Annotated in this window: 50 protein-coding genes (2 of these 50 only partly in view); 38 read left to right on the top strand and 12 right to left on the bottom strand. The window is 49.1% G+C overall.

All coding sequences use genetic code 11. The features are described 5' to 3' along the window. The 4 genes in view from walK to M1D70_RS31120 are tightly spaced (at most 37 nt apart) and all read left to right on the top strand, a layout consistent with a single transcriptional unit that may run on beyond the window. Positions 1-430 carry the final stretch of a cell wall metabolism sensor histidine kinase WalK gene (gene walK / locus M1D70_RS31135; RefSeq protein WP_009591510.1) on the top strand. The gene continues 1,400 nt to the left of window position 1, outside the view, so only the last 430 of its 1,830 coding nucleotides appear in the window; its start codon lies beyond the left edge, outside the window; the stop codon is at positions 428-430. Next, on the top strand, positions 427-1,701 hold the full coding sequence (locus tag M1D70_RS31130; protein ID WP_456288815.1) for a YycH family regulatory protein: 1,275 nt from the start codon (positions 427-429) through the stop codon (positions 1,699-1,701). Before walK ends, M1D70_RS31130 begins: the two co-directional genes overlap by 4 nt. A gap of 37 nt (positions 1,702-1,738) precedes the next feature. After that, positions 1,739-2,488 (top strand): two-component system regulatory protein YycI, encoded by a 750-nt coding sequence (yycI, locus tag M1D70_RS31125; protein WP_009591504.1) that lies wholly within the window; start codon positions 1,739-1,741, stop codon positions 2,486-2,488. A gap of 7 nt (positions 2,489-2,495) precedes the next feature. Continuing rightward, the gene (locus tag M1D70_RS31120) at positions 2,496-3,299 is read left to right on the top strand and encodes an MBL fold metallo-hydrolase (RefSeq protein ID WP_009591509.1); all 804 of its coding nucleotides are present in this window, start codon (positions 2,496-2,498) and stop codon (positions 3,297-3,299) included. A 145-nt stretch (positions 3,300-3,444) separates the two neighbouring features. Here M1D70_RS31120 and M1D70_RS31115 read toward each other — a convergent pair whose 3' ends face one another. Together M1D70_RS31115 and M1D70_RS31110 are read right to left on the bottom strand one after the other, a co-directional pair. Further along, on the bottom strand, positions 3,445-3,708 hold the full coding sequence (locus tag M1D70_RS31115; RefSeq protein WP_456288814.1) for an alpha/beta-type small acid-soluble spore protein: 264 nt from the start codon (positions 3,706-3,708) through the stop codon (positions 3,445-3,447). Between the two features lie 1,143 nt (positions 3,709-4,851). Continuing rightward, the gene (locus M1D70_RS31110; RefSeq protein WP_456288813.1) at positions 4,852-5,016 is read right to left on the bottom strand and encodes a hypothetical protein; all 165 of its coding nucleotides are present in this window, start codon (positions 5,014-5,016) and stop codon (positions 4,852-4,854) included. Between the two features lie 34 nt (positions 5,017-5,050). Between M1D70_RS31110 and M1D70_RS31105 the strand changes: the two genes are divergently transcribed. The 3 genes from M1D70_RS31105 (at position 5,051) to M1D70_RS31095 (ending at position 8,009) form a co-directional block, all read left to right on the top strand. Continuing rightward, positions 5,051-6,196 (top strand): S1C family serine protease, encoded by a 1,146-nt coding sequence (locus tag M1D70_RS31105; protein ID WP_456288812.1) that lies wholly within the window; start codon positions 5,051-5,053, stop codon positions 6,194-6,196. 411 nt (positions 6,197-6,607) lie between these two features. Further along, positions 6,608-6,775 carry a CxxH/CxxC protein gene (locus tag M1D70_RS31100; protein WP_007129186.1) on the top strand — a complete coding sequence of 56 codons (168 nt, stop codon included), beginning with the start codon at positions 6,608-6,610 and terminating at the stop codon, positions 6,773-6,775. 187 nt (positions 6,776-6,962) lie between these two features. Continuing rightward, positions 6,963-8,009: a GTPase gene (locus tag M1D70_RS31095; RefSeq protein ID WP_456288811.1), complete on the top strand. Its 1,047-nt coding sequence runs from the start codon at positions 6,963-6,965 to the stop codon at positions 8,007-8,009. 104 nt (positions 8,010-8,113) lie between these two features. Here the strand turns inward: M1D70_RS31095 and M1D70_RS31090 are convergent, their stop codons facing one another. The 3 genes from M1D70_RS31090 to M1D70_RS31080 form a co-directional block, all read right to left on the bottom strand. Beyond that, positions 8,114-8,407 carry a hypothetical protein gene (locus M1D70_RS31090; RefSeq protein ID WP_015738093.1) on the bottom strand — a complete coding sequence of 98 codons (294 nt, stop codon included), beginning with the start codon at positions 8,405-8,407 and terminating at the stop codon, positions 8,114-8,116. A 110-nt stretch (positions 8,408-8,517) separates the two neighbouring features. Next, on the bottom strand, positions 8,518-8,961 hold the full coding sequence (locus tag M1D70_RS31085; RefSeq protein ID WP_083829918.1) for a HEAT repeat domain-containing protein: 444 nt from the start codon (positions 8,959-8,961) through the stop codon (positions 8,518-8,520). Positions 8,962-9,013: 52 nt separating this feature from the next. Continuing rightward, positions 9,014-9,187, bottom strand: a complete 174-nt coding sequence (locus tag M1D70_RS31080; RefSeq protein WP_009591458.1) for a DUF3934 family protein — start codon at positions 9,185-9,187, stop codon at positions 9,014-9,016. 267 nt (positions 9,188-9,454) lie between these two features. On the opposite strand from M1D70_RS31080, the gene M1D70_RS31075 reads away from it, so the two are divergent. The 3 genes from M1D70_RS31075 to rlmH all read left to right on the top strand — a co-directional run bounded on the left by M1D70_RS31075 (position 9,455) and on the right by rlmH (position 11,904). After that, positions 9,455-10,033, top strand: a complete 579-nt coding sequence (locus tag M1D70_RS31075) for a TetR/AcrR family transcriptional regulator (protein WP_456288810.1) — start codon at positions 9,455-9,457, stop codon at positions 10,031-10,033. Between the two features lie 76 nt (positions 10,034-10,109). Further along, positions 10,110-11,234, top strand: coding sequence for a cytochrome P450 (locus M1D70_RS31070; protein WP_254664028.1), 1,125 nt, complete (start codon positions 10,110-10,112; stop codon positions 11,232-11,234). A 190-nt stretch (positions 11,235-11,424) separates the two neighbouring features. Next, on the top strand, positions 11,425-11,904 hold the full coding sequence (rlmH, locus tag M1D70_RS31065) for a 23S rRNA (pseudouridine(1915)-N(3))-methyltransferase RlmH (protein ID WP_009591459.1): 480 nt from the start codon (positions 11,425-11,427) through the stop codon (positions 11,902-11,904). A 125-nt stretch (positions 11,905-12,029) separates the two neighbouring features. On the opposite strand, the gene M1D70_RS31060 is transcribed toward rlmH, so the two are convergent. Further along, entirely contained in the window at positions 12,030-12,581 is a 552-nt protein-coding gene (locus M1D70_RS31060) for a sugar O-acetyltransferase (protein WP_456288809.1), read from the bottom strand. A gap of 555 nt (positions 12,582-13,136) precedes the next feature. After that, on the bottom strand, positions 13,137-13,748 hold the full coding sequence (locus tag M1D70_RS31055) for a TetR/AcrR family transcriptional regulator (RefSeq protein WP_009591481.1): 612 nt from the start codon (positions 13,746-13,748) through the stop codon (positions 13,137-13,139). 594 nt (positions 13,749-14,342) lie between these two features. On the opposite strand from M1D70_RS31055, the gene M1D70_RS31050 reads away from it, so the two are divergent. Then, positions 14,343-15,125: an SDR family NAD(P)-dependent oxidoreductase gene (locus M1D70_RS31050; RefSeq protein ID WP_456288808.1), complete on the top strand. Its 783-nt coding sequence runs from the start codon at positions 14,343-14,345 to the stop codon at positions 15,123-15,125. Between the two features lie 94 nt (positions 15,126-15,219). Here the strand turns inward: M1D70_RS31050 and M1D70_RS31045 are convergent, their stop codons facing one another. Continuing rightward, positions 15,220-16,335, bottom strand: coding sequence for a PRK06851 family protein (locus M1D70_RS31045; RefSeq protein WP_456288807.1), 1,116 nt, complete (start codon positions 16,333-16,335; stop codon positions 15,220-15,222). Positions 16,336-16,640: 305 nt separating this feature from the next. Between M1D70_RS31045 and pnuC the strand changes: the two genes are divergently transcribed. The 5 genes from pnuC (at position 16,641) to M1D70_RS31020 (ending at position 20,932) form a co-directional block, all read left to right on the top strand. Continuing rightward, positions 16,641-17,318 carry a nicotinamide riboside transporter PnuC gene (gene pnuC / locus M1D70_RS31040; RefSeq protein ID WP_456288806.1) on the top strand — a complete coding sequence of 226 codons (678 nt, stop codon included), beginning with the start codon at positions 16,641-16,643 and terminating at the stop codon, positions 17,316-17,318. Continuing rightward, a complete protein-coding gene (locus M1D70_RS31035) occupies positions 17,315-18,325 on the top strand; it encodes an AAA family ATPase (protein ID WP_456288805.1) in 1,011 nt (336 codons plus the stop codon). The genes pnuC and M1D70_RS31035 overlap by 4 nt, the downstream gene beginning before the upstream one ends. A 76-nt stretch (positions 18,326-18,401) precedes the next feature. Further along, positions 18,402-19,286, top strand: coding sequence for an NUDIX hydrolase (locus tag M1D70_RS31030; RefSeq protein WP_036659537.1), 885 nt, complete (start codon positions 18,402-18,404; stop codon positions 19,284-19,286). A 3-nt stretch (positions 19,287-19,289) separates the two neighbouring features. Next, positions 19,290-19,841 (top strand): NADAR family protein, encoded by a 552-nt coding sequence (locus tag M1D70_RS31025; protein WP_456288804.1) that lies wholly within the window; start codon positions 19,290-19,292, stop codon positions 19,839-19,841. 314 nt (positions 19,842-20,155) lie between these two features. Next, on the top strand, positions 20,156-20,932 hold the full coding sequence (locus M1D70_RS31020) for a hypothetical protein (protein ID WP_456288803.1): 777 nt from the start codon (positions 20,156-20,158) through the stop codon (positions 20,930-20,932). 172 nt (positions 20,933-21,104) lie between these two features. Here M1D70_RS31020 and M1D70_RS31015 read toward each other — a convergent pair whose 3' ends face one another. Then, on the bottom strand, positions 21,105-22,289 hold the full coding sequence (locus M1D70_RS31015; RefSeq protein ID WP_456288802.1) for an ROK family transcriptional regulator: 1,185 nt from the start codon (positions 22,287-22,289) through the stop codon (positions 21,105-21,107). A gap of 322 nt (positions 22,290-22,611) precedes the next feature. Here M1D70_RS31015 and M1D70_RS31010 point away from each other — a divergent pair, with 322 nt between their 5' ends. From M1D70_RS31010 to M1D70_RS30970, 9 genes are all read left to right on the top strand, one after another. Then, complete coding sequence (locus M1D70_RS31010) at positions 22,612-23,196, top strand: ElyC/SanA/YdcF family protein (RefSeq protein ID WP_433941896.1); 585 nt, start codon at positions 22,612-22,614, stop codon at positions 23,194-23,196. Between the two features lie 194 nt (positions 23,197-23,390). Further along, entirely contained in the window at positions 23,391-24,863 is a 1,473-nt protein-coding gene (locus M1D70_RS31005) for an ABC transporter substrate-binding protein (RefSeq protein WP_009591525.1), read from the top strand. A 303-nt stretch (positions 24,864-25,166) separates the two neighbouring features. Continuing rightward, positions 25,167-26,117: a carbohydrate ABC transporter permease gene (locus tag M1D70_RS31000; protein ID WP_036671889.1), complete on the top strand. Its 951-nt coding sequence runs from the start codon at positions 25,167-25,169 to the stop codon at positions 26,115-26,117. A 29-nt stretch (positions 26,118-26,146) separates the two neighbouring features. After that, entirely contained in the window at positions 26,147-26,983 is an 837-nt protein-coding gene (locus tag M1D70_RS30995) for a carbohydrate ABC transporter permease (protein WP_009591560.1), read from the top strand. Continuing rightward, positions 26,980-27,744, top strand: coding sequence for a Cof-type HAD-IIB family hydrolase (locus M1D70_RS30990; protein WP_456288801.1), 765 nt, complete (start codon positions 26,980-26,982; stop codon positions 27,742-27,744). The genes M1D70_RS30995 and M1D70_RS30990 overlap by 4 nt, the downstream gene beginning before the upstream one ends. Before the next feature lie 43 nt (positions 27,745-27,787). Beyond that, positions 27,788-28,894 carry an SGNH/GDSL hydrolase family protein gene (locus M1D70_RS30985; protein ID WP_456288800.1) on the top strand — a complete coding sequence of 369 codons (1,107 nt, stop codon included), beginning with the start codon at positions 27,788-27,790 and terminating at the stop codon, positions 28,892-28,894. Positions 28,895-29,010: 116 nt separating this feature from the next. Next, the gene (locus M1D70_RS30980; RefSeq protein ID WP_456288799.1) at positions 29,011-35,070 is read left to right on the top strand and encodes a CehA/McbA family metallohydrolase; all 6,060 of its coding nucleotides are present in this window, start codon (positions 29,011-29,013) and stop codon (positions 35,068-35,070) included. 376 nt (positions 35,071-35,446) lie between these two features. Further along, the gene (locus M1D70_RS30975; protein WP_456288798.1) at positions 35,447-41,464 is read left to right on the top strand and encodes a DUF7601 domain-containing protein; all 6,018 of its coding nucleotides are present in this window, start codon (positions 35,447-35,449) and stop codon (positions 41,462-41,464) included. Positions 41,465-41,484: 20 nt separating this feature from the next. Next, positions 41,485-42,264 carry a sortase domain-containing protein gene (locus M1D70_RS30970; protein ID WP_456288797.1) on the top strand — a complete coding sequence of 260 codons (780 nt, stop codon included), beginning with the start codon at positions 41,485-41,487 and terminating at the stop codon, positions 42,262-42,264. Positions 42,265-42,558: 294 nt separating this feature from the next. On the opposite strand, the gene M1D70_RS30965 is transcribed toward M1D70_RS30970, so the two are convergent. Further along, entirely contained in the window at positions 42,559-43,029 is a 471-nt protein-coding gene (locus M1D70_RS30965) for a MarR family winged helix-turn-helix transcriptional regulator (RefSeq protein WP_456288796.1), read from the bottom strand. Between the two features lie 195 nt (positions 43,030-43,224). Here M1D70_RS30965 and M1D70_RS30960 point away from each other — a divergent pair, with 195 nt between their 5' ends. The 6 genes from M1D70_RS30960 to M1D70_RS30935 all read left to right on the top strand — a co-directional run bounded on the left by M1D70_RS30960 (position 43,225) and on the right by M1D70_RS30935 (position 46,906). After that, the gene (locus tag M1D70_RS30960) at positions 43,225-44,145 is read left to right on the top strand and encodes an alpha/beta hydrolase family protein (RefSeq protein WP_456288795.1); all 921 of its coding nucleotides are present in this window, start codon (positions 43,225-43,227) and stop codon (positions 44,143-44,145) included. Between the two features lie 214 nt (positions 44,146-44,359). Next, entirely contained in the window at positions 44,360-44,866 is a 507-nt protein-coding gene (locus M1D70_RS30955) for a MerR family transcriptional regulator (protein ID WP_015738063.1), read from the top strand. Next, the gene (locus tag M1D70_RS30950) at positions 44,863-45,312 is read left to right on the top strand and encodes an SRPBCC family protein (RefSeq protein WP_456288794.1); all 450 of its coding nucleotides are present in this window, start codon (positions 44,863-44,865) and stop codon (positions 45,310-45,312) included. Before M1D70_RS30955 ends, M1D70_RS30950 begins: the two co-directional genes overlap by 4 nt. Before the next feature lie 2 nt (positions 45,313-45,314). After that, complete coding sequence (locus M1D70_RS30945) at positions 45,315-45,755, top strand: SRPBCC family protein (RefSeq protein WP_456290518.1); 441 nt, start codon at positions 45,315-45,317, stop codon at positions 45,753-45,755. A gap of 122 nt (positions 45,756-45,877) precedes the next feature. Next, a complete protein-coding gene (locus M1D70_RS30940) occupies positions 45,878-46,105 on the top strand; it encodes a hypothetical protein (protein ID WP_456288793.1) in 228 nt (75 codons plus the stop codon). Positions 46,106-46,327: 222 nt separating this feature from the next. Further along, complete coding sequence (locus tag M1D70_RS30935) at positions 46,328-46,906, top strand: TMEM175 family protein (RefSeq protein ID WP_433941885.1); 579 nt, start codon at positions 46,328-46,330, stop codon at positions 46,904-46,906. 55 nt (positions 46,907-46,961) lie between these two features. On the opposite strand, the gene M1D70_RS30930 is transcribed toward M1D70_RS30935, so the two are convergent. Next, on the bottom strand, positions 46,962-48,410 hold the full coding sequence (locus tag M1D70_RS30930; RefSeq protein ID WP_456288792.1) for a DHA2 family efflux MFS transporter permease subunit: 1,449 nt from the start codon (positions 48,408-48,410) through the stop codon (positions 46,962-46,964). A gap of 166 nt (positions 48,411-48,576) precedes the next feature. Between M1D70_RS30930 and M1D70_RS30925 the strand changes: the two genes are divergently transcribed. The 3 genes from M1D70_RS30925 to M1D70_RS30915 all read left to right on the top strand — a co-directional run bounded on the left by M1D70_RS30925 (position 48,577) and on the right by M1D70_RS30915 (position 50,865). Continuing rightward, entirely contained in the window at positions 48,577-49,131 is a 555-nt protein-coding gene (locus M1D70_RS30925; RefSeq protein WP_456288791.1) for a TetR-like C-terminal domain-containing protein, read from the top strand. A 204-nt stretch (positions 49,132-49,335) separates the two neighbouring features. Continuing rightward, the gene (locus M1D70_RS30920) at positions 49,336-50,112 is read left to right on the top strand and encodes an AAC(3) family N-acetyltransferase (protein WP_456288790.1); all 777 of its coding nucleotides are present in this window, start codon (positions 49,336-49,338) and stop codon (positions 50,110-50,112) included. 153 nt (positions 50,113-50,265) lie between these two features. Next, positions 50,266-50,865 carry a uracil-DNA glycosylase gene (locus M1D70_RS30915; RefSeq protein ID WP_009590963.1) on the top strand — a complete coding sequence of 200 codons (600 nt, stop codon included), beginning with the start codon at positions 50,266-50,268 and terminating at the stop codon, positions 50,863-50,865. A gap of 83 nt (positions 50,866-50,948) precedes the next feature. Here M1D70_RS30915 and M1D70_RS30910 read toward each other — a convergent pair whose 3' ends face one another. Continuing rightward, positions 50,949-52,022 (bottom strand): hypothetical protein, encoded by a 1,074-nt coding sequence (locus M1D70_RS30910; RefSeq protein WP_456288789.1) that lies wholly within the window; start codon positions 52,020-52,022, stop codon positions 50,949-50,951. Positions 52,023-52,461: 439 nt separating this feature from the next. On the opposite strand from M1D70_RS30910, the gene M1D70_RS30905 reads away from it, so the two are divergent. The 4 genes from M1D70_RS30905 to M1D70_RS30890 all read left to right on the top strand — a co-directional run. Beyond that, a complete protein-coding gene (locus M1D70_RS30905) occupies positions 52,462-54,324 on the top strand; it encodes a sensor histidine kinase (RefSeq protein ID WP_456288788.1) in 1,863 nt (620 codons plus the stop codon). After that, the gene (locus tag M1D70_RS30900; RefSeq protein ID WP_456288787.1) at positions 54,321-55,871 is read left to right on the top strand and encodes a response regulator; all 1,551 of its coding nucleotides are present in this window, start codon (positions 54,321-54,323) and stop codon (positions 55,869-55,871) included. Before M1D70_RS30905 ends, M1D70_RS30900 begins: the two co-directional genes overlap by 4 nt. Positions 55,872-56,154: 283 nt before the next feature. Continuing rightward, positions 56,155-57,084 (top strand): ABC transporter permease, encoded by a 930-nt coding sequence (locus M1D70_RS30895; protein ID WP_009590960.1) that lies wholly within the window; start codon positions 56,155-56,157, stop codon positions 57,082-57,084. A 21-nt stretch (positions 57,085-57,105) separates the two neighbouring features. Further along, on the top strand, positions 57,106-57,671 hold the 5' portion of the coding sequence (locus M1D70_RS30890; RefSeq protein ID WP_009590967.1) for a carbohydrate ABC transporter permease. Its footprint extends 382 nt past the window's final position; the window shows 566 of its 948 coding nt (coding positions 1-566); it begins with the start codon at positions 57,106-57,108; its stop codon lies beyond the right edge, outside the window.

Raw genomic sequence — 57,671 nt, 5'->3', positions numbered from 1 at the left:
TTTCCAAATGAAGCAAAAGCATATTCGTACCATTATCGAAGTGAAGCCGGGCGTATCCACGGCGATGCTGGACCGGGACGGCATTGACCAGGTTCTCGATAACCTGATATCCAACGCCCTTAAATATACGCCGGACGGTGGCACCATCACCATGGATGCAAGCATAACGGAGGAAGGCATGTTATCCTTATCCGTTAAGGATACCGGGATCGGTATTCCGAAGAAGGATCTGGACCGGATCTTTGAGCGCTTCTATCGGGTGGATAAAGCACGGACGCGCAATTTGGGCGGAACGGGCCTCGGTTTGTCCATTGCCCGGGAAATTGTCAGGGCACATGGAGGTTTCATTACGCTTCAATCTGAATTGGAGAAGGGCACCACGGTGACCTTTACCTTGCCCCTGGACGATGAGGGGAGGGTGTTAGCGTGAAGGAACGAATGAAGACCGTGCTGCTTGTCCTGTTGGTCGTTGGCAGCTTGGTACAGAGTTATGTGTTGATTTTCCGTTTTCCGGGCAGCGACTCGGTTGTGCAATCGAAGGACGCCTATATCCGAACCGAGGAGATGGGGCCGGAAGAGAAGCCCGAGAATCTGCTCTTTCCTGACAAAATGGTCATTCATCTGGGCGAAGACAAGCATACGGTGTTCTATCCGAACGATACGTTCTATAATCTCGTGTATAATCGGCTTAAAGGCCGAACCTTTGATAATTTCCAGCGGCGGATGGTCAGCAACATCGATTGGGCCAAGGTTCGCTCCGAGAATCGAGGCATTGAGCTGAGCTTTGATTCGGGCATTCCGGTAACGCTGCTCCAGAGAGTGATGCAGATCGTCCCGGACACCCTGTTTGAAGGGGAAAGCATCAACAAAATGTGGCTGTACAGCGTAGAAGGCGAAGCGAAGATCCATGTCATGTTTTTCAGTACGGAGGGCGATGTCGTCTATGAGGCCGCCCAGGCGGATTTGACCGTACAGGACGTGGATCAGCTGGTGGACTTCGGGCTGAGCTGGACGCCGTATAAGATGGTGGATGGCCGGTACTATACCCCCGAGAAGGAGCTGAATATGGTCAGCGTTGAGCTGCCGATCGGCGAATATACGGTTGATCAAATGCAGCGCAGCCTGTTCTTTGACCCGAGCATCACCCGTAACATCCGGGAAAAAGACGGCTCCGAAATATATACGGACAGTAAGCGGAGCCTCCAAGTAGACCAGGGGCAGAAATGGATCAGCTATACGGATCCGGCTGCACCGCCATCCGGAGAGAGCAGTCCCGGCAAGGATGTGCTGTCCGCTATCGATTTCGTGAATCAGCACGGAGGCTGGAATGGCACATACAGGCTGGCTAAAGCGGGTGAATCCGAGGATCGGACACTGGTAAAATTCCAGCAATATTACGGCGGATTCCCGATCCTGAATACGCCTGGCTTCCAATACGGCGTCATGGAATTGGATTTGCAGCAGGGAACGGTAACCTCCTATGAGCGCTCGCTGTTATATCTCGAGCCTGCCTCATTGAAGAAACAGATGGTAAAGCTTACGGGAGGCGAGGCCTTGGAAGCGAAACTGAAGCCTTACGAGGAGAGTGTGGTTACGGGTCTGGATCCCGCCTATTTGCCGGTGAGGACGGACGAAGGGCTGCTGCTGAAGCCGGTATGGGCTTTAGAGCTCCAGAACGGCTCGGTTGTCATACTCGAGTAATCATACGGGGTACATTGGATCACAAGGAGGGATATTCATGGATTGGGGCCGTGCCAAAAATGTTCTGATTTACGCGTTTTTGCTGCTTAATCTGGTGCTGGGCTATCAGCTCTGGATGGATTACCGCGAACAGGTCGGCTCCAATCTGGATTTCACCTCGCTTTCCGAGAGTACCCAGCAGGTGATGGAGGAGAATGGGATTCAATTGCTGAGTCCGATCCCGACGGAAACGCCGCAGCTGCCCAAAATTAATTATATCTACAGCGCGGAAGCCCAGGGAGAGCCCGTAGGGCTGGAGCAGCCGGTGGATACGAAGCTGATTTATGCCGATGAGAAGGAATTGCGGAATGCGCTGGAAGGCAAGATTGCGGATCTCGGGAACTACCGCCATGACGAGCCGTCAGACAAGGAGAATGTCTTCATATTCCGGCCGTTGGTGCAGAAGGAATGGCCGCTGTTTAACGTGGAGTTGGAGTTTATCCATGAAGCTCAGAAGATCCATGCGTTTCGCGAACCCGTATTCGAGATTCTGCCAAGCAGCGATATGGAGGAACAGAAGGTTCTCCCTGCATCGAAGGCCTTGGAAACCCTTATCGAACGTAATTTCATCCCGCCTGATTCGGCGGTGCGCGATATTCAGCTTGGTTATTATGGGCAGTTGTTTAATACAGAGGATCAGTTGGCAGCACCGACCTGGCGGTTTACGCTGGATCATGGCGAGATGATCTATGTACAAGGCATCAGCGGGGACGTGCTGACGCCAAAAAGCGATACGACAAAGGAGTAACAAGACTATGGGGATTTCATTTTCCGTGCTGTCGAGCGGCTCGACGGGCAATGCGACCATTGTCCGCAATGAGGATACGACACTGCTGATTGATGCGGGCCTAAGTGCAAGACGCATCGATGAGCTGTTGAAGGAACGCGAAATGATGGGAGAAGAAATCGACGGAATCCTGGTCACGCATGAGCATTCGGATCATATCCGGGGGCTTGGCGCGGTGGCGCGCAAATACAATCTGCCGATCTATGCGAATGAGAAGACGTGGGAAGCGATGAGCAAGTCGCTGGGCAAGATTGCGGAAGAGAACCGGATTGTGCTGGAGAGTCATGAGGTCAAGGATTTTGGCACGCTGCGGGTGGAGCCGTTTGAAATATCCCATGACGCTGCGGCACCGGTCGGTTACTGCTTCTATGACGGCGACGAGAAGCTCGGCGTTGCCACGGACCTCGGTTATGTCAGCGACAAGGTGAAGAAAGCGCTGGATGGATCGGATGTGCTGGTGCTGGAAGCCAATCACGATATCGAGATGCTCCGGATGGGACGGTATCCGTGGAATACCAAGCGCCGAATTCTCGGCGATATGGGGCATTTGTCGAATAATTCGGCAGGCGATGCTTTAAGCGAATTGCTGACGGGCGATACCAAACGGACGTATCTGGCCCATCTCAGCCTGGATCATAACATGATGGACCTGGCAAGAATGACCGTACGCGATACGATGGAAGACCGCGGCTGCTTCTTCAAGGACAGCGAATTTAAATTGTGCGATACGTATTATGACCGTCCGACCCCTTGGGATAAAGTCGGGGAATAGTTTAGGCGGACCGTTTGCCTGACACGAATTTAGCATTCTTAACATGGATATTTTTATAAAAAACAGCCCCACGGTCATGATTGATTGATGACATGGGGCTGTTTTGCTGTTACGGGCGTAACACATGCTGAGTTACGGATCGTCTCTAACGCTTGCTGAGGCTTTCTTGCGCCATACGAACCATTTCCCGAACCATGGAACCGCCGATGGCACCGCCGACTTTACCTGCCTGTTCGGTGGTCAGGTCTCGATTGTCGCCGGGTTTCAACGGCAAGCCGAGTGATTTGGCCACCTCATATTTGACGTCCTGCTGCCGCTGGGGGTCGACTTGATAGCCTTCGTTTCGCATCACGCTTGTCATGAACTGCTGCATTTCGGGACTCCGGTGCCGACGTGATCTTCTTGCCATCCTTAACCCTCCTTGCAAATGATTTCCCCTTTATAACATTCCCTGCGGGCAACCTGCAGATGAATGGATAACCTAACCAGTGCCAGGAGACGGAGGAGCAGGTCCAAATCCTATGCCTTGCGCAGGCAATGTGCTTTTTTGATAGGCCAAACAGGGTAGGTGAGCCTTGTTTGCAGGCATACTGCAGAGGGGAAGGGGAAGTATTTTTGCAGCGGAGAGCTTAGGAAAGAATAAGTGACGGTGAATCCAAATAGGAATGATGTGTGGGTTGCCGGAGAGCTGTGGCAACGGCATTCCGAAATGAATATATTTGGCCTGAAGACCAACTCTGTTGCCATTTTCTTAACACATTTCTTCGGTATAGTCTTTAAAGGGGGAATGCACGAATCAAGGGCTGCCGCTGCCAGGATTGCGGGTATGAGGGAATAGGGGATCATGGAATATCCTCGAAAAATGGAACCTTTTGGCTGTCTGGCTCGTATACAAGGGTATTGTGTTCACCCGGACAATCGCTACGATCAAATGTAAAATCTCTCTTTACACAGACTCTTAAAATTGCCATCAATTTAGCATTTGTTTTTACCAAAGAAAGCTGACGTGAACCTGTGTTCGTGTGGTACAATAGGAGCACCGGAAGGTCCGAGGGCTGTGGTTAAGCACCAGCAACGAACTAGAGCACGGGGTGCTTATATACGCCAAATGCAGACGACCCAGGTATTCCCATCTTTTTTAGAAAAAAACGGATGTTTCGCGCTTAAAACGCCCTGTTTGTGGTAATAGAAGGATACAGGGTCTTTTTTGAACGGTCGGGTGTCAATACATACCTTTTCTGGAACTAGATTTCTGGCTGTGGGTTCAAATATTGGATAAGGAGCGATATTTCACTAAAAGTTTAAAGAGAGAGCTCAAAAATGCAACTTTTTGAGCCGCAGAAGAGTCATACAATAGAGAGATATTTAACAGGTGGCACGCTGCCGATTCATAGAGAGATAGATACATGCGGTGCAAGGCGGTTGTTATGACGACAAGATGGTTTTAGTAGGTCAGTCGGTAATGGCGGTAGGTCTGAAGCTGGTAAAGTATCTTGACGCGTAGCAACCAAGGGGAGAGAGGGATCGCAATGGGATTGTTTGACGATGATTTCTATTCAACTAAAATTTCCAGACGGAGCAAAAATACCAGCGAGGACCGATCTGAGCGAACGAAGTGGCGGTCCACCCGCCGCAGGAAGGGTTTATCCACATTCCAGATTTCCGCGATCAGTTCCGTGTGCAGCGCCTTGATTGCGGTGATGTTGTTCAGCTTCATTACAGGTCATCCTGCGACGTCGTCACCGATTACCATGATCAATGGCAGTCATCAGCTGTCCACGTCGGATGGGGATCCTTATGAACGAATTATTAGCGCTGCCCAGAAGGTGCGTCCTGCGGTTGTCAGCGTATTGACGCATAAAGAGACTCCGCTGCCTGAAGAGGAAGGGGTAGAGGGTGAGGGGCTGGAAGAGGAATCCGGCACCCTGCCTGAGGAAGAGGGCGACTTCGAGCTTCCGGAAGGGTTCGACTTCGGCGATGATTTTGATTTCGGCGAAGATTTCGGCGGCTCGCAAGAGGATGCCCTTGGATCTGGCGTCATCTTCAAGAAACTCGAGGGCAAAGCCTTCGTGATAACGAATAACCATGTGGTGGAAGGCGCCGATTCCCTGGAGGTTGTGCTGGTAGGCGGCGAGAAGAAAAAAGCGACCTTGGTCGGCACGGACAACGTCAGCGATATTGCCGTTCTGTCGATTGACAGCAAAGGCATCGGCGAGGTTGCCGAGTTTGGGGACTCCTCCAAGCTTCGTCTCGGCGAAACGGTCATCGCCATCGGCAACCCGCTGGGTTTGGGCGATACGCTGACCTCCGGGATTGTCAGCTATACCAACCGCATCATTCCGGTATCCCTGAACCAGGACGGCATTTACGACTGGGAGCAGGAGGTCATCCAGACCGACGCAGCCATTAACGAGGGCAACAGCGGAGGCGCTTTGGTGGACCTGAACGGTAAAGTCATCGGCATCAACACGATGAAGATTGCCGACACCGGCGTCGAAGGACTCGGGTTCGCGATTCCGGTCAACGAAATTACGGAGGTTGTGACCGAGCTGATGCTGAAGGGGCATATTGCCCGCCCTTATCTCGGCGTATACACCGTCGACTTGAGTAATCCGTATGCTCCGCTGAGCAAAAAGGAGAAGGAAGATCTCAAGCTGCCGAAGACGGTAACCGAAGGCGTGGTCGTGCTGGATGCGCTTGGACCTGCGCTGGATGCCGGTCTGCAGCTGAACGACGTGATCGTGAAGCTGGATGGCAAACCGATTACAACGACGCTCGAGCTCCGCAAGCACCTGTACTACAACACGAAGGTGGGCGGAGACCTGAACGTGACCTTCTATCGTGACGGCAAGCTGCAGTCGCTGAAGGTCAAGCTGGAAGAGAAGCCTGGAGAATAACGCAGGCTGCCCTTGGCGGACAATCCGCGAGTGTACCATTTTTCCGCAAAGATGTGCTTGTTCGTTGTTTTTTAGAAACAAATAGCGGGTATATATTATCGTTGGCATGGAATAGTATCCATATATAGAGAGATTGAAAAAGGTTAGATACGAGCCGTTGAAACGGCCGCGAAAGAAGAGCGTGAAACACGCTCTTTTTTTGCTGCTCACCTGTAATTAAGTTGGGCGGAAGGCCTTGGGATGTGAAATCCATGGATGGATCGGAAGCTTTTGTGGGTTGAAATACAGCGGGGATGGGCAATTGGGTTAAAAACATTTCTTTTTCTCGTAGAGTGTGGTAGAACAGAAGAGTGGCTATACAGGTTTGAAGGAAAACACAACATGAGGCGAAAGATAGAAAGGATGCATAGAATGTACGTCGTATGCAAGGAACATGTGGAACTAGCGATCGAAAATTTCGTGGATGAATATGAGGATGCCCCGGATATTGTTGATCTGAAGGAGACCGAGTTTTCGGACTGGGACCCACCGGTGAAGTGCGCGGAGTGCGAGAAGCATGCTGAATTTTTAATTGTGTAATGTGAATTTTTTAATTCAATAAATAATGCGAATGGGAAAGCGTGATGAATTCACGCTTTTTTTGTTTAAGAGAATCATGAAAGGAATCGAAGAAACGCAGCTTCGGTGGACAGTCCTGCGTAGTGTATGATGAGTGTATAGATTGCACGGAGGCGCGAAAACCTATCGTGAATGGAGACGATCAGACATGGATGACTACGGAAAAGCTTGGGAAGAAGAGATCAAGCGGGCAGCCGATGAGGCCTACGAGAAGGAAATGGATGAAATCAACCGCCAGCTGAAGCAGGAAATCCTCATTGCGCTGATTGGCGACGTGAATACGGGCAAGTCTTCCACCATGAACCGGATCGTGGGCGAAGAGGTGGCCGGCGTCGGGGCCGAGCCCGGGGAAACGACGGTGATTCATCCGCACAAGTACAAGGACCATATATCCTTTATCGATACACCCGGACTGAATGATGTGAACACCGCCAATTCAGAGGTGACCTTGAATTACTATAAACAGGCGGATATCGTGCTGTTCTTTCTGAACGCTGCAGGCACCGTCTTCTCGGAGGCGGAGAAGAAGTCGTTTGAGAAAATTCAAAGCGTCAACTCGAACATTCTGATCGTGCTGAACAAAATCGACGCTGCGGATGAAATCGATCGCCTGGTGGCGCGTATCCGGAAGGAGACCGGAGGGCGCTATGAGGTTGTGCCGGTGTCCTCACGGACAGGCCAGAACATCGATCGGCTGCGGAGCAGCATTCTGGAGATACTTAAAAAAAAGTCTAAAGACATCCTCTTTGCCAAAAGCATCAAGGAAAAGTCGGCGACCGCCAACGGGTGGATCATCGGTGCCTCGATCTCGGCAGGAGCGGTAGGCGCATCCCCCATTCCGGGATCGGATATCATTCCGATTACCGGCATTCAAGTGAGTCTGCTTACCCGGCTTGCGGTGCTGTACAATAAGCCGATCAGCAAGGAGACGGCGAAGGAGCTCGTCATTGCCACGATATTCGGGAATATCGGGAAGAGCATTTTCCGGCAGATCGTGAAGGTGTTCCCTGGCGCGGGATCGGTCGCCGGAGCGACGGTAGCGGGTGCTACAACCTTGGCGCTTGGATATGCAGTGAAGTACGCTTACGAGCACAACATCGAGATCAATACGGCGAATATTACAAAGCTTTATAAGAAATTCAGAGAGAAGGCCGAGACAGGATCGGAATCGGAATCCAAGTCCGAGTCGAAGTAAGCAAGTTAATGTCGAATGCATACCAATTTAAACGGATGGAATAGAAAAAGGGGCCTTCGGCCCCTGATCATAGCTGCGTCTCAGCAGCGATATTTATCATTGATTTACTTCATGGCAGCCGCATGATCGGCTTTGGCCTGCTCCAGCATCGATTTCCAATCCGGGAAATCGGTTTCTCTGGAAACATGACGGTCAAACAGTTCGTCCGGAATGTTATCGATATCTTCGTGCGTTTCCACTTGGAAGTTGCCTTTTACGACAAAATCCCCAAAGCTGGTATGGGAAGAATGCTTACGCATAAACGATTCATTGAACAGCTTTTCCAGAGAGATGTTATCTGGATCCTCCTGTACCGATTTTTGGCCTTGCAATTCCTTCAGCAGATCATCAAACGACATGGGCTTTTGCTTTCTCAGAGTACCACTCCTATAAATTAATATTTGTGTTCAGTATAACATAACCGGAATTCTCATATACATGGTTAGCATCCGGAAGGCTGGGTGCACCGTTATCTTCTTAACAGTGAAGACCAGGTTTGCTCCAGCCAGCTGTCGAATTCTTCCCCTTTGTCGCCCTCGTACGTATCGTAGATGTCGATTCTCATCTTCTTCAGTTTCTCTTTGAAGTCTTCATACGTGTGGTCACGGGGAAGGCTTTTTTTGATGCGCAGGAGCACCTTCGAAACGTCCTTCATCAGCTCACCTTTACGTCTATCGGGCATCTGCACGTCCTCGCCAAAGGCCCGGAGTTTATGATAGGCTGCCTCCCTCACTTGGTGAACCGCATCCGTATTCAGTCTATGCAGCAAAATATCGATGGATTTCTGATTTTTCCAATTTCCCAGCTCTTCAACGGCATTTAAGCGTTCTCTCCAATTGGCGTTTCGGTTGGCGGAGCTTTTCAGTTCCTCATAATTCGACGGCATGTCCGTCAAAACTTCTTGATTGTCCAATCCGTTCATCTCCTTCATAGTTGTGTCAGGGGTTCATAAAACCATATGTTCATTATGGGGTGCCCTTATGATTACCGGCGTCTTCTGTATTGTTTGCCTGCTTGGTCCCTTTACTGGTATAAGGTTTGGGTTTACTCTTGGCTCTTCTTGCGCTTGCATCCCATCGGCTCCAGCCTTTCTTGCCTGTGCCTCTGCCTGTTCCGCCCTTGCCCTTGGATTTACTCAACCCATCACTCCGTTACACTATATTCTTATCCCTATATGCTGATTCTTTACCAGCCCTGTTGAAATATACACTGTATTGGCCCATATGTATAGGATACCACGGAAATAAACCTAAGAATCGAAATAGATCGAGATGGAATCCAACATTCATATGGAGGAAAGGCGTATCCGTTGACTAATTTCTGCCAGCATGGTATCTTATTTTTGAACTGACCAGTCAGAATAAGAACGATGAACTAAATTTAGCTGTGAAAGGGCCGACCCTATTGTGAGCAAAGAAAAAATTATCCAAGCAGCCATTGAAGTATTCTCCGAGAACGGATACCACCGCGCAAGCATGGACGAGATTGCCGCCCGCGCCCAGGTTGCCAAGGGGACACTGTACTACAACTTCCCGGGCAAATCCCAGCTCTTCAAGACGGTGGTGAAGCAGGGCTTTGAGGATATCATGCAGCGGACGGAAGCGGATCTGAATTCCTCGCTGCCGATGAAGGAGAAGATTGAGCGGACGATTCGCCATCATCTGGATTTGTTTCTGGAATCCCGACATTTCTCGCATATCGTATTCAATGAGATTTCGAACGGTATCGAGCAGGATGTCCTGGATGAGTTAAAGGAGCTTAAGCGGAATTATTTAAGCTTTCTGGCCAGCATGATTGAGGAAGGACAGTGTGAGGAGAACCTGTGCCGTGCCGTGGATCCCAACCTGGCCGCTGCCAGCATCGTCGGTACGCTGGAGAGCACTTGCAATTACTACTTGAATCATCAAGATCGGTATTCGCGCCAGGATCTGGAACGGTTTGCATTCACGATGATTACCCAAGGCCTGTTTATATCGCTAGAATAAGCAAGGCCTTCTTTTTTTACATGTGTATAACTGACCAGTCAGTTCAAATTTGATGAGGAAAGCGAAGGTGTTAAGCATGGAATGGAATAAGAACGGTTTACTTCCGCTGGAATGGTTCCGCCAGATGCGGACGGAATCTCCGGTGGCGGCCATTGATGGTGGCGGAGCCTGGAACGTATTTAAATACGAGGATGTCAAAGCGGTCTTCACGAATTACGAAGTGTTCTCTTCCCAGGGCTCCTCATCCTCCGATGACCCTATTGAATCCAGTGTGCTGCGGCAGGATCCGCCCAAGCACCGCCAGCTGCGCAAGCTGGTATCCCATGCTTTTACGCCTCGCATGATCGAATCGCTTGCCCCCAAGATCCAGGAGATCACGACCTCCCTGTTGGACGAAGCGGAGAAGAAGGGGAAGATGGATATCGTGGCTGATCTCGCAAGTCCGTTACCGATCACGGTGATCGCGGAAATGCTCGGCGTATCGATGGAGTATCGGGAACGGTTCAAGGCCTGGTCGGATGCTCTGGTGGGCGACAATCCCGATGCCTATTACCAATGCCAGCGCGAGATGAGCGAATACTTCTCCGAGATCGCAGAGGACCGTCGCCGGCATCCGCAGGACGATCTGATCACGAAGCTGGTCGAGGCCCGCATCGACAATGAACACCTGACCGAACTGGAGATTATCGGGTTCTGCATTCTCCTTCTCGTAGCCGGCAACGAAACGACGACCAACCTGATCTCTTCGGCCGTGCTCGCCTTCGACAGTCTGCCTGAGGTCCGTGCAGAGGTGCTTGGAGATTCAGCGCTGCTTCCTGGGGCCATCGAGGAAGTCTTCCGCTATTTCTCGCCCGTTCAGCTGATGTTCCGTAGCGTGAAGCAGGACACGGTGCTGCGGGGGCAGGAGCTGAAGCAGGGACAGTTCGTTTATATCTGGATGGCCTCTGCGAACCATGACGAGGATGTGTTCGATCAGCCGGATGTATTCAACATCCATCGGAATCCGAACCCTCACTTGGGTCTAGGCAGCGGCATCCACTACTGCATGGGCTCTCAGTTAGCCCGCATGGAGTCCCGAATCGCCCTCCAGACCTTGCTGGACCGTTACCCCGAATACCGTCGGGACCGCTCCGTAGAGCTGGCACGGATGGACAGCACGATGATGTTTGCCCTGAAAGAGCTGCCGGTCATTTTAAAATAGATAGGAAGTGAAGAAGAGTCGCTCCCGTTGGAGAGGGCTCTTTTTTAATATGCGGCTTGAGTTTAGTGGAATCGAATGAGGGTGAGAGCTCTTTTAGGAGGTGGGATGCGTATGGTATGTCCTTTAATTGGCAGTGGCACCATGTTAGAATGAACGTCATAAAGTCGAGTTTAAGGAGCGAAACAGCGCCATGAATATACAGATTGTATGCGTAGGCAAGTTGAAGGAGAAGTACCTGGTTCAGGGCATTGCGGAGTACAGCAAGCGTCTTGCGCCGTATGTGCGCCTGACCGTGCACGAGGTGCCGGATGAGAAGGCGCCGGAGAACATGAGTGAAGCGGAGATGCGTCAAGTGCAGGAGAAGGAGGGCGCCGGCATTCTCGGCCATATCAAGCCCGACACCCATGTCATCGCCCTGGCGATCGGCGGCCAGCTGTGGTCCAGCGAGGACCTGGCGGCCCATATGGACAAGCTGGGCACGTACGGGACCAGCAGCGTGGCTTTTGTCATCGGCGGCTCTAACGGCCTCTCCGAGGACGTCCTGAAGCGTGCCCAGACGAAGCTCAGCTTCGGACGGATGACCCTGCCGCACCAGTTGATGCGTCTGGTGCTGGTGGAGCAGATTTACCGGGCGGTGAAGATTAACCGGGGGGAACCGTATCATAAATAGGCGAAAATAGGAGGGAGTGTGTACGCCCTCCGTCCTTGCTAGCACTGATTCTTATCAAGTATCTACTTCACCTTATGCCACAAAGGCTCAACTAAAACTACGGCATAATAAAGTCTGTGTGACAATTAAAGTGAGCGGATTGCCGTACAAGGGTTGCCGACAGCCAAAGTGTTCGGCGGAATATCCTTAGTAACAACACTGCCTGCACCGATTACACTATTCGCGCCGATCGTTACGCCTGGCAATATGATGGCTCCAGCACCGATCCAGACATTGTCGCCAATCTTGACAGGAGCTGTGTATTCTAGTCCCGCCAAACGTTGCTCCACATCCATCGCGTGATTCTCCGTTATGATGCAAACATTGGGGGCGATAAATACGTTGTCTCCAATCGTAATGAATCCGCTGTCCATAAGTTTGCAGTTGAGATTAATGAAGCAATTATTGCCCAGCGTGGTATTATACCCATAAGTACAAAAAAGCTGCTGCTGCACAACACAATTTTCGCCGACTTTACCGAGCAATTCGCGTATAGCGGCACGTCGTAAATCGCGCTCCAGTGGGTGCAGACTGTTATAGTCGTACAGTTTCTTCACAGTGACATCACGGTCCGCAACAAGCTCTGGGTCATTAGGTTGGTACAACAAGCCAGCATGTGATTTTTCTTTTTCAGTCATTTCAGACACCTCGTAAAATATTTGATTTTCTCTCGACAATTCTGTGCTTTCCCGGCAAAATGTGTCATTTCGTCATACTTAATACAATAGGTACAACTTCTAGACTGCAATCAAGAACTACATATTGTTATAGGTTAGGAACACAAAAAGACCTCTCTGTTTCATCAGTAGAGGGGTCAATGGCTTAAAAGTACTCCTCAACGTTCTCATCAAAAGTTAGCTCGATGAGCAAAAGAGTTCATTATTTAGCTTGCTGCTCCAGAGAAACCACGTCCATTAGCAAATCACCTATCCGCTACCCTGTGCCTATCGCTCAATTATAAGCTGAGTCTTCTATTATAAGCCGTTATGAAAGAGCGTTAAGAGGCTCCCACTTATTGGGTAGCCTTTTTGTATTTCCTTGCTAAGCTAGTGAATGGTTTTTAGTCCGTCCTGTTCATCGGCGGAGCCATATACTCGATGGAACCCCATGGCACTGTTTCCGATTGCAGAGACTTCGGGTTCATGGGAGCCAACCTTGCGTGTTTATATAACGATATTCCTCTGCACTAAGGTTTAGGAAGACTTTGTGGAAGGAGTGGATTTGCCGGCAGGCCAGGTGGAGAGCGCCTGCTCGGCAACAGCCTCTAGCATATTGCGGCTGAAGCCGGCCTTGGCTTGAACGGCCATACCGTGGAGCACAGCCATCACGAATGCAGCTAGCGCAGCACAGTTTGCGGTCTCCGGCAGATCTCCCTCCTGCTTTGCCCGCTCGAAACGATCACGCAGCGAAGCCTCTCCGTCCGCACGGGCATCGATCAGTGCACGTCGAATAGGTTCGGCATCGTCCGAGCCAGCCAAGTCACCGTGGACATATAGACACCCCTTGTGATCCGGGTAACGAGTTTGCAATTCGGCCGCACCGCGAAAGATGTGTGCGACCACCTCCCGCGAGGTCGGCAGCTCCAGCGCCGCCGGGAAGAAATCATGATAGTGCTCGTAATAGCGCTCAAGAACTCGGCGAAACAATGCCTCCTTGTTGCCAAACGCCGAGTAGAGCGCGGGGCGTTCAACACCCGTGGCCTGCGTCAGGTCAGTGTACGACGCGCCCTCGTAGCCTTTGCGCCAAAACACGCAAAGCGCTGCGTCCAATGCCTGATCCACATCGAATTCGCGGTTACGTCCCATCAGTCAGATCACCTCAACTTTTTTTATAACGATCGATATTAAAACGGTTCCTATCCAAAATTTCATTTACTCCACGTTATCATAACACACGTTACGGAATGTGCCAATCCACCGGGGATCTGCGTCAGCGCACGATCGGCCAAAATCTCGGCCGTCTGGATCTAGTGTCACATATCAGGCGCCATACCCGGCCCGCGCTGATGGCCTATCTCGTCAGAGCGCGGCGCATCGTCCTAACGTGACGCTGCTTGACGCCCCTGTAAAGGAACGAATGACAGTGTGCATCCAAATGTACAACACCATTTAACGTAATGTTCATTATGATATTGACAATGGAAATAAGAGGGTATAATATAATTTAACGTAATGGTCGTTATTTAATTGGATCACAGATCGAGGTTGTCCAGCGACGTGCATAGAGATTCTTTTTCATACAGAAAACGTTAAAGGGGGTTCTTTTTATGTAGAAACATTGATGGATTAAGCTAAGATTTATTTACAACATGGGGGTACCTCCAGCTAAATAATTTTAAACCCGCGCTGAGAAGTTTTAACCAAAATATCATTTAAATTCTCTTATAAGGAGTAGATTATATGTCGACAAATGAAGGAAGATTCAGTGGTAAGGTTGCTTTGATTACAGGGGCAAGTCGTGGGATGGGGGCTGAAATAGCCAAAAAATTAGCTGCCGGCGGAGCGGAATTTATAGGCGTTCATTACGCCAGTAATAGGGATGCTGCATTAGAAGTTGTTGAAGAGATTAAGGCGCTGGGCTCAAAGGCTGTGGCTCTGGAAGCAGAATTAACCACTGGTATTTCCGGTGTAAAAAAGCTTTGGGCCGCATTTGAAGATGCTGTTCGCTCGGAAATCGGATCTGTGCAATTGGACATCTTAATCAATAACGCAGGTATTGCACCGGCCATTCCTTTTGAAGAAACGTCAATTGAAACGTTTGAAGATGTCATTAATGTTAATCTTAAAGCTCCATACTTTATTACTCAAGCAGCTGGTCCGTTTATACGGAACGGTGGACGAATCATTAACATTTCTACTGGCTTTACTCGTGTTGCCGGTCCAATGCATTCCATTTATTCGGCTTCCAAGGGAGCCATTGAGACACTTACTTTGGCATTAGCTCCACTTTATGCAGCAAAAGGTATTACTGTTAACGCAGTAAGGCCGGGAACTACGGCTACTGACATGAACAAGGATTGGCTCGCTAACCCAGAAGCTCATGCTGAAGCAGCTTCAATGTCTGCATTCGGGAGAGTTGGCACCACTAAAGACGTTGCTGATGTAGTTGCGTTTGTAGCATCTGAGGAGGCGCGATGGATCACGGGGCAATTTATTGATGCTACCGGAGGAACTAGGCTGTAAGTATGTTTGCTTTATATCGTATGTGGTTTTGAACACATTCATTGAAGCGTCAAGGAACATTTCAATGTCCTTGACGCTTTTGGGTGGTATCTTACTATGAAAGCTGAATGGAGCCGATCAGTTCATTCAATTCGGACTGTAATTGCAGGTGAAGTTTCTCTACGATCGAAAAATCGGTGGCCGCAACATAGTAGGCCTTAATTTGAGAATCGATGGCTTCGGCTTCTGCCAGATGGGAGGTGGCCTCTTTCATTTTTGCCGAATAGCGTGCTTTGATACCGGCTATTTCGGCAGCGTGGGCTTCATCGGTTCCAGGAGCTATAGTCCGTGTATACATATCTAGGATCTCATCCCCGTCCCGATCGGGAAAGTATTCATGCGGAGCGGTACTGTCGAAGATCGCTGTTCGAAGCTCCGGGAATATCAACATATCCAAACTGTTCGGATCAAAGCCGCAATGAAACACTTGAACGTCGATTCCTTTCTGTTCGGCAGCGGAGGCAAGCTTTTTCAGCAGTGTCGATTTGCCGGATCCCGCCCTTCCTTTGATGAAAATCCGTCTTTCCAGCTGAGCGGTCAAGCTTTGAATAAAATCGAATGCCCCCCTCGGAGTCGCAGCTCCAAAAAATAAGTGACGCGGAGCGGTTGGCGTATCGCTTTCATGACCGGCGTATAATTCTTGAACCAACTCCTGCGCAATCTGGTCGGCCTTCGAGAAATCCATGTTATCGATATAAAATTTTTCCCACTCGTCATGAATCCGTAGTGCCGTTGCGAACGTTTCATACACATTTGAATAAGTGTCCTCAAGCTTGCCTCTAAGTTCTTCTATCGTGATGAAGTCTCCCGTTGAAATAAGGCTGTTATCGAATGCTTCCTCAAAATCGATAAAGACGACTTCCCCGGCCCGGCTATCCGAAATCCCCTTGCAGACCCGCCCGTCGACAATACCAACCTTCAATTCCGTACAAATGATGCCATTCAATTCGTCGGGACGGAGAGGGGAGTGGAAGCATTGCACATGCAAGCCTTGATCCAGCAAGCTATCCGCCAAGCTTTGAATGACCTTCGATTTCCCCGTGCCTTGGGGCCCCGTAAGGACAAAAATCTTGTTCAGCCCATCAAATGCGGAGTTATACAAGAAATGAGCCCCGCGTGCAGTGTTGCCGTGGGCAAAATAGTGAGATGATTTTACTTCCAACCTAAACACTCCTTTGTACCTTATTCCGATTCGCAAAGTGTACAGAATAAGCATGATTGGGATAAGTGCCTATTCATTTGTATATTCCGCGTTGTAACAAGTGGTGTTCGTCCTCTCCCATGATTTTCGCTATTTGTTGAAGGGATTATAGAAGTTAACAGATCAAGCCTCCGATAAATGGGGAGATTTCACTTGCCCTACGCGGGCTTTTCTGTTATTTTGATAGTAACAAAATGTTATTAACAAAATGATACTAAGTTTGATTGGGCGTTTTCGTTCTGTAAACTCAGTGGAGAAGACGGAGGGGATGCAATGTGAAGAAGGTTGCGAGTGGCTGGAACCTGTTCGAAATCGCGTGGTTGGCGCTGTTTACCTCGATTGCTGTCGGGTTTACGGTGATTTCAAAGGACTCTTTATTCGGATTTACCGTTTTTATTACCGGGGTGCTATGCGTGGTGCTTGCGGCGAAGGGCAACCTGATGAGCTATGTTTTCGGCATGTACAATACCGTCGGTTACGCTTATCTCGCCTATATTAACGGGTTGTTTGGAGAGGTCATGCTGAATCTGCTATTCTTCGTTCCGATGAACGTCATTGGCTTCTACATGTGGAAAAATAACCGCCAAGACGGCAAGCTGATCATGCGTCAAATGGAGCTTAGAGGTCTGCTTCTCGTTGGGGCGGTCTGCGTATTAGGCTGTTTGCTGCTGGGATATGGGCTTTCGTTCATCCCGGGACAGAACTCGCCTTACATCGATGCGACTACGACGGTGCTGTCCGTTGTAGCCACCTTCTTAATGGTCCGCAGATTCAAGGAGCAATGGCTGGTCTATATTGTATTGAATTTGTTTACGGTGCTGCTGTGGACGATTCGATTGCTGGAGGGCAGCAGCGAAGGCATGCTGATGATCGTCATGTGGTGCGCGTATTTGGTCAATGCGGTATACGGCTATTACAATTGGAACAAAGGGGCCAGGGAGGTGGCGGCATGAAAACGCTCGGATTAACGCTGGGGAAGTTTGCCCCGCTGCATAAAGGGCATCAGTTCATGATCGAAACGGCGCTGCAAGAGGTCGATGAGTTGATCGTGGTCATTTATGAGACGACGGTCACTCCGATCCCGCTTCATATTCGGGCCAATTGGATTCGGGGGCTATACCCGGCAGTCCGGGTCATTGAAGCTTGGGACGGACCAGACGGGTATTCCGATGACAGAGAGCATGAGATTCGGGAAGAACGGTATATCCTCCGTTTACTGAACGGCGAGCAAGTCACGCATTTTTACTCGAGCGAATTTTACGGCAGGCATATGAGTCTCGCTTTGGGCTCGGTCGACCGGCGGGTCGATGAAGCCCGGGAGCGGGTTCCAATCTCTGCAACGATGATCCGTTCCGACCCATATAAATACAGGGAGTTCATAAGTGATATCGTGTACCGGGACTTAATCACGAAGGTGGTATTTGTCGGGGCGATGTCGACGGGGAAGTCGACGATCACCGAAGCGCTCGCAAGACGGTATAACACGACCTACGCGAGCGAATACGGGCGCGATTACTGGACCGAGCATCAGGTGGACCGCAGAATCGGCCTAGAGGCGTTCGATGAAATCGCAGTGGGTCATATCGAGCGTGAAGAGCAGGCTTTGCTTGCGGCGAATCGATTCCTGTTCGTTGATACCAATGCGATTACGACATATATGTTCTCCGTGGATTACCACGGCCGGGTCCCGGAGCTATTGACCCGAATTGCTCTGGAGAACGCGCAGCGCTACGATCTGTTCTTCTTGTGCGACGACGATATTCCTTACGACGATACGTGGGATCGAAGCGGGGATCAGAAGCGGCATGTTTTTCATAAACAGATCATCGCGGATTTGAAGGAGCGGCGAATTCCCTACATTACGCTGCGGGGGAGCTTGGAGGAACGCATGCGCAAGGTAGACGAGGTGCTGGCAAAGTTCGAGCCCTATCGAAACTATTTCGGGGAGCTGAACGGTTAGAATTCGATGCAGGCAGGGAGTAAAATGAACCCATAACCACAGCTCATTAGAATCAAAAAATAAGGAGGCGCCCCCAATGGATTTGTTGGATCGGAACGGGCTTACGGAACGCGAATTTTTGGAGCAGTACCGGGCAGGAGATTACGAGCGGCCTTCGGTGGCAGCCGATATGGTGATCTTCACGGTTACGGATGAGGAAGCTGACAGTTATCGGAAATTACCCGAAAAAGAGCTCCGCATCCTGCTCATCCGCCGGGGAGGTCACCCCTTCCTGGGTAAATGGGCGCTGCCTGGCGGCTTCGTCCAGCCGAGCGAGACGACTGAGCAGGCCGCTGCAAGGGAATTGCGTGAGGAAACCGGCGTGGACGACGTTTATTTGGAGCAGCTATATACGTTCAGCGATATCGGGCGAGATCCCCGAACCTGGGTGATGAGCTGCAGCTACATGGCTCTGATCAACAGCGACAAGTTGGAGCTTAGAGCGGGAGACGATGCGGCCGACGCTTCTTGGTTCAAGGTTTCCTATCGGCTGCTGCGGGAGCAGAAAGAGTTGATGGAGGACGGATACGTCAAGACGCTGGAGTATGAACTCAAGCTAAGCGGTGAAGAGGAGCTTTCGGCGGTCGTGGCCAGAACGTTGACCGTGAAGACGACATCGACTAGCACGGAGTATAAGATCGTATCGAATGACGGATTGGCCTTCGACCATGCAAAGATTATAGCATGCGCGATCGAGCGGCTGCGGGGAAAAGTGAATTATACCGATATTGCGCTGCACTTAATGCCAAAGCTTTTTACCTTGACGGAACTGCAGCAGGTTTATGAGGTCATTATGGATAAAGAGTTATTGAAGGCGGCCTTCCGGCGCAAGGTGGCCGATCTCGTGGCGGAGACCGATCATTACACCGAAAATGCTGGACATCGGCCATCCCGGTTGTATCGGAGAAAACTGGAGGATTAAAGGATGATTTACAATCTCGATGAGCTAAGAAAAGCTTATAACGAAGGAAAAACGTTCAAGTATATATTCTTTTGGGGCCATACGCCGCCTAAGGACGGGAGCGTCGACAAAAGCTGCTTCAGCCAGTGGTGGATGTGCCCGTTCACGGTAGAGGGAACGGAGTATTCCTGTGCCGAGCAGTTTATGATGGCCGAGAAGGCAAGGCTGTTCGGCGACAACGAAATGCTGGAGTCGATCCTTACGGCTAAGCATCCCAAGGTGATGAAGGCTTATGGGCGCGCGGTCCGAAACTTTGACAAGGATACTTGGGACAAGGAATGCTACGGCATCGTCAAAAGAGCCAGCTTGGCCAAGTTTTCGCAGAATCCGGAGCTCGGCGATTATCTCAAGTCGACGAAGAACCGCATCCTCGTCGAAGCCAGCCCGCGGGACCGCATATGGGGGATCGGCATGGGCCAGTCCAATCCGGATGCGGAGAATCCCGTGAAATGGCGGGGCCGAAACCTGCTGGGGTTCGCGCTGACCGAAGCGCGGGACGAATTGCTGCAGGGATAGCCTTTTGGCAGGATTGAGGGTGACTATTTGAAAGCCATTTTTGAAAGTGGATTACCGTACTTTAATGACATCGTATTTCAGATGGCAACTCAACTCATGTGTATCGGGCGGCAGTGATCGGAGAATAACTTTTCGCCGATAGACCCGTTAAGCTGAACCTCATCACAAGTAACGGCAAGTTTTTCGATTGACAGCAATAAGTATACGTGATAATTTCACGGTAGGATAATAAAGGCAATGCAACCTTCGGGTTCAACCTCGCTGAGAAGTGGGTTGGACCCTTTTTGCATTCCAAAACCAGGGGAGGATTCGTAATGTTGAGAACAGAATCGCTGTTACAGCGGCTGGGCGAGATCGGCATGTCGCTCGAACGCAAAGGGGGAGCTCTTTTATTATTAGGAGTCGGTTCCGTTGGGGTCGAGACAGAACGGTTGGATGAATATTCGGATTTAGACTTCTTTGTCGTTGTAAAGCCCGGAGAGAAAAACAGATATATAGACCGGTTGGATTGGCTCGAGGACGTACACCCTCTTGCCTATTCGTTTAAGAATTCGGATATTGGCTACAAAGTACTGTTCGAGGACGGTATTTTCGGGGAATATGCTGTATTCGAGGAATGGGAGCTGGCGAACGCCACCTATACGGAAGGCCGGGTCATTTGGAAGGACCCCATGTATGCCAATACGGCAATCGCCAAACCTTCCAACCCGGTCCCCAGCCTAAAAGTGGATTCCTTGGACTTTCCTTTGAATGAAGCCTTAACAAATCTATACGTGGGGCTCGGTCGCTATGCTAGGGGAGAGCGTCTATCCGCGGCGAGGTTTGTTCAAGGATACGCAGTGGACAGGATTCTATCCGTGCTCCATCTGCTGGAGCAAGAGGTGGACTACTATCCCGACCCATTCGGCAACGAGAGGCGGTTAGAGAGGAGATACCCCCGTTTTGCGGAAATCATTGGAGACATGATACAGGGATACGATCATGTTCCCGAATCGGCACTTCGCATTTTAAATTTCATAGAAGAAGTGTATCCCGTCAATCGAAGGTTAAGCGATGAGATACGACGATTGGCTAATCTAACGCTGAGTTGATACGCAAACGGAATCGACGCACTAGCATCTACCAGGGGAAATACCAATGTACTGTCGATATGGGCGAAGTATATGGATAACATAGAAAGAACTCTCCGAGTCTGGAGAGTTCTGTTTATTGAGTACGATCGACTTATCCATTTTAGGCATGACATCAAAAAACGGGGCGCAATTAAAGAGATAAAGTATCCAGCGGTATTTCAAATGCGCGTTTAATAACTAACCCGGCAGCAAGCTTGGTTTCATCCGGTTTGTTATGAAGATAGATCAATTGTACGTTATTAACTGTTACAGGCAACTGGTGCATCACCCTGGCTCTAATCTCATTGAACATTTCGGGACTGATGGTATGAATGACTCGGCCCGTTATAAGCAGACTGTCTGGATTTATAAATGTAATGATATTGGTAACGGCGATCGCGATGCCATCAACAATTTTTTCGTATAAACCAAGGAACTTAGGATCTCCTGTTCTTATGCCTTCTGCGAACTCCTCTAGTGTGCATTTGATGGAGACACTAAGTCCGCTGCTGGAAGCCAGCGTCGTTAAGCATCCGGATCTGCCGCAATGGCATGGATAGGCATCTTCTCCATAGAAGCCTTTATAATGCCCGAATTCACCTGCAACAAAGCTTGATCCTGCAATAATTTGTTTATCATGGACGATCGCGCCGCCTGTACCATAATCAAACTTGATGGTGATATTGTTATTGGAATCCTTCAAGCAGCCGTTCATATTCTCGTTGACAGAGAGAAGATTGACATCGTTCTCGATATACACGGGTATGACATATTTGTCTTCAAGCAGCTGCTTGAGCGGCAGGCGATGAACGCCTATGCCGGGTGTCCGCAGAACGATGCCATGCTGAGAATCGACCAGGCCCTGCATACTGATTCCGATCCCTTTTACTTTGGAGGTGTTGGGCACCTGGGTGAGCAGCTCATCGATAACTTCATGCAACAGCTGCATCAGCACATCTATAGAACCATATTTGTTGCTCGTGCGTTCTGCGGATGCGACAGCTTCTTGACGCAGGTTGAACACTTTTCCGCGAATGTATTTGCCGGCGAGCTCAAGCCCGATGGCATAAAAATGGCCGCTGTTGATATGAAGGCCGACTCTTTTCCTTCCGCTGCCTGCCTCCAAGTCGATAAGCTCCCCTGTCACGATTATTTTTTCCTTCAACAGGCGATTGACGATATTGGTTACCGTTTGTCTGCTTAGCCCAGTCTTTTCCGCAAGCTCTACGCGAGAGATCGGCCCCTCTGAATAAATGAGAAAAAGAACCTTCTGCTGATTTATTGATTTTAATAACATATGGCTGGTTTGTTTAACAGAATCACTCACAATATGCATCCTCTTTCCAACAACGTTTTATATAATATAGATTCAAAACATTTGACAAATTAGGAACATACTTTGCTTTAAGTGTAGCATTAATACGAGGCGAATAAAAGTTGCAAGTTCGTTTAATTCAACTAACGTATATTTTTAAATTTCCAAAAACGATGATAAATGGCGGTATTATGCAGCGTGATACGATCAGCACGAAATCTTTTAATCCAAAGACACTGAAAAAAACGCAGCCAATTGTATTGACATTGTAATAAAAAAGGATATTATATTTGTAAATTGATTTGATTAAAATACAAAAAATTGACGCCTAGAGGAGTAAGTAATGGTATGGATTGGATGGATAATTGCAATAGCAGCGATGACGGTGCTGACTTACATATGCTGGCTGCATGCAGTTATGTTACAACCTGGTAAAGCAGATGCACTTATTGTACTTGGCTATGTATCTAAAGACGGCCGAATACACCCTTTGCTTAAAGAAAGACTGGATGAAGCTTACAAACTATTTCGGCAGTATGGGCACAAATATATTATTGTATCGGGGGGAGCGGTTGGTTCACGTCGCTCGGAAGCGGAGCTGATGGAGAAGTACCTGGTTGAGAAGGGCGTCCCAGCAAAAAGAGTATTAAAAGAAGACAAGTCAAACAACACCGTTCAAAATTTGATCTTTAGCAAGCAATTGATGGAGCAGTACCATCTAAAATCTTTTGTTATCATAACCAATTTATTTCATGTCCGCCGCACGAAGTATATTATGCATCGTCTTGGCATAAAAGGCGGATTCTGCGCTAATCGAAGTCTTAGAAGCATCGTGGGATTCCAGCTTAAATTAACATTTCTGGAGATTCGGGCATTTCGATTAACTCTCCCCATTATTAAGAGGGTCATCAATGATCAAATCGATTGACAAAAAGGTTGACAACTGGCCGATAAGTGATTAGAATGTAAGCGTTTACAGAATATATGGGAGGTGAGGCTTAAGTGGCTATAAGCCAAAAGTTGTTTACAAATTATTTACCCGAATTTGATTGCTGATTAACAAATCACAGTTATGCTTAAATAGTTAATCCAATTTATTTATTAATTAACGGGGGCGGAATAATGTTTAATGGGAAAATGAAACGATTCATGAGCACGGGTGTTGCAGCGGCATTATCTTTAGCCATGCTGGCTGGTTGCGGTGGAAACAGCGGAAAGAACGGGGCTAGTCCAAGTACTACTCCTGCTGGTTCGGATAAGCCGGGTGTATCTGCAGAAGTCGAAGTTTATGAGAATGGATTGCCGAAGAATGAGGAAGTAACGCTAAAGGTAGGTTTCTTTGTAGGAGGATATGGCCGGGAGTGGTTCGATTATGCAGTTGAATCGTTCACAGCCAAGTATCCCAATGTCAAAGTAGACATCACCGCTTCAGCTGATATGAAGACGATTCTTTCTACAAAAATCTCTGCAGGCAATGATAATGACATGTTTGATCTATTCAATACAGACCCGTCTGGAGGTATCATAGGGCTCGCTGAAGCCGGAAAGCTTGAACCCATGGATGACATTTGGGAATTCCCTCTTCCAGACGTACCGGACAAAAAGGTCAAGGATCTTATGATGCCAGGCATGTACGAGTCAACACCGCTGATCAATGGGAAAAGATATGAATTTACGACGGCGAGCAGCTTTGGCGGGTTGTTTTTTAACAAAAAGCTATTCGAGGAGCATGGCTGGAACCAAAACCCGAACACATGGGACGAATTTAAAACGCTTCTAGCAGACATTAAAGCGGATGGCATTGCTCCAATTACGTTCCCGGGCATTCATCCAAGCTACCATAACTGGGCTTTCGGAACGGCCAAAAATTTTGAGCTGGCTGATATCAATGGCCATGTCGATGAATTTATCGAGGATTATAGAACTTATGGTCTGCCGCAATACACAAATCCAGAGACGGTTGAAACCTGGACGCGCTTCTATGAGCTTGGCAAGCTAGGATATTTTGCAGAAGGACTCCCGGCATTGAACCATACGCAATCGCAAATGCAGGTTATTCAGGGGCAAGCTGCGATGGTATCGACAGGGACGCATGTCGAGAATGAGATGAAGGAAGCAACGCCTGAGGACTTCGACTGGGGCTTCATGGCTGTTCCTTTCAGAGATAACACGGATCAAACGCTTTGGATTCGAAGCGGAACTTCAAACTTCAATTATATCTGGGCAGCTAAGCCGGAACTGAACAAAAAGTGGGCCAAAGAATTGATCGCATGGCTGGTTACGCTGGAAAATCAACAATTTGCAGCCGAAAAAGCAGGTGCTTTGCCAATGCGCAAGGATTTGATGGAGGATCCTTCCAGGGCGGCTAACCTTTCCAGCTCTGCTCAATCTGTTCTGAAGTACATTGCAGACAATAATGCTCAGACTTTTAAAGCAAGCCGGTCTATCAACATTTCCGATCCGAATCTTGCTCAAGCAGAAAAATTAATGAATGAGAATATTGTGAAATTTGCTATGGGTATGCAGGATCCGAAACCGATTCTGGAGCAAGCCGAAGAGCTGCTGAAGAAAGCTCTAGAGGCTGAGAAGAAATAATAAGACGTGTTGGAGCGGGGAGGACTCATCTCCGCTCTTCCGTTTTAACTTCTGAGATCCTATAGGCTTCACACTGCAAGTGACTTAAAGTACGTGTTCAAAAAGTCGGATTTTCAGCACCGAGAAGGTTGGATAAAGCTAGGGAGTGAGGAGCGGAGCGTACGTTTTGGGTACGTGAGCACCGGAAGGCCCGGCTGAATTCAAGATTCGATGCCGAGTTAATTATTGACTCACTTCGTGATCAAAAGACGACTTTTTGAACAACCTCTTATAAACGTCCAGTAAGATAGGAGTTGACCTCTTGTGTCTGATTCAACCGTTGTGACGACACTAAAGACCCCTATGCGCAAGCGCTTGGGTCTAGACAAAGCGAATACGCAGAAGTGGATATTTCTGTTCATAGCCATCGTGCCTCCCTTTGGCGGCTATTTGCTCTTTACGTTGTTTCCGAACATTTTATCCATTTATTATGCGATGCTCAATTGGGATGGGTTTACGGATGCAACGTTTGTCGGGCTGTCCAATTTCGTCACCGCATTCCAAGATAAATATGTGTGGCGTGCGCTTACCCACAACTTGATTTTTATGATAACCGTGCCTTTCTTTGTTATTGTCATCTCCCTGCTCCTTGCCTATTTAATTACCAATAAAACGTATAAAGAAAATAAATTTTTGAAGGTATTGTTTTTCTTTCCGAACGTGTTATCTACGGTCGTAGTCGCTCTCCTCTGGGCCTTCATTTATGACGGATCGTACGGTTTGCTGAATGGGATTCTAAAGTTCGTCGGAATTGATATGGGGAATTTCTATTGGCTGGGCAATGAAAGCACGGCGCTTGCCTCCATTATCCCGGCATGGGTTTGGGGCGGTGTCGGCTTGTACGTCATTATCTTTGCCAATGCGATGCTGGGAATTCCGAAGTCACTGTACGAGGCGGCGATTCTTGAAGGAGCCGGACATATGACACGCTTGTTTAAAATTACAATGCCGCTCGTTACGCCCATTATCCGCGTCAGCGCTTTATTCCTCGTCGTCGGCACGATGAAGGGCTTCGAAATCATCCTCATTATGACGAATGGGGGGCCATTCGGGTCGACGGATGTTATCGGCCTCTACATGTTTAACTTAGCTTTTGGCGTAGAGTATCGAAATTACGGCTACGCTTCCGCAGTCGGTATGATTCTGTTCGTCATTCTAGTAACAGCCAAGCTGTTAATCGATAAATTCGTGCCGAACAAAGGCTACGAGTATTAGTTTCCATAGGAAGGTTCGGAGGGATATAGTTGAAGGAAAAACGAACGTTAATGGACATTGTGTGGCGTGTGGTGCTGTATGCCTGGTCGCTGACTATATTATTTCCTTTAATCTGGGTTATTTATGAATCGTTAAAAAGCAATCCTGAGTTTTTTAAAGATATATGGGCGCTGCCTGCGGAACTAAGATGGCAGAATTATTCGAAGGCTTGGAATCAATACGGTTTTGGGCAATCACTCTTAAATACCCTTTATTATGTTGGCGGAAGTCTGGTGCTTGGACTGTTCTTCACGACAATTAACGCCTATGCGCTTACTCGAATGCAGTTCAAAGGAAGAAAATTGATTTGGGGCTTGATTATGTTGTCCCTGTTCCTGCCGGGCATCAATGCGCTTGTACCCCAGTATGTCATTATGCGGGAACTGAGTTTGACCAATAGCTTGACCGGATTAATTCTTCTGTCCAGTCTGGGTGAAAGCGTGTTCTATCTTATGCTGCTCGGAGGGTTTATGAGCTCTTTGCCGATGGAGCTTGAGGAGAGCGCAACGATGGATGGCGCTACATTATTTCAAAAGTTTTGGCGTGTTATCGTTCCGTTGTCTACACCGGGAATTGTAACCGTTGGCGTATTCAAGTTCCTAGGGTACTATAACAATTTCTTAGCGCCGTTCATCTATTTGAGCGATCCCAAAAAATATCCTATTGCGGTGCAAATGTATTCTGCAAACAAGCAAATGGAGTTTACTGCGGATTGGGTGACTTTGTTTGCCGGTGTAACCATTGCGATGGTACCGTCCATTATTATTTATATCCTATTCCAAAAACTTCTGATGGAAGGCGCGACCATGGGGGCGGTGAAGGGATGAATACTGCAGAGCAAGTGAAGGCGAAATATAAGCTGATTGCATTGGATCTGGACGGGACGCTTCTGACGGATGAAAAGCACATTACGGAAGAGACCAAAAAGTGGCTTCAATATGCAGTAGATCACGGTGTTAAAGTCATGTTCTCCACCGGGAGAGGCTTGCAAACTGCCAAGGGCTTCTGGGATGAGCTTGGGCTCGATTCCCCCATGGTGCTGCTCAATGGAGCAGAGATTTGGGAGGGACCGGGCAGGCTTAAAAAGCGAGTCTTCCTCCCTCGGGACACGGTCCGCGATATGCACGCCATTGCTGCCAAGCGGGGCGAGTGGTACTGGGGCTACAGCGTGGAAAGCTTGACGGGCGACAAGGATTGGACGCCTGAGATGTTCGAACGGGATTGGATGAAATTCGGCATTGGCAGCAATGATCAACAGAGTCTCGCGGAAATTAAGGAAGAGCTGCTCAGTTGGGGCACGCTCGAGGTTACCCATTCGGCTCCTACTAATATGGAGATCTCAGTTAAAGGCATTACAAAGGAAAGCGGAGTGTGCGAGGTTTGTCAGACGCTGGGCTTCTCGATGTCCGATGTCATTGCTATGGGAGACAGTGATAATGACGCGAAGCTCCTGAAGGCGGCAGGTCTCGGTGTGGCGATGGCCAACGGTGAAGAGCATATCAAATCCATAGCGGACGTAATCACGGCTACCAACAACGAGAACGGCGTTGCTCAGGCGATTCGGAAGTATGTATTCCAGATGGAGTAAACACGAACGATTACTAGTAAATATAATGAGGGAGTAGAAATAGATGACCGTTCAATCGAAAGAGATAAACTTAGATCAACTGGGCGGAACGATATACCCGGAGACAACAAATGGCGAAGAGTTGAGATGGCATTCTCCGCTGGAAGCGCCCTTTCACATCGCGGGCTTCCCTTGGCTTGCGCAGGATGGGATATACAGACGCCTGCCCTTGGCTTCCGAGGCGGTCTTGCCTCCCGCGGTTGATACGCTTGCTTATTGTACGGCAGGCGGGCAAATTCGCTTTCGCACCAATTCTTCAAGGTTGGTCATAAGGGTACGTCTTGCCGGACCGGCCAATATGTATCATATGCCGCCTACAGGGCAGTGCGGGGTTGACTGCTATCTTGGAGAGCCGGGAGAGCAGAGCTTTATCACCACGGCTAAATTCAAGCCAACGGAACGAGAATATGAATCACAGCTTTATCAGTGGGATACCAAAAAAGATGTGGCCGTCACCTTAAACTTGCCCCTCTATCAAGGGGTAGAAGAGGTGTGGATCGGTGTAGATAAGGATGCGGTCATAAGCGAAGCACCCGCCTATGCAAGCAGTAGACCCGTCATTATATATGGAACTTCGATTACGCAAGGGGGATGTGCCTCCCGGCCGGGTATGGCCTATTCTAATATTCTCAGCCGTATGATCCCGGTGGAGTTCGTCAATCTTGGTTTCTCGGGGAGTGGAAAGGGCGAGCCGGAGCTCGCGCATATCATGTCGGAAATCGATGATCCGGCGCTGTTCATTCTTGATTATGAAGGAAATACGGGAGAGGCCGGAAACATCGCACGAACGCTGCCTGCTTTCATCCAAATTTTGAGAGAGCGGCATCCTGAAGTTCCTATATTAGTAGTCTCTAGGATTTACACTGCCGAAGACCAGTTCTATACAGAGAGAAGGGGGCTTCATGATCGCCGCAGGCTGATTCAGATCGAGAATGTGGAACAGAGACAGACAGAAGGAGACCGTAATATCCATTTCGTTGACGGCTTTAAGCTGCTAGGCGATGATTTCATCAATGATTGTACGGTTGACGGAACGCATCCAACGGACCTCGGATTTTTGCGCATGGCACAATCGCTTGCACCTATCATTAAGCGATTGTTGCGACTGTGATGAACAAGACAGATGTTATGAACAGCCTTCAGACTGTATTTTTTGGTTTAGGGGCTGTTTGTTTATCCGTCAGACACCTGTCTTACCATTTAAGCCGAAAAAGGAGAGGATTTTAATTGAAGTCCCAAAGAGGAAGTCTGCCTTTTATTGTGATGGCTTGTTTTATTGCGGGGGTTGTTAGTCTGTGTTACGGCATGAATGTATTCGCGTCCTCAGATAAAGAAGAGGGTGTTTCTGAAAAAGACAGAGCTAAGTATTTAGGAACTTCACTGTTTAAAGGTCACATGCATTCCCATACTTCTCTCAGTGATGGGATATTGCTGCCTAATGATGCTTACCATTTTGTGAAAGGTAATACAGATTTTGATTTTTTTGCAGTGACGGAACACGACGTCACTTATGACATCAGTACGGGCAGTGATTTTATTACAGATGTTCAAGAATCTTATTCAGAAGAATACAAGCTGCTGCATGAGCAATCAGATGCTCACAATCGTGATCACGAATTTATTACGCTGCCTGGTACGGAAGTGACTTGGTATGATGAAGCAGGCCATATCAATTTATTTAATGCTCCATGGTTTGCAAGAACACATGGAGTAGGTGCGGACGGCACTTGGGGCTGGAGCGACATCAAATATGATCTGCCAACCTTTTACGCAAGACTTGCCCAAGATCCGAATGCGATTGCGCAATTTAATCATCCACGTTCGTCAGGAAATTGGAGTTTCAATGAATTTAAACACTATAACCGGGAAGTTGACAGAAACCTTAATCTGATCGAATACAAGTCCTCCAATGATTTTGCAATCTATACCAAAGCATTAGATCGAGGCTGGCATGTTTCTCCTGTGTTTGGCGGGGACGAGCACAAAGGAAATTGGGGAATGGTTCAGCCCCATGTGACCGGTATGTGGGGAAAAAAGCTTACTAGAGAAGGCCTTTACGAGGCGATGCGAAACCACCGCACCTATGTATCATTTGATCGCAACTTAGAAATGGCGGTTTCAGCCAAAGGTCAGATGATGGGGTCGATTCTTCCGGCCAAAACAAAGAAAATTAATCTCAAGATACAGATAAGTGACCCTGATGCTAACGATGTGTTGGATAAAGTCGTTGTTTACAAAAACAGCGGTGAAATCATCAAGGAGTACGGCAATATTGCCAGCAATCAATTTAATCAGGAAGTATCCTTAGCAAGTAAAGATGGGGACTACTTCCTCGTGAGAGCTTTCCAAGTGGACGGTGAAGAGGCTATAAGTGCTCCAATTTGGATTGGTGATGAAACGAGGGGCACGGTGCATGCGCCTGAAATTAAGGTTCATGGACAATATCCGGATACTATTAAGCTTGGGGATCAAGTAGAAGTGCTGGGCGCTTCGGCGACAGATCACAGCGGTCAATCTTTATCGGTGGAAGCCATCGTTCTAAATGATAAGGGAGAAGTAGCGGTTCAAAATCAGCATTTCAAGGTCAACATGTATGGAGAGTATTTCATTAAGTATGTAGCAACCGACGCTCAAGGAAATACGCGTGTTGAACTTATTCGAATCCTTGTTGATCAGCAAAATCTGGATGCCGAACAAATTTTAAATGAGTTTCAACCCATTGTTAATGTAGGTGGGAATGAACGTGAAGTAGGAATAAATGTAGTCACGGATAAGGCATTAGAGACGTCGTATGTTCAGTACAAACCTGAGTCCGAGACGACGTGGGACAATGCGGAAGTAGTACAAGCGGGAGTCTCTTATTTTCAAGTCGCGTATGGCGATACATTTGCAAAGAGTAACTATCGGGTGCTTGCAGCTCATGAAGCGAATGTAACAGAACTCGGCTTAGGGACTACGTATGACTATCGGTATGGAATGTCGCCGACTGGACCTTGGAGCGACAGTTATAGCTTTAGGACCGCACCAGCTTCAGAGGAAGCCGTTATGTATGTGATGGGGGATCTGGGAGTTCCGGATCGAAATCCGGAAAGCTTCCAGCTCTTTAACCATATGCTGGACGTTCTGCAGGAGAAAAATTCAAACGGGCAGACGGTGATTCAAGTCGGAGACTTGGTCGAGAATGGCGGCAATATGTACGCTTGGGATGATGTGTTTAACAACATTTACAACAACGATATGGGGCTAGTTTCTGCTCATATTGTCGGGGATCGTGAACATGCGACGGAACGGAAATTCGGGCCGTACTCCGGGTTTTTCAACCTGCCGAAGAACGGTGAGGGCACTTATCGGGAGACGAATTATTCGTTTGATTATGGCGATATGCACATTGCTGTTCTGAATTCCGTGGTGGATTTCGACAAACAGCTGTCATGGCTGGAAAAAGATTTGCGGGCAACCGACAAGAAGTGGAAAATCGTTATGGGACACTATCCTTATTATGGCGGTCAATCAGGCGATGAGACCGGTATGGACATGATGAGAGTGAAATTGTCTCAAGCCTTTGAACGGCTTGGTGTCAGTCTGTACATTGGCGGTCATGATCATGTGTATAAACGGACAACCATACGAAACGGTGTAAAAAATATATCGGAAGAAGCGATGAATCTAGGTACAACCTTTGTGACAGTTGGTTCATCAGGTCCAACGTTCAATGATAACAAATCGTTTGACTGGGATCATATCGTATATGATGAAAATAAGCAGACCGGTGTTGTTTTGGAATCAAACGATCAATCTCTCACGTTGAAAGCCTACAACAGCGACGGTGTTGAAATTGATTCATTTACGATTAAACAGCCTGCAAATTATATGAACTTAACAAGCGCAATAATAGAAAATAACGTCTTGAAGGGCGTTGGGGTCCTGAATTACCCGAGCTCGCCTGAACGTGTCACCGTTATCGGGGAAAAGCGCGATCATACAGGTGAACAGCTGCTGGAAACGGTAATTCAAGAAGCAACGCTGGAACACCTCGGACGTGAACAAATCATTTTATTTGATAATCCTCTTGCATTTGGCGATGAACATACGATCGTCGTAAAAGTAGTTAATAATCCAATCGATCAAGAGCCGTTAACGGAACCGTTAATCGCTAAAGAAGGAATGCTGGGCGATGGTTCGGAAGGCAACCCCTATCAAATTAAAAGTGCCAGTGGACTCAATAAAATGCATGAGTTCCCGGACAAACATTTTATTTTAGCTCAAGACATTGACGGTAAGGGCATGTTTTTTGAAGCCATTGGCGCGAGTGGCACGCCATTTACGGGTACGTTTGATGGGCAAGGGCATACGATTACAGGCGTTATAGTCTCCTCGGGCGGCGCGGGTCTCTTTGCTATTAATGAAGGGACGATTCGTAATGTAGGAATCACCCATGCTGACATTGATGTTCGCCGAAGTAATATTGGGATCCTGGTTGATCAGAATGATGGGATCGTAGAATATGCCTACAGTACCGGATCTATTCGAGGCAATTCTACCGTCGGCGGTCTTGTGGGCTACTCGAACGGTATCGTTAGAAACAGTTATTCAACAGCTCGAGTCCATGCACGAGGCAAGCAAGCCGGCGGCTTGATCGGGATTACGAATCGGGGGAGTACAACAGAACAGGTCTATGCAACCGGATCCGTAATAGCAGAAGAATCAAATGCCGGCGGCATCAGCGGATACGGATATAACCATACGGTCATTCGAAATAGCATGGCATTAAATCCATCTATTGTTACAGGTACTGCATCGAATCGAATTGTCGGCAGAGTTCTAGCAGGGGAGACGGCAACCTTAGTCAATAATTACGCCGATGAAAATATGTTTGTTAGCAGTGAGAACGTTACGGTGAATGATCCGAACAATGAGAAAGGACAGGGGGTCGGTGCAGAAACATTCACGAAGCCATCCTTTTTCATGGAGACTCTCGGTTGGGATTTTGATTCGATCTGGATCTGGAATGAAGATGCCAAACGTCCATTACTGCAAAGTAATTTGGAGAAAATTAACGAAGATCATATTCCAAAGCCGAAGCTTGATCGGAATGAAGATGGGTACTACATCATCCGTTCAATTCAAGAATTAAAGACGATATCCGAATTCCCAAATGAAAATTATATATTGGAGAATGATCTTGATTTTGAAGGGAAGCTATTTGAACCTTTATTCAAGGCGACGCCTTTCCTTGGCACTTTTGATGGGAACAATAAATCCTTAACTAACTTCACGTCAGAGTATGGCGGCTTATTTCATCTCAATGGCGGAATCATTAAAAACATAGCTATGGTAGATGCAAGCGTCACTGGCGGGAGTAATATCGGTATACTCGTTAACACGAACAACGGAACGGTAGAGAATAGTTATGTAACGGGCACAATCGAAGGCTCCAGCACCGTGGGCGGTCTAGCGGGTTATTCCAATGGCATCGTGAGAAACAGCTATTCTACGGCAGATGTAACGGCCCAGCTGAACCAAGCTGGTGGTCTAATCGGAATTACAAACTCAGGCAGCTTGACGGAAAACGTGTATGCATCCGGAGCCGTCCAGGCGCTTAGAAGCAACGCAGGCGGAGTGACTGGCTACGGTTATAATGATACGGTCGTTAGAAACGTGATTGCTCTTAACCCTTCCGTCGTGACGCCGACGATGGCGAACCGCGTGGTGGGACGAGTCCTTGCCGGGCATACCGCAACGCTTCAGAATAATTATGCGTTCGATGGCATGATTGTGGATAAAGAAGGCGAGAGTATTGCCGCTGCTGACAACAGAAAGGGTTTAGGGCTATCCCAGCAACAGGTTGAAGACCCTAACACGTATACCGATAGGCTGAACTGGGATGTTGAGTCGGTTTGGATGTGGAATGATGCTTTAAAGCGTCCGGTATTGATCAGTAACCCTGAAGAGGCAAGCGAGCCTGTCGTACCTTTGGAAAGAAATGAAGCCGGTTATTACCGAATCAAGTCCATTGCTGATCTGAATGTTATGGAAGCCTTCCCGGCAGAAAAGTATATTTTGGACAATGATTTGGATTACGCCGGACAACCGGCTGAGTCACTTTTTAAAGATGTTTCGTTCACCGGTGTTTTGGATGGCGGCGGGAAGAAAATAGTGAACTTTAATTCCTCGAGCGGTGGCTTAGTCCATCTTAATGGCGGAGTGATTAAAAATATAGCCATGATTGATGCCGGCGTCACTGGCGGGAGCAGAATTGGCATACTCGTCAACACGAACAATGGCGAGATAGAGAATAGTCTTTCAACAGGCTCCATTACAGGCTCCAGCACAGTCGGCGGTCTAGTGGGCTATTCCAATGGCATCGTAAGAAACAGCTATTCTACCGCGGATGTAACCGCTCAGGTAAGCCAGGCCGGTGGCCTAATCGGAATTACGAACTCGGGCAGCCTAACAGAAAACGTGTATGCGTCTGGAACCGTTCGGGCGATGACGAGCAATGCGGGCGGAGTAACTGGATACGGATACAATGATACGGTCGTCAAAAATGTCATTGCCCTGGACCCTTCGGTTACGGCGCCAACGATGGCTAACCGGGTGATGGGACGGGTTCTTGCCGGGCACACCGCCACGCTCGAAAATAATTATGCATTTGACGGCATGATTGTTGATAAAGAGGGTGTCGCTGAAGGAGCATTAACAACCCTTAAAGGATTAGGCCTATCTGAAACTGAAATAGAAACTCCATCCACCTATACAGACAGGTTAGGGTGGGACTTTAACGCAATTTGGAGATGGGACGGTATGGGTAAACGACCTGTTTTACAATCGGTATCAGAAGGCAACGAGGAAGAGCCCGTTAGCCTGATTGGGCTTGAGCTCGAGGGGCTGCTTACGCTGGTCGTTGGAGAGAGTGATCAAACGGTGACTACTGCCGTATACAGTGACGGAAGCCGCGAAAAGGTAGAGATAAACGTCATCTATACAAGCAGTGATCCAAGTATAGCGGAGATCAGTTCTAGCGGTGTAGTAACGGCGATTTCGGAAGGAACCGTACTCATCACGGCAGAGTATGATGGCTTGACTTCATCCTATGAGCTAACCTTGACTCAGAAGCAAATCGATATGGAGGGGGTCAACCAAGACATGGATTCGGAAGTCACGCTTCCGTTCACTTCTTCGGCTTTTGTCGGAACGGGGGAGTGGTGGAGCGCGAACCAGCCGCACCCTCCTGCCTTCATGGCGGAGGAAGCCATGAGATCGTTTGAACGGCACCATATGTATTAGGCAGTTTAATGAAATGAGTCCGGTCATGATGCCGGGCTCATTTTCATTTTCCGATAACTGAGAAGGCTTCAGGAGTTCCTCCCTCATGATCCCTCACAATCTATTATTGAGATTTGCAAGGAGAAGGTAGAAGGCAATTCTTCACATTGTAGAGATTTTGTAGAGATCAGGTTTTTAAACTATGAAAAAGAAAGTGTGGACATTCGGAATAAGGGAGGAGGTATAAAAGGAGGGAACTCCGCAAGATTTCGATGATGCAAAGGGCTGCTGGGATCTAGCAAACGGAAGATGTCTACTCGACTTGAGCGTAATCGGGTCGATGATCTTGTTGTCGTTAAAAATTTCAGCAGTTTCGGGAATGGAGGAGAAGGGTTTCTTGAAACGAAAACGCAGCATTGGTAAAGCAATACTCTCTTTATGCTTGGCAATTATGCTTGTCTTGCAAACGGTGGCGCTCTCTGTCACTGCATATGCGGATAGCGCGCCAAGCGATTCCGGGGCAGCGGCTGTTAGCGAAGCCGATTTGCCGAGCGCGGACGAACCGCCGTCAGTAACTGAAGCGGTGTACGATGTGCCGAACAATTCCATAGTGATGACGGCAGCCCCGACGGACAAAACGGTGGTATTCATGGATGCCAATGCAACCTTTCCGCTTATGGTGACGCAGGGAACGGACATTGCTCCAGGCGGTACGATCCAGGGCCGACAGGCATTTACCCTTAAATCTGAGGGCCTCAAGGTGCCGGTGAATGGTGATGACGCTGATCCGACTAATGCGGATCCAGGTCTATACATTCAGAAGGGTGATTGGATCGAACTAAAAAGGGATGACTACTTCGCGGATGTGATATTGCCAACAGCTAACAAACCCTTAATGGCAACAACTGAAACGGGTCAGAAGCAGCTTGGCATCGCCCATTTCACCCCGGATAGCATCAAGATTGTATTTAATGGTGACGATTGGTTTTTTAACGGTATTGGACGTGCGGTTACCTTCGGTTTTGAAACCACGGCCAATTCGGATGTAACGGGCATGAATTACGGTGATACAAAGCCTATCTCGATTTTCGGGGGGGCGTATGAGCTATTAAACCCGGATGTAACAGCAGCGTATAGCATGACTTTAAGCTCGCCTGGAATGATCAGGTGGGATCAGTATGGCTATCGCGGAATTCAACCGGCACAATTCGTTGAAGGCGCAATTACTTGGGAGTCCCCTGTATCTGCATACGATCAGTTTGATAAAACAGTTAAATTGCCGTTAGACGGGAAGATATTTTACACAAATCCAGCTACTTATAATACCGGCTTTGGAAATGTCCGCGGTATCTATATGGAGGGTTCGTTCAAAGTAAACGACCAGAAGGTAACTCCGGTTATTGGGGCAGACGGATCGCTGACTTACACTTTTCCACAAGGGACAGGTCTAGATCCAAAGGTTGAATATAAAACATGGATTCCAAAGGAAGCCTATTATTACGAGTATCGAAACCCGCCTAGCAATCTTGGTCGCAGCCATCGGGATATGAATGGCAAAGTGGAACTGAGACAGGACAATAATACGTTGGCGCAGGCGAGTCAGGAGATTTCTTTTGCTCCCGACTGGATACAAGCATCGGGCTCTTATGACCATCCAAATGAAACCATTACATGGAAGGTCACGGTGAACCAATATAACAAAAAAGGGTTAAAAAACTTTACTATCACCAATGTATTGCCTGCTGGGCTGGAGTTTACCTCAGCTACATGGCAGACATGGGAGAATGGCGCTGCATCTGGAGAAACACCAATTACACCAGATTCTAACGGCGTTTATTCCTTTGGCGATGTTGACGGTAAAGTGGAACTAATCATTAAGTCTAAAGTACAAAGCGGTTCCAGCTTCAGAATCGACCCACGTGCTAACTGGAATTTGGATACACCAAGCAGTATTCAGAACAATGATGTAACTACCGGGAGATATCCTGTTGCAGTAACTGACGAGGCAACCATTACCGTCGGCGCGCACGCTTTTACAAAAACAGGCTCTATTTCGATAGAGGATTATAACTTGGGCGCCATCACGTGGACCGTTAATCTAACGCCGCAGTATGCCCTGTCAAATGCGACGGTATACGATGTGCTGGTGCATGACGGAGATTTGAGCGTCTTGGACAACGCTGTGGATAAAACCGGCGAAGTGAGCGCGGAAACAGTTGCTAAAATCAAAGAAAATGTAAATTCCGCGCAGCTTTGGAAGAAGTATCATGAGGGCACCTTGAAGACCAATGCAACCGGCCTGACCATGAAGGCTATTCCTTTAACCGTAGACGGTAAAGTGGTGGCGGATTTGATCAAGGTGACCGGATACACCGACAAAGCTGCATCCTTCAGCTTCCGTGCACTTGAGACGAACCCTGACATCCTCTTCAGGCAGGATATTAACGCAGGGAAAACAAGCTGGAATCGGGCTTTGCTCATTGACGGCGAAACCGTAAAACAAGCGCAAAACAGCACCAACCTGCATCTGCGTATGCTGAACAAGGATATGCTTTTTGCGTCAAAGCCATTGAAAGCTGATGGTACGCCTGAAAATGTTACTCCGAATCACGTTAGCAGTTACATTAGAAACGACAACAATGAGGCATGGACGATTTCTGCCTATGACAGGACAACCAAGACGGTCACATTCCGTTTAGGGGTAAATATGCCTGGATATAACACAGGGGAAATGGCTAAGGACGGCGGTAATCGAGTCATTAGCAATATCAAGCTAGTGGACACACTGCCCGAAGGCTGGGAATTCGTGCCGTTTTCTGAAGGTAAGGATTTTGAGCTTTGGAAAGGATATTCGGACAATGGTTCGGGTACAGAATATGGTGTTAGAAACGATGCCAAAACACTTATTGAACCAGGTACTAGTGCACATGTGGTGAGTTTCTCCCATAGCGGCAACGTAGGTACCTTCACCTTCTCCGAGCTGGAGAGCCCTTATGTCATTTTAGTAAAGGCTAGACCTTCCAATGCGGCTCTGGAGAAATATTTGGAGGAATACACCACGAACGGCACAGACAAGCAGGTGCTGTATAACAAAGCCGACCTTCATATGACATGGGGTGGGGTAGAAAAGGTCCTCACCGAACAGCGCAAAGTTATGGTGCCTATTCAGACTCTGGGCAAGTCGGTAACGAAGCCAGTTCCAGGCGTGCTGGAATGGACGGTGAACTATACCCCGCCATTCAACATGACGCAGGGTGTTTATTTGCAGGATACCCTAGGTGCAGGTATGAATCTGCGCTATGAAGAAAACGGAAAGCTTGTGCTGACAGCGCCTAGTATGGCAGTCTATCCTGCTAAACTGACTGCCAGCGGTGCTCTGGAACGAGAGGGCGCAGCACTGGACCTCAGCGACCCGAATGGTGAAGTTCAAGTAGAAGCTGCACCAGGCGCGGGAGGCACCACCGTTCTCATATTCAAAATGAAAGACCCTAATAAGTTTTACCAGTTTGTGTACCAAACCGAGGTTGACCCTTCTAAAGCGAAAGCTGGCGATAAAATGGGCAACGAGGTAAAGCTGATGGGCGATGATAAGCTGAAAACAGTCAGTGCCAAAAGTGAAAGCACGCTGGACAGTTCAGACGTAGCCGGCAGTTCAAGCTCCAATGCCCTGCTGCCCCTGAAAAAGGTAGATCCCGATGGCAATCCGCTAAAAGGCGTGGAGTTTACGCTCTATAAGAAAGACGACGGAACTCAAATCGCCAAAGGTACAACCGATAGCGGAGGGAAACTGAATCTGCTGTTCCCGGATCCGGGGTATTATGAGTTGAAGGAAACCTATATTGACACAAATACCTGGCTGCCGATCACCCATGTGTATCAGGTGTATGTAGGAAATACGCCAGGCAAGCCTATCTGGGTAGATGGCGTAAAAGTAACCTCCGATAATCCGCTGGTCGTGCCTACGCCGGCCCAAGGAATGCTGACCATCAGCAATAAGGTGGAAGGCAGCGGCAGCGATGCCTCCAAGGATTTTGAATACACCGTGACCTTCACCGGCGAAGGCAAGGACGGAGAGTACACCTATAAGAAGTCGGATAATACGTTTGGCACGATCAAGAGCGGAGGCAAGTTTACCCTCAAGCACGGGGAATCTGTGACGCTCCCGACGTTGCCTGCGGGTCTGGTCTATACCGTAACCGAGGCCGATTATACGACCGTTGACGGTTATATCACCACGCCGGGGACCAGAGAGCTGTCCGGCACAATCGAGAATAAAGGCGACCATAAGGCGGACTTCATCAATGAACGGACCGTCAACAAGCTGACCGTCAGCAATACGGTCATGGGCAACGGCGGCGACAAGACGAAGGCGTTCGAGTACACCGTCATCTTTGAAGAAGCAGGCAAGGATGGAAGCTACGCGTATACGAAGTCGGATGGAGCGACGAGTACACCGGGCACGATCAAGTCTGGCGAATCCTTCACACTTAAGGATGGAGAGACACTGGAAATTATGGATCTGCCTAAGGATCTGAAATACACGGTGACGCAGAAGGACTACACAACTGACGAATACGTGACCACGCCTAAGGAACGGCAGTATACCGGGGTCATGGTGGGGAAAGATGAAGCTGCCCCGTTTACGAATGTGCGAGTTATCGAAGGCAGCCTGCTTATCAGCAACACGGTTAAAGGCAAAGACGACGACAAGTCGAAGCCGTTCCAGTACACGCTCACCTTCACAGGCGAGGGATCGGACAAATCCTACGCCTATGAGAAATCGGACGGCAGCAAGGGAACAATCACGAGCGGAGACACCTTCGAGCTTACCGACGGCCAGACGCTTGTTGTGCAGGGACTCCCGACGTATCTTCAGTATGAGGTGACCCAGGATGATTATACGAAAGACGGCTATGTGACGGATCCTGAAAGTCTCGTTCACACAGGCACCATTCCGGAGAAAACATTGGCAGAGGCACACTTTGAAAATACTCGCCCGTATCTGGAAGGCGTGCTGCGTGACAACAACACAGGAGAAGTCATTCCGAATGCATCCATCACGGTGACCAATCTGAAGACAGGTGAGAAGCAGACGATTCAGACGAGTGAGAAGGGTGAATATTTCGTCCCTGCCGAGGCGGACACCGACTATACGATCACGTATACGAAGGTGTATACGGTAGGCGGAAAAGATGTGCCTATCGAGTTCACGCAAAAAGCAAATGTGGACGGCAACGTGAAAGACGAAACCGTTCCGGCGGTCATAACGGCGGTAGGGATCGTTCTGTTCAAGCAGTTGGATGGGACAACAGCGCTATTCAACGATTCGTTCACCAGCCAGATGCGTATCTATTTGAAGGACAAGGACGGCAATTATATTCAGGAGAACGGTCGTCCTAAGGCGTTCCCGCTGGCTTCGAACGGCACCTTCTCCATAGAAGACGAAGAGCTGAGCGCGCAGCAATACACCATGGAAGTTCGCTATCAAGCTGAAAACGGCGAGGAACTGCTCTTCAAAGTGACGCAGCTGGACGTGAAGGCTAACGGAGAGCTGAATATTTCCGAGGCATTGGTCGACCCTTACGGTACGGTTTATGATGAAACGACAGGAAATGCCACCACTGGCAAGAAAATTGCTGGAGCCAAAGTTACGCTGTATTATGCGGATACGCAGCGGAATAGAGATAACGGCCGCATTCCGGATACGAAAGTAACGCTCCCTCCGGTTCCGAATTTTGCGCCGCATGACAACAAGAGCCCGGAGCAGGATAGCGACGCCAATGGCTTCTATGCATACATGGTGTTTCCTGAGGCGGATTACTATCTGATCGTAACGAAGGACGGATACGAGACGCACAGGAGTGATACGATTTCTGTCGATTTTGACATTGTAAGGTACGACGTGCCAATGAAGCCAATCAACACTGGCGGCGGACCGGGCCCTGTTAACCCTACTCCAGAGCCGGAGAACCCAGGCCCTGTTAACCCAGCCCCAGAGCCGGGGAATCCAGGTCCTGTTAACCCAGCCCCAGAGCCGGGGAATCCAGGTCCTGTCAATCCTGCCCCAGAGCCGGAGAATCCAGGCCCTGTTAGCCCTGCACCAGAACCGGAGAATCCAGGCCCTGCTAACCCTGTTCCAGAGCCAGTAAATCCAGGACCTGTCAGCCCTGTTCCTGACCAGCCTGGTAATTCCGAGCCTGGCAGCGTCAACAATGGGAATAACAACGACAACGTGTCTGATGTAAGCGACTTGGCCGATAAGGGTTCGGGTAATGGAATTAACGAGCTGGACGATGCTCCGAAAACCGGGGACAACAGCGTATCGCCATTCTTCTATCTGGCTCTGGCGCTGATGTCCTTGATGACGATCGTGCTCTGTCTACTCGGTAACAAGAAGAAAGCGCACATCCAGTAGACCGGAAAGGCGGTAAGAAAATGAGCAAAACCAAAAAAATTCTTATCGCCGTTTCTTTCCTTGTATTGGTATTTTCGCTCGTCAATTTTTCGCGAGCTCTCTTGCGGGATTATGTGGAGCAGCAGAAAATCGAAGAGCTGGCAACTGCTTGGGAGGAAGGGTCGGACAAAGGCGGAGGGGCTGCATCCCCCTCCGTTTTGTTCAATAAGGCGAATGAGCCGGTCATGCTTCCCGAATTTCGAGAGCTTTACGAGAGGAACTCGGACATCGTCGGCTGGCTGAAGATGGACGGCACCCGAATTGAGTACCCGGTCATGCAGAATCCACAGGATGCGGATTACTATCTCAATCATGATTTCGATAAAAAGGAGAACAAAGGCGGCCTCCCCTTTTTGGACGCGCATAGCCGGACCAACGGTTCGGACATTGTGCTGATTCATGGCCATCACATGAAAAGCGGCTGGATGTTCAAAGATTTAATGAAGTACAAGAACGAAAGCTTTTACAAAGAGCATGCTGCGTTCCGGTTCAGCACGCTTTACGAACAGGAAGAGTATGAGATTGTTGCCGTCATTCTGTCACAAGTTTATCGCAAATCGGACGATGTTTTTAAATACTACCAGATTGAGAATGTAAGTACGCCCGCCGAGTTCGATTCGTATGTTCAGAACATCAAAAAACTCGCTCTTTATGACACAGGCGTAACAGCCCGGTATGGCGACAAGCTTATTGTACTGTCCACCTGCGAGTACTCGACCGAAAACGGCCGGTTAGCGGTGGTCGCCCGAAAGCGTTCATGACGATGTTGAAACACGAAATTAATCTGCTTCAGTTCGCGTCCTCCCCTTGGAGGACGCGATTTTTTTTGCACGAAGTTTTATTTCACGCCTCACCTTTATCCATTTGTGTCATTGGCTCTAAACCAATTTACAGTATCTCGAATTGGATCCTCAAGGGGTCTAAATGTAACCTCCAGGTTACGGACAGCGAAGTATATCGATAAAAATGAAAGAACCCTCCGAGTCTGGAGAGTTCTTTTCTTTCATTGAGTACCGATTCACTTATCCACTTCATGAATAACCTCAAAAACGCAGTCAGGTCGACGGGGCTTCACATGACGCTGAAGACTCTGATTTTGTCCTTTCCGCAAGCTTCGTAATCGACTCAATGTCTTGATCCGTTAATTGGTCAAGGAAATGTTTGCGTATTGCCTTGGAGACTATGGGACGGGCATCATCCAATGCCGATTTTCCGGCGGGAGTGATGACGACTTGAACACCACGATCCGTGTCTAATGGTTTCCTCATCACAAGTCCGCGTTTTTCCATTCGCGTCAAATGATGGGACAATCGACTCTTATCCCAGTTCATCGAGTCGGCCAATTCCTGTTGGCGAAGGCTTCCGTTCCCCAAAAGGTCTAACCGATCCAATATCCCATAATCACCCTCTGATAGTCCTGTATGCTCAGACATCTCTTTGATTACCCGACCGAAAATGCTCTGAAAGGAGCCTTTCCACATATGCCATATTCGCATTTCCTCTTCGTTCAGCTCGTTCTTATCCATAGAAACATCATAGCATGGTTGACGTGTCAACTGCAATGTGTTATCGTTGCTTTGGTTGACGTGTCAACTACAATGTGTTATCGTTGCTTTGATTGACACATCAACCTGTAAATTCGGTTTATATCAGGATACTGCTTGACCGCTTCTTCCCGGCAACGGTTGGGCCAAACTTTCTCCAAGAAAGGAACATTTATTATGGAAATCAACATTAGTGTATCTGCTCCGGTCATTTCGGCGAAACCGGTAGTTCTATCGGCCCCTGGGCGCGGCGAGGATCTGCAAATGCGAGTGTCTGCGCCCGCGGTAGGAAGTGAATTGCCTATTATTGTGTTTTCTCACGGCTTTGGCTGGTCGCTGGACGGCTACGGCCCATTGGCCGACTACTGGGCTGCTCACGGCTTCGTGGTCATTCAACCCACTCATCTCGACTCGAGGACGCTGAACCTTCCTCCTGAAGATCCCCGTACGCCACGGATCTGGCGTTTCCGAGTCGAGGACCTGAAGCGCATCCTCGATCAGCTTGATGTTATCGAAGCTTCCGTTCCCGGTCTTAGTGGGCGCCTCGATCGGAGCCGCATCGCCGCTGCCGGACACTCCTGGGGCGGTCAGACGGTGAGCATGCTGCTCGGCGCGCGAGTCCTCGATCACAACGGCGAGCCGGGAGAGGATATGTCCGACTCGCGCATCAAGGCGGGCGTGCTGCTTGCCACGACTGGCAAGGGTGGAGCTGACTTGAGTCCGTTCGCGGCTGAGCACTTTCCCTTCATGAATCCGAGTTTCGCGGAGATGAGCACGCCGACCCTTGTGGTGGCGGGGGACCATGACCAGTCCAGACTGTCCACTCGGGGGCCGGACTGGTTCACCGACCCGTACTTCCTGAGCCCGGGCAGCAAGAGCCTGCTCACTCTCTTCGGGGCAGAGCACTCACTCGGCGGGATCTCCGGTTATAGCGTCGCGGAGACGACGGATGAGAGCTCCGAACGAGTTGCCTTGATCCAGCGGCTCACGTTGGCCTACCTTCGCACCACGCTCGACCTTGAAGATTCCAGCTGGCCGGCAGCTTGTGCAGCTCTGGAAGAGAGCGCCATCCCGCTGGGGCGTATTGAGTCCAAGTAAGGGAAGTAGAAAATGAGATAGACAGCCTTTGCTAACACCGGGAATTAGCAAAGGCTGTTTCTATTCTGGAGGCTTGTCACAAGCTTGGACTATTAAAATTAGGACGTCCAAAAATTATGGCAGAGCGTCACGATTTCACTTGAACCTTACGTAACGTAATGTTTTACAATAGAGCTACCGGTACATAGCTAGCGCCAAAGAGTGGAGATGGTTCATGAAGAGACATTGGAAGGTCGGGGATCTCGCCAAGCTGACGGGGCTTACCGTCCGAACCCTGCGGTTTTATGATCAAATCGGGTTGTTCTCTCCGTCGGGGCAAACGGAATCCGGCCACAGGCTGTACAATGAATCGGATTTGTCGCGTTTGCACCAGATATTATCGCTTAAGGAGCTGGGATTATCTCTGGAGGAGATTAAATCGGCCTTAAATGGCGGGCAGATTAGTCCGCTTGAGATCGTGGAACTGCAGATCGACCAAATCAAAGAACAGATTAAACTGCAGCAGAAACTATTGGAGCAGCTAAGATATGTATCCAAGCTTATGCAGGGCAAGGCGGAATTAACGGTTGAGGATTTCACGAGTCTCCTGCAGGCGATGAAGATGAGATTTGAGAAACCGGTCATTGAGCGGCAAACGGGTTGGGAGCGACATTTGGACCTGTTGGGAGATTTTCTTGCCGAAGAGAATGGAATTTCGAAACATAAGGAGGAAAATGAATGAACGAACGATTCGTCAAGCATGGAACCTTCGTCGTAGAACGGGTTTATGCCGCTACACCGGAGCGGGTTTATCAAGCATGGGCCGACCCGATTGCTAAAGCCAAGTGGTTTTCGAAGCCGGAGATCTTCGATTTCCAGGTTGGGGGACGGGAGTACAGCCGCGGCGGGCCGCCGGAAGGGCCGGTCTTTACCTTCGATGCCAGCTACCAGGAGCTTGTTCCAGAGCAGCGTATTGTCTATACGTACACACTGGATTCAGGGGACGTACGCATCTCCGTCTCGGTCACAACGGTCGAGCTTATCAAGGTGGAGGGCGGTACGAAATTGATTTATACAGAGCAAGGCGCATTCTTTGACGGACATGATACGCCAGAAATACGGGAACACGGGACAAATATCATGTTGGACACACTGGGCAAGGTAGTAGAAGTGGAGGTAGGAACATGACCATGGGCATAGGTGAGAATGAACTCATCGCTTCGCGCGACTACGATGTCCCGCAGGAGCTTGTGTATCGGGCATGGACAACCCCTGGTTTATTAGCAAAGTGGTGGGGGCCCAAAGGCTTCGAGAATACGTTTCACAAGTGCGATATGAGGCCGGGAGGTACGTGGAAGTTCACCATGCACGGACCGGATGGCGTGGATTATCCTAACCATAATGTCTTTGTTGAGTTCGTGCCGACGGAGCGGGTCGTGATTGATCATCTAAACGTTCACGAATTTCGGGTGACGGCTACCTTCGAGGTCTTCGATGGCCGGACCAGAGTCACCTTCCGTCAACGTTTCAAGAAAAAAGAGGATTTTGAAAAAGCTAAGCCTATCTGCATAGAAGCGAATGAACAGCAGCTTGACCGACTTGGCAAGGTGCTGGCGGAATGGGGCGACTAGCTTTGTAATTTGATATCGGCATTGACCCGAAATGACTCCTGCCTATGTGATGACTCTAAAATGGTCGCCGTTCACGATCCCTGTCGGACATCCAAGCCGAAAGAATCTTTTGTCACCCGTTGGTGCGAGATGAACATGGACTGCAGGAACAGCGTCTTCAGGATGATTACCTGCGTGAAGCGTTGGATATCCGTGAGGAAGCTTTTGACGACTTCATTCGGATGACGAGTCCGGCACAAGCCGTGGATAAGCTATCGGAACTCGTAGGCATGTCTTTATGGAGTGATTTCGAGTGGCTGCCGTATGAAGAAGAACTGAAAGACCGGTTTAAAAAATACGAGTTTGCATGAGCTGTGTATAGCTCTGGCTTGTACCCCTATATTTTAAGACCGAGACACATTAAGCCATGACTATAGGCTTCATAAAATAACGCGGGAACTGGCAATGGAGCCAGTTCCCTTCTTTATTGTTCGCCGGCCTGAAAATTCAGGTGAAAAGTAGGTAGACTCAGAACAAACGATCTCTATAATGGAATAATAGACATATGTTGCGAGGGGAAAAGGTGAGACGATTTGAAAGCAAATCGGATGGAAGCATTCAGCGATGGCGTGTTGGCCATCATTATTACGATCATGGTGCTGGAATTCAAAGTGCCGGAAGGCCATGACTGGCATGCGCTAGTCGAATTAGGCCCAAAACTAGTTAGTTATATTTTCAGTTTCGTCTATGTCGGCATCTACTGGAACAATCATCATCACCTGCTGCATATGGTTCGAACGATGAACGGGCGGTTGATGTGGCTCAACTTGCTGCTGCTGTTCTGGCTATCCCTTGTGCCGTTCACGACAGCTTGGATGGGGGAAAGCCATTTTGCACCTACACCGACGGCGCTGTACGGGATCATTCTATTCTTAGCTGCGCTCTCGTACTGGCTGCTTCAGCGCATGATTATGAATCAGCATTCCGGAGATTCCCCATTCGCTGGAGCGATGGGCAAGGATGGAAAGGGGAAACTATCTCCTTTACTCTACTTGACGGCGGCCTTGACCGCCTATGTGAGTGTTTGGATATCCGGCTTCTTTTTTGTGCTTGTTGCCATAATCTGGTTCATGCCGGATAAGCGAATCGAGCACGCCTTGAGAAGCCACTAAGAAAAGCTCTTCGATTCTCGCATGCGGGCGGGTATCGAAGAGCTTTTTAGGTTTATCAAACGGACCTTTGTTCGATCCTGGCTTTGCTTTTCATCGGCATAAATAATGTGATAACTAACGCGATGACGGCCAAAATCATCATAAAGTAGTAGGCGTCGCTTGCCCCTAAAATGGATGTAAGGGATTTAAGGAGTTCAGCAGTCGTTGTAGGATTGTTCTGCATCACATCAGTTGCATGGCTGGTCGCCTGCACGGTATAAATCGTAATCACGACGGCAGTACCAATGGCGCCGGCAATTTGGCGAACGGTATTGTTTACCGCGGTACCGTGCGTACCGAGGTGTTTAGGCAGCGCATTGAGTCCGGCCGTATTGAGCGGCATGGTAATGAAGCTTAATCCGATCCGCAGGCCAATGGTACGAAGCATCAAATACATATACGTGGTCGACTCAGATAAATCTGTTACCGCCCACATGGATGGAATAATAAACAGCAAACCAATGATGAACAGCGGCCTCGCACCGAAACGATCGTATAACCTGCCGGTGACGGGTGACATCAGCGCATTGACGACCGCACCCGGCAATAAGAGCAGTCCTGCATCGAATGCTGTAAAACCGCGACCGTCCTGCAGATAAATAGGCAGTAAAATCATGTCTGCGTACATCAACATCGTGACTAATACGTTAATAAGGGACGTTAACGTAAAGATTTTGTTTTTGAAGACAGACAGGTTCAACAGGGGATCATCGGACCTGACTTGTCGGATACAGAATATGGCCGTGACCACGATCCCGATGCCTAAGGACAGGATGACCATGGCATCGTCCCAGCCTTTACTGCCTGCACTGCTGAAGCCGTATAAAATAAAGCCGAATCCGACGGTTGATAGAAAAACGCTTCCCACATCAAGCTTCGACTTGGCCGTTTCTGATACATTGACCAAATACTTGAATGCCAATGCGATGACCATGATGACAAGTGGGATGAGACCGATAAATAACCACCGCCAAGAGTGATACTCGACAATAAATCCCGAGAGCGTCGGCCCGATGGCGGGCGCGAAAATCATGGCCAGTCCCAGCAGTCCCATAGCGCTGCCGCGTTTTTCAACGGGGAAGATGGCGAGCACAACACTCATCATAAGCGGCATGACAATTCCCGCACCGGCCGCTTGGATCATCCGTCCTAACAAGAGCGCAACAAAGCTTGGCGCCGCCGCGCAGATGGCTGAACCGATTAATAAAAACGCCATGGCGCTTATAAATAATTGCCGCGTGGTAAAGCGTTTCATTAAATAGGCCGTAATCGGAATCAATATCCCGTTAACCAGCATAAATCCCGTTGAAATCCATTGTACGGTGGCCGCCGTGACATCAAATACATCCATTAGATTGCTTAAGGCGACATTTAACAGCGTCTGATTGAGCGTGGATAAGAAACAACCAAGGATTAAGATGGTTAGTAATATCCCTTTATTTATGTTCTTTATGTCTTCTTGCATGGTGTTGTCCTCTCTTCATTGCTTTTTCGACACAGTGTCAATAAAATATATCTTATCAGCATTGAAGAGTGATTCCTATTTACAATTCTGCTGAAACTGTCGACTAAACGACAGTATAGGAAGATCGGTCGATGAAGTGACAAAAAAATGATAATCGAGGGATGACATGCCTGAACATAAAAAAGTGGATCCACGAGCCGTTCGCTCCAAAAAGCTGCTGAAACAGGCCGTTTTTTCACTACTGGCCGACAATCTGGAAATCTCTCAATTGACCGTCCAAAAAATCGCAACCCGCGCAGAGCTAAATCGTGCCACGTTTTATTTGCATTATGAGGACATTAACGATTTACTGCGCCAGATCGTGCATGAGATCTTTGACGACCTGTCCATGAAAGTCGAGCCGTTATTACAAGTGAAGAGCAGAAACGAACGGGAGCAGCTGATTACATTTTTAAATTATTTTTATGAATACCGTAACATTTTCGCCGTGTTGGTTGAGCATACGGGCTTCAAAACCCACTTGTCGAACCTATTGAAAAACACGATAGAACAACGCAGAAACGCCAGAAACATCCATTCCACCAGTCGGGTTGCCTCCGTTGATATTGTGGCAGCATCGCTTCTGGGAATTATTATGTGGTGGATTAAGGATGGTACCGAGCATAGCGCTGAATACATTGCGGATCAGATTACCTTGATGTATAGAAGAAAGTATGTGTAACCGATAAGGCGCAAAGAGGCGAAGCTTGGAACGTTAGAACCAACATGCATAGGGACATTGCAAATATTCCCAGTCCTCTATATCATGGACGTATCTTATGTAAAAGCCTATCAAAGGAGATACATCCGCGGAACTGCACTGGGAAATCATCGAAAAATAATAGTGACAGCCAGTATAGATATCCTGGCCCTGGAGGAGAAGAACATGCACACATGGGAAAGCTTAATGAAGCAATTAGAGCAGTTGGGCATTGACGGAAAAGGGACCTTGTTGGTCCATTCTTCCATGAAGAGTATGGGGCCGGTCGAAGGCGGCGCGGACACGGTCCTCGATGCGCTGACAGCGTATATGAAAGAGGGGCTGCTGGTGCTGCCTACCCATACGTGGTCTTATATCAATGCGGATAATCCGAAATTTTACGTGGACCAATCCCCGTCCTGTGTCGGCATCCTGCCGGAGCTTTTTCGCAAACGCCCGGATGTGGTGCGTTCGCTGCACCCCACGCATTCCGTGGCGGCATTGGGTCTGGATGCCATCCCGTTCACAAACGACGATCATCGTTTCGACACGCCATGCGCTAGAGGATCCGCTTGGGGCAAGCTGCTTGACCGCAAGGCGACGATTTTGTTAGTGGGTGTCGATTTAAAGCGCAACACCTTTATTCATGGAGTCGAGGAGTGGGTGGACATTCCGGGCAGGCTAACGGATGGCCATGAGAAGTTGTACACGGTTTTACCGGATGGAACGGAAATCCCGGTGCCTTCCCGCAGACATTGCGGGTTGTCGTGGTCGGAGCATTTTTGGAAGGTTGATGAGGTCCTGGAAAGTCGGGGCGCGATGCATAAGGGGCATCTTGGCGATGCGGTTGTCCGGGTATGCGATGCGGCCGCGGTGGCCGATGTCATAACGGAAATGCTCAAGGACAATCCGGATTTGTTCTCGGATAATCATCCCTTGGACCATACCATGCCTTACGTTTAGACGAGGACTTTTATCGAATGTGACTTCAATGGCAAGGGCGGGAAATGGCCCGAACAACAATACGGTTGACCGGATATACGCGCGGGAAGTTTTTACATTAGGCGGCAGGTGGGCATAATGGAACCATTGCATGGACAGAAAGGAAGGAATGGCATGTCTACGGAAACGAATCCTCCCTGTGTCATTTTGCCCGAAGAGCAAGCGCCCGAAGATATGCAGCATTGCGAACGCTGCGAATTGTGCAGACAGCGGAATCGCGTCATCTGGGGGGAAGGCAATCCACAAGGCTCGCTGATGATGATCCTGGATAATCCGGGAGCCCGGGAGGACCGGGAGGGTAACCCGTTCTTGTGCGGGACCCGGGAAACCCTCCAACTCGGCATGAAGGAAGCGGGTATCGATATCCACTCGGTTTACGTCACTTATTTGCTGAAACGACGGCCAACCCGTGCTTACGATAAGCCTGCAACCCGAGCGGCATGCCTTCCGCATTTGCAGTCGCAGCTCCTTCAGAAGCAGCCGCTCGTACTATTTGGCTTTGGCAATGTCGTAGTCGAGGGATTATTCCCGCAGAAGGAGAATGCCACCGTCAAGGAGCTGCGGGGGAGCTGGCATGAATTTGAAGGAATCCCGATTGGCTTTACCTATCATCCACTGGCCGTTAGAAGAAGACCCAATTTGCTTAGGTTCTTTATCGAGGATTTGAAAGGTTTGAGGACGAAGTGGGAGGAGAGCGCAGGGAGGGGGACATAAACAAGGAGCGAACGCACCCGGCGTCCGCTCCTTTTGCTGCAGCTTATTACATCAAGGTTTCCATAAAATGCTCCCTTTAGCGATTACAAATAAATCCTCCGCGCTTCCTCATTAAAGAACGCAATCACACTCGTATAATCGGCAATATCGATCCGGTGATGCCGCAGGATCTTCTGCATAAAGATAGCATCCGTAAAAAGGGAATTAATCATTCTCTCGCACCATACCGGCGTATCTTTAAAATAATCCACCAAATGATGAATTTGCTCAAATTCAAAATAAAGGACATAACAGGCATAATTCTGAAGCAGCATACGGAAGCAATGATCGCGGTAAGGGGTGGAGCGAGCGTCCGAGAGAAAGTCGCTCATGATCCCGAATAGCGTCGTTTTATCCACCGAATGCATGTGCATAAAACCATCCGCGTCATTGATCAGCCGCAGTAGGGCCTCTAATCCTTCTTCCGGTGGCATCTCCAGCTTGGCCGATTTGCCCTCGATGGACCTTAACAGCTCCAACGTAAGATCTTGGCATGCCTGGATTTCAGGGGGAGCAATGAATATTTGATCTTTGTGCTTGTCGAGATGCTCGCTGTAGTAATCGTGATATGCAGTTACATAATGCTCAACATGAATGTTGGTTTTCGTATGGATCAAATCATGCCCGCGGAATGAAAAGGCATAGAGGGTCTCCTCATTCACCGGGTGCGCGTAAAGATAGAAAAAGAAGAAAAAGTCTCTCAATTGCAGCCTTTGTTCCTCGTTCAAGCAGGTGACATCGTTCAATTGAGACAACTGAAAGAAACCATAGCTCTTCATGAAATCATTCATGGCATTGTACGGGTTGGTCTTGGCTATGGACGTCGTTGCATTGATCGTAAACAGCAGATAATAGAATACCAATTCATCATAGACGTCCAGCTGTTCAAAAGAGTCGGACAGCACAGGCTTCCAGTCCGGGCTCGCAACATAGTGGGCGTCCCTCGGCTGAAATTCATACGTCCACTCCACAAAAGCCTCTTCGTTACGCTCGGCAAAGAATAATTCAGCGCCACCGTCCTCAAGAAGGCCGTATACAAAGCCGCCTATCGGAGTAGACGGTAATCCTCTATTGAATTTCAAATTGAGATATTCATTATATAGGAATTGAAGTTTCATCGGTCATATCCTCGGTTCGTAAGGGTTTCATTCATCATGAACACGGCAGTAGCTAACACGGATCCTTAATAGATATTCAACATCCAGCAGGGCATTCCTCTAGTTTCGCGGCAGATGGACGTTATCTGAAAGCAGCGACATGCCATGCCTTCTTCATAAGCGGCGGATCCTCAAAAACCTGCGGCACGCTCCTTTTGCGTTCTCTTCAGCAAAACCTCCTGAACTAGTCTCTGGATAACCTATGTGGACAAGTTGAGAGATTCGGCACATCCACTTCCAAGCCTATTGACTCTATAACACGTTCGGTGGGAACGAACGGAATGAAGAGTGCCGTTTACGGCACAGCCCGTCCATGCCGCCCCAGTACAGCAGTGCTCGTTCACAGAGATGCAGAATGCAATTGCCGGGTTTACGGAAACGGTGTACACTGGGGGCCGAAGTGACCAATATAGAACAGGGTGTGTTACATATTTTCAGACTGCGCCAATTTTATTTAAACCATCTGAAGCGAAAGATGTTCAACAAAATCGTCGTGCTGTATTCGGCCGTCATGATCGTGCTGTTCGCGATTGCGGCGACCTTGGTCTATCAATACCAGACGCAGCGCATACTCCGCGAGGAGACGGATGCCAATCTCAAATCCGCGCATGTCCTGAATATCTATTTGAGCCGGCAGTATGAGAGCATCCAAAATATATTCCAGCAGATTTACGGCGACGCCACGCTGAGCGACGAGCTGATCTATTTTTTGAACAATGAATATGAAAGTTACCTCAAATACCGCCTGGATTTGTACACCAAGACGGGGGAGCAGCGTTTGCGGTCCTTCAATACCCTGCTGAAGAATTACCTGGAGCAGGAGCCCAGCGCCAAAAGCGTGTCCATCTACAGTTATCCGAACGATTTTTATATGCACATCAGCCGGACCAACCAGCAGCTGAATAATGAATCCGGTTCCAAAAGCAAGTGGGAGAACTGGTTCGCCCGCCGGGAGCAGCACAGCTGGGATACCATGCCGCTAAACGAGCTTTCAGGTTCAGCCGCAGGCTCCAGTGCAAGGTCCTATTCCTATTCGCGAGAGCTGAAGGACCCTTGGACCCTGGAACGGGTAGGCATGTTGAACGTGGAGTTCGACGCCCGGCAAATATCAACCTGGCTGGAGAGCAGAGCTTCGGTCAAAGGCCGGATCATGGTGTTGAACGCCCAGGGAACCGTGATTTACGACTCGGAGGATGTGTATTACGGTCAAACCTATCCCTACCGCTTGGAGCCGGAAAAAGCCGGAGACTGGGTGGAACTGGACGAACCCTCCAAAGTGAACATGTTGAATGTCGGGAATGCGGGCTTGTCAGTGGTGGGAATCGTGTCGAAATCCTCGATCGAGGAGAACACGGAGAGTTTGAGGACCGGACTGATCCTGGTCACGCTTGTGTTTATGGCGGCCAGCTTTGCGATTACGTTCACAATCGTTCGAAAATTCTCCAAAAAAGTGCAGCGGATCATCCGCTCAATGAACCGCATCGGCGAAGGCGATCTGTCGACGCGCATCCAGATGTCCGGCGAAGACGAGCTTCAGCAAATTTCCCGCCGGTTCAACGACATGGGCGACCGATTGGAGCAATACATCGATAAGATGTACACCTCGGAAATCAAGCAAAAAAACGCGGAGCTGGTTGCCCTGCAGTCGCAGATCAATCCCCATTTTTTATACAATACGCTGGAGTCTATTCGCATGAAGGCGTATTTCGTGGGGGCGAAGGAAGTGGGCCAAATGATATACAGCCTGTCGGTCATGTTCAAGAATATGGTGAAGAAGAGCACGATGGTTACCGTTGAAGAGGAGATCGATATGTGCTCGGTTTACCTCGACTTGTTCCGCATCCGCTATGAAGGGCGACTGGAGACGGAAATTGAGGTCGATCCGGAAATCCAAAACCTCAGCATTATCAAGCTGCTCGTCCAGCCGATCGTGGAAAACTATATCGTTCACGGATTCCGTCCGCTTGAGGACGATAATAAAATTTCAGTCTGTGCCCACGGGGCAGAGGACCGCGTCGTGATTACCGTCTCGGACAATGGAACGGGCATACCGGAGGAAAAGCTGATCCAGATCCGGCAGACGCTGGACAAGGTTCTCCAGCCTCCCGACAAGGGCTACCGTTCGATCGGGCTGATGAACGTGCATGAACGGATCGTTCTGAATTACGGAAGCGATTACGGAGTGACCATCCGCAGCACGGAGGGGCAGGGAACCGAGGTTCGCATGGAAATACCGAAGCTTCGCAAGGGGGAGACGACATGAGGAGCGTGTTTTTTGTTGATGATGAGCCTTTGATTGCTCAGGGATTGGCCACGATTGTGGATTGGCAGGAATACGATCTGCACGTGTCCGGTTCGGCCAACGATGGGCTGCAGGCGCTGGAGAAATTGAGGGAAGAGCCTGTGGATCTGCTGATCACGGATATTATGATGCCAAGAATGAACGGACTTGAACTCATCAAGAAGGTAAAAGCCATGCATCCCCGCACCAAGTTCATTGTGCTTAGCGGGTATGAGGAATTCGAATATGTGAAGATAGGGATCACGCTCGGCATCCAAAATTACATTCTGAAGCCGATCAACATTGAGGAGTTGGAGGCGACGATCAAGCATATCCGGGGCGATTGGGAACGCGAGGAGCTGAAGCGGTTTCGCTCCGAGGAGGATTGGAAGATTCTCCGCAGCAATATTTTGCAGCGATGGGTGAGTGGTGAAATCAAAAGCTCGGAGCTCAAGCAAAGAGCCGAGCTTCTCGGCATTCCACTGCATTATCCGTCTTACCAGGTTAACGTGCTGCGGCTCATATCCGACGAGCGCTCGGTATCCCAGCTCTTCCGCCTGACCAGCCTGGCGGATGAATGCTGCCAAGCTCTTTCGGAGGAGCTTGGGGCAGATCATGAGGTCATTTGTTTTCCCGATGCGGATGACGACATCGTTGTTTTGACGGCCTCGATGAAGGAGCGCAAGGATGCCGAGCGGGAGGGGACGCGAAGCGCCATGGCCAAGCTGCGGCAGCTGACTGGCTTGCGCATGTGGTGCGCCGAAGGTCATGCGGCTGTCCATGATTTTAAAGATATTCAGGAGAGCTACAGGTTAGCGAAAGGCCATTTCAACGCCTGCCTGATTGCAGGAGAGGAAGAGACCTTGTACCATCCGCCTGCGGAACCGGAATCCGATCCGGCATCTTCGCCGTCGGTTCGTCCCGATGCCTTCGCGAAGCTGCTGATCGAAGGCGATGTTTCGTCTTTGCAGGCCTACATCGAATCCGTTCTTGACGGCGGCAGCGGGGCGCAGACGGTACCCAGGGGAGCCTGCATGAATGCGGCTGTGCAACTGATGATAGCGGCAAAGGATGTGGAGAAAAGCCCCGACTACAGCGAGGTGTTCACGCCAATGCACCGGATCAATACGCTCCAGGGGCTCCGAAGCCATGTATGGCGCATTGTCGAGCGCAGCCTCCAGCGCCTGCAGGAAGCGGATCAGGGGTACAGCCTCCATGTGTCGTTCCTTGTGGAGCAGGTGCAGCACCATTATCCGGAAGAGCTATCCTTGAAGACGCTGAGCCAGCGGCTGCAGATGCATCCGAATTATTTGGGGCAGCTCTTTCAGCAGGAGGTCGGCGCAAGCTTTTCGGATTATTTGAACCAGTACCGCATCGAGAAAGCGACGCAGCTCCTGCTGCATACCGATCAGAAGACGGCGGATATCGCTTTCAGCGTAGGTTACACGGACAGCTCGTACTTTTACAGGCAATTCAAAAAATATACGGGCGTATCTCCAACCGAGATGAGGTCCATGTATCGGATTTAACACCAACGTTTCTCTTTGCGACAGGCTCAAGGCGAATCCGCTTTGGCCTGTTTTTCTTGTTGTTTGTGGAGGATTCTCTGGAGGATTCTTTAATTTATCCATCCCGTTCTAGTATTTTTCAACTTGAGGGCGGTAGCGCTTACTTGGCACAATGAAAGTAGTTAAAGGACGAGTGAGAAGATAACGGCCGGCTCTTGGATAAAGCCGCATTGACAACGATCATGGGAGATTTTAAAGCTTTGGTCGCATCACTTGCATTTAACAGGGAAGAGGAGGAGTGCCCATGTCGGGGTTCATCAAAAAGGTTATACGCAACCGGTTCATGCTGCTGATGATACTGCCCGGAACCATTTGGTTTCTGATCTTTGCATACTTGCCCATGTTCGGTACCGTGCTCGCGTTTAAGGATTTCCGCATAAGCCCGGACGGTTTCTTCGCCAGCGTGTTCAACAGCGAATGGGTAGGATTCAAAAACTTCGAGTATCTGTTTACGACCAATGATGCCTACATCATTACGAGAAATACGATTCTTTATAACCTCGCTTTTATCATTCTGGGCCTGGTCATTGCGGTCGGGTTTGCGATCATGCTGAGCGAGCTTGTCAACAAGCGGACGGCCAAGGTATATCAGACCGGCATGTTTCTGCCGCATTTTTTGTCGTGGGTCATCATCAGTTATTTTGCGTTCACCTTTCTGAGCGTGGACAAAGGAACGCTGAACCAAATCATTACCTATTTCGGAGGAGAGCCGATCAGCTGGTATTCGGAAGCGAAGTATTGGCCCTTCATCATCATTTTTGTCGGCATCTGGAAAGGCGTAGGCTACAACAGCGTTATTTATCTTGCGGCTATCACAGGGATCGACAAGTCTTATTATGAAGCGGCCGTCATCGACGGCGCCAGCAAGTGGAAGCAGGTGCGGTACATCACCATTCCGCTGCTGAAGCCGCTCATGATCATCCTGACCATACTGGCAATCGGCGGCATTTTCCGTTCCGATTTCGGATTGTTCTACCAGCTTCCGAAGGATTCGGGCGCGCTGTACCCGGTTACGAACGTCATCGATACCTTCGTCTACCGCGGTCTGATCAACATGGGAGACATCGGCATGAGCACGGCAGCGGGCTTATACCAATCGTTTGTCGGACTGGTTCTGATTCTGGTTGCCAATTATATCGTTCGAAAAATCGAAAAAGATCATGCTATTTTTTAATCCGAGGGAGGTGTAACTTCAATGTCGCAGCTATCAACGCAAACCGCCCGCCAGTCGGCCAAGCGTTCAAGGAAGAGAGACTATAATGCCATCTCCCCTTTGTGGAATACGATTTTCAATATCGTGATCGGGCTCTTCTCGTTCTCCTGTATCTTTCCGTTCCTATTTGTTATCATTATTTCCCTGACGGACGAACAGACGCTGGTCTTGGAAGGCTTTAGGCTGCTGCCGAGCCAGTTTAGCACGGCCGCGTACGAGTATATTTTCAAAACGGGAAGCGAATTGCTGTCCTCATTCGGCTTGACGCTCCTGGTCACGGTGCTGGGAACGCTGGTGAGTCTGGCGCTGGTTACGACCTATGCGTATGCCTTGTCCCGCCGAAACTTTGAATTTAGAGGGTTTTTCAGCTTTCTGGCGTTCTTCACCATGTTGTTCTCGGGCGGCATGGTACCGGGTTATATCGTGATGACCCAGTTCCTGCATCTGCAGAACACGATCTGGGCGCTGATCTTTCCGCTATCCTTGAGCGCGTTCTCCATCATCGTCATGAGAACCTTTTTTCAAACGACGATTCCGGATGAAATTAT

This window comes from Paenibacillus sp. AK002 (assembly GCF_053903045.1).
This window is presented reverse-complemented; position numbering and strand designations above follow the sequence as displayed.

Bases quoted from the DNA above. Each gene is read 5' to 3' on its own strand.
- yycI (WP_009591504.1), top strand. From the start codon at position 1,739: ATGGATTGGGGCCGTGCCAAAAATGTTCTGATTTACGCGTTTTTGCTG.
- M1D70_RS31120 (WP_009591509.1), top strand. From the start codon at position 2,496: ATGGGGATTTCATTTTCCGTGCTGTCGAGCGGCTCGACGGGCAATGCG.
- M1D70_RS31115 (WP_456288814.1), bottom strand. From the start codon at position 3,708: ATGGCAAGAAGATCACGTCGGCACCGGAGTCCCGAAATGCAGCAGTTC.
- M1D70_RS31110 (WP_456288813.1), bottom strand. From the start codon at position 5,016: ATGAAGCTGAACAACATCACCGCAATCAAGGCGCTGCACACGGAACTG.
- M1D70_RS31105 (WP_456288812.1), top strand. From the start codon at position 5,051: ATGATCAATGGCAGTCATCAGCTGTCCACGTCGGATGGGGATCCTTAT.
- M1D70_RS31100 (WP_007129186.1), top strand. From the start codon at position 6,608: ATGTACGTCGTATGCAAGGAACATGTGGAACTAGCGATCGAAAATTTC.
- M1D70_RS31095 (WP_456288811.1), top strand. From the start codon at position 6,963: ATGGATGACTACGGAAAAGCTTGGGAAGAAGAGATCAAGCGGGCAGCC.
- M1D70_RS31090 (WP_015738093.1), bottom strand. From the start codon at position 8,407: ATGTCGTTTGATGATCTGCTGAAGGAATTGCAAGGCCAAAAATCGGTA.
- M1D70_RS31070 (WP_254664028.1), top strand. From the start codon at position 10,110: ATGGAATGGAATAAGAACGGTTTACTTCCGCTGGAATGGTTCCGCCAG.
- rlmH (WP_009591459.1), top strand. From the start codon at position 11,425: ATGAATATACAGATTGTATGCGTAGGCAAGTTGAAGGAGAAGTACCTG.
- M1D70_RS31060 (WP_456288809.1), bottom strand. From the start codon at position 12,581: ATGACTGAAAAAGAAAAATCACATGCTGGCTTGTTGTACCAACCTAAT.
- M1D70_RS31055 (WP_009591481.1), bottom strand. From the start codon at position 13,748: ATGGGACGTAACCGCGAATTCGATGTGGATCAGGCATTGGACGCAGCG.
- M1D70_RS31050 (WP_456288808.1), top strand. From the start codon at position 14,343: ATGTCGACAAATGAAGGAAGATTCAGTGGTAAGGTTGCTTTGATTACA.
- M1D70_RS31035 (WP_456288805.1), top strand. From the start codon at position 17,315: ATGAAAACGCTCGGATTAACGCTGGGGAAGTTTGCCCCGCTGCATAAA.
- M1D70_RS31030 (WP_036659537.1), top strand. From the start codon at position 18,402: ATGGATTTGTTGGATCGGAACGGGCTTACGGAACGCGAATTTTTGGAG.
- M1D70_RS31025 (WP_456288804.1), top strand. From the start codon at position 19,290: ATGATTTACAATCTCGATGAGCTAAGAAAAGCTTATAACGAAGGAAAA.
- M1D70_RS31020 (WP_456288803.1), top strand. From the start codon at position 20,156: ATGTTGAGAACAGAATCGCTGTTACAGCGGCTGGGCGAGATCGGCATG.
- M1D70_RS31015 (WP_456288802.1), bottom strand. From the start codon at position 22,289: ATGCATATTGTGAGTGATTCTGTTAAACAAACCAGCCATATGTTATTA.
- M1D70_RS31010 (WP_433941896.1), top strand. From the start codon at position 22,612: ATGGTATGGATTGGATGGATAATTGCAATAGCAGCGATGACGGTGCTG.
- M1D70_RS31005 (WP_009591525.1), top strand. From the start codon at position 23,391: ATGTTTAATGGGAAAATGAAACGATTCATGAGCACGGGTGTTGCAGCG.
- M1D70_RS30990 (WP_456288801.1), top strand. From the start codon at position 26,980: ATGAATACTGCAGAGCAAGTGAAGGCGAAATATAAGCTGATTGCATTG.
- M1D70_RS30985 (WP_456288800.1), top strand. From the start codon at position 27,788: ATGACCGTTCAATCGAAAGAGATAAACTTAGATCAACTGGGCGGAACG.
- M1D70_RS30970 (WP_456288797.1), top strand. From the start codon at position 41,485: ATGAGCAAAACCAAAAAAATTCTTATCGCCGTTTCTTTCCTTGTATTG.
- M1D70_RS30965 (WP_456288796.1), bottom strand. From the start codon at position 43,029: ATGGATAAGAACGAGCTGAACGAAGAGGAAATGCGAATATGGCATATG.
- M1D70_RS30960 (WP_456288795.1), top strand. From the start codon at position 43,225: ATGGAAATCAACATTAGTGTATCTGCTCCGGTCATTTCGGCGAAACCG.
- M1D70_RS30955 (WP_015738063.1), top strand. From the start codon at position 44,360: ATGAAGAGACATTGGAAGGTCGGGGATCTCGCCAAGCTGACGGGGCTT.
- M1D70_RS30950 (WP_456288794.1), top strand. From the start codon at position 44,863: ATGAACGAACGATTCGTCAAGCATGGAACCTTCGTCGTAGAACGGGTT.
- M1D70_RS30945 (WP_456290518.1), top strand. From the start codon at position 45,315: ATGGGCATAGGTGAGAATGAACTCATCGCTTCGCGCGACTACGATGTC.
- M1D70_RS30930 (WP_456288792.1), bottom strand. From the start codon at position 48,410: ATGCAAGAAGACATAAAGAACATAAATAAAGGGATATTACTAACCATC.
- M1D70_RS30925 (WP_456288791.1), top strand. From the start codon at position 48,577: ATGCCTGAACATAAAAAAGTGGATCCACGAGCCGTTCGCTCCAAAAAG.
- M1D70_RS30920 (WP_456288790.1), top strand. From the start codon at position 49,336: ATGCACACATGGGAAAGCTTAATGAAGCAATTAGAGCAGTTGGGCATT.
- M1D70_RS30915 (WP_009590963.1), top strand. From the start codon at position 50,266: ATGTCTACGGAAACGAATCCTCCCTGTGTCATTTTGCCCGAAGAGCAA.
- M1D70_RS30910 (WP_456288789.1), bottom strand. From the start codon at position 52,022: ATGAAACTTCAATTCCTATATAATGAATATCTCAATTTGAAATTCAAT.
- M1D70_RS30900 (WP_456288787.1), top strand. From the start codon at position 54,321: ATGAGGAGCGTGTTTTTTGTTGATGATGAGCCTTTGATTGCTCAGGGA.
- M1D70_RS30895 (WP_009590960.1), top strand. From the start codon at position 56,155: ATGTCGGGGTTCATCAAAAAGGTTATACGCAACCGGTTCATGCTGCTG.